Raw genomic sequence first — 41857 nt, forward strand, 5'->3', positions numbered from 1 at the left:
GGGGGGACTCTCTTTTCGGACGCCCCCCCGCGGGGATTCACTGTCTGCGACTACTGCCTTCGGCTGTCGTCGGTCACTGCATGACGGCCATGGCCAGCGCGCGGCGGGCGCGCATCGAGGCGCGCTCGGCACGACGCTGCATCCGGCGGGCGGTCGCCAGGCGCAGGGCCCGGCGTTCACTCTCGGCTTCGTGCAGTCGCTCGTGCATATGCGCACGAGCCAGGGCTTCTGGGATGAGTTGCATCTCGCGGGTCCTGTTCTGACGCGAGTCGTTCGCGCCGGTGGTGGTGAAGTCTGGGGTCGCGGAGCCTGCGGGCTCGCTCGTGGACGGCTTCATCGGGGCCTGCTTCTTGGGGTCGCGCGTCAGGGGGTGGTCGATCGTTCCTCGGATGTTCATGCCGCAACCGGGTTCTTGCGCGGGCGGCCACGCGGCCGCTTGCGGGCGACAACGACACCCTGGACGAAGAGCTCGCCACCCCAGACGCCCCAGGGCTCGCGCCGCTCCTTGGCGCCGGCGAGGCAGGCCTCCATCAGCGGGCAGGTGCGGCAGAGGGACTTGGCGTACTCGACGTCGGCCGGGGACTCGGCGAAGAAGACCTCCGGGTCGTACGAGCGGCAGGGGACGGGTACGCCGAGGTTCTCGATGGCGTCGTCGAGCGCGGTGAGCGCAGTGAGCGGGATCAAGGTGGAGTCCTCCGTGAGGCCGGGCGGGGGGATCGTTTCGGAAGGCGGTACGGACGGGGCGTGCGCTTCGAGTTGCACGGTTGGTCTTCCTCGTCTGGTCGTTCCGGCCGGGTGGGCCGGTTGGCGGCTGGTACCGGGTTCTTTTCTTGTCCCGAGGCCCCTTCGCTCTGCCGTCCCCGGTCGGGGACAAACAGAAGGGCCGCGGATCCCGGGTGGGGTTCCGCGGCCCTGAAGGCGCCGGCCTGATCGAAGATCAGGCTGGATCACTCCAGGGTTCAGGCCCACGGAAGGCCCACATCGTGTGGTGCTGCGTCGTCTGCTTCTTGGATCCGGCACCGGCTGCGGCAAAGGCATAGGCCTCTGCGACTACTGCTGCTTCCAGTGCCTGGGTCGGTCGCTCATTGCGCTCACGGACGGGAAGACCCGCGGGAGACACGGAGGACGCCGGACGGACGGCAGGAATGCCGGACAGACCGGTGCCCAGGTTCGAGACGCCGAGCAGGCACGTGGAGACGACCGAGCGATCGGTCATTTTGGTGGTGCTGATGGAGCTGCGGTTGATGCTGATCACTGGAATCGCCTCCTCTCGGCGTCTAGGGGGACCGGTGCGAGCCGGTCCGACGGCTATTAAGTACAGCACGGAACCGGGGCCTTGGAGAAGGCCTCCGTTCGCGTGCTAAGAACCTATGGGGATTGCTGGGGCATGCGCAAACTATTTTTTCGACGAGTTTGTATCAGTCATCTTCGCCGTCCCCCTCAAGCTCTTGACCTGCGCAGATGGCCAGGACGTCGGCTCCGAAGCGGTTGAGCTTGCGTACGCCGACGCCGGGGATCCGCGCCAGTTCGCCCTCGTCGTCGGGCACGGTCTCGGCGATCGCCATCAGGGTCTTGTCGGTGAAGACGCAGAACGCGGGCTGTCCGCTGCGTTGCGCCTGTACCGCTCGCCACTCCCGCAGCCGCTCGTAGAGGCCCTCGTCCATGTCGGAGGGGCAGTCCTCGCAGCGCATCAGCTTCATCTCGGCGGCCCCGTTCAGCGTGCGGCCGCAGACTCGGCAGCGGGCCGGGGTCCGGCTGGTGCGTCGCACGGCGGCGCCGCCGCTGCTTCCGGTACCGCGTTCGATGCCTCCCGCGCCGCCCGTGCCGCTGCGGCCCGCGGTGGTGGCGGAGCCGGGGCGCAGGCCGTCGAGGAACCGGCTGGGGCGGCGGTTGGGGCGGCCGCCGGGTGAGCGGGAGAGCGACCAGGAGACGAAGAGGCGTTCTCTGGCGCGGGTGACGCCGACGTAGAGGAGGCGGCGCTCTTCCTCGACCTGCTCGTCGGTTTTCGCGTAGGTGATCGGCATCATGCCCTCGGCGACGCCGACGAGGAAGACGGCGTCCCATTCCAGGCCCTTGGCGGAGTGGAGGGAGGCGAGGGTGACGCCCTGGACGGTCGGGGCGTGCTGGGCGCTCGCGCGTTCGTCGAGCTCTGCCACCAGGTCGCTCAGGGTGGCGCCGGGTTTGGCCGCGGCGAAGTCCTGGGCCAGGTGCACCAGGGCGGCCAGTGATTCCCAGCGTTCTCGGACGGCGCCGGAGCCGGCGGGGGGTTCGGTGGTCCAGCCTTCGCCGGACAGGACGGCGCGGACCTGGGAGGGCAGGTCGATCACGTCGTCGAGGAGGGAGTCGTTTCCTCCGAAGCGGGCGGCGCCGCGCAGGGCGACGCCTGCCTTGCGTACCTCGGGGCGGTCGAAGAAGCGCTCGGCGCCGCGCAGCTGGTAGGGCACGCCCACGTCCGCGAGGGCTTGTTCGTAGATCTCCGACTGGGAGTTCGTACGGAAGAGGATCGCGATCTCGCCTGCGGGGACTCCGGAGGCGATGAGATCGCGAATGCGACGGGCGGCGCCTTCGGCTTCGGCGGGCTCGTCTGTGAACTCGGTGTAGCCGGGTTCGGGGCCCGCGGCGCGCTGGGAGGTCAGTTCGAGGCGGTGGTCGGCTGCCCGTCCTCGGGCCTGGGCCAGCAAACCGTTGGCGAGGTGGACGACCTGGGGGGTGGAGCGGTAGTCCCGTACGAGTTTGACGACGGTGGCCGCGGGGTGGCGGGTGCGGAAGTCGAGAAGGTGGTCGGGGGTTGCACCGGTGAACGAGTAGATGGTCTGGCTGGCGTCGCCGACGACGCAGAGGCTGTCGCGTTCGCCGAGCCACAGGTCTAGGAGGCGTTGCTGGAGGGGGCTGACGTCCTGGTACTCGTCGACCACGAAGTGCTGGTACTGGGCGCGGACCTGTTCTGCGATGTCGTGGCGGTCCTGGAGGACGGCGACGGTGAGCAGCAGGACGTCCTCGAAGTCGATGACGCCGCGGTCGCGCTTGAGGTCCTCGTACGTTCCGTAGAGCTGGGCGATCTCGGCGGGGTTGCGGGGGGTCTCGCGGCCTGCCTTGGCGGCGGCGGCCGCGTAGTCGGCGGGGATGGTCTGGGTGACCTTGGACCATTCGATCTCGGCGGTGACGTCGCGCAGCTCGCCGCGGTCGAGGCGGATGCGGCATGCCGCGGCGGCGTCGGCGACGAGTTGGATCTTTCGGTCGACGAGCCGGGGCATGCTGCCGCCGACTGCTTTCGGCCAGAAGTACTGGAGCTGGCGCAGTGCGGCGGAGTGGAAGGTGCGGGCCTGGACTCCGGCGGCGCCGAGCTGGCGGAGGCGGCCGCGCATCTCGCCGGCGGCGCGGTTGGTGAAGGTGACGGCCAGCACGCTGGAGGGCTGCAGTATTCCGGCGCGCACTCCGTAGGCGATGCGGTGGGTGATGGCGCGGGTCTTGCCCGTGCCGGCGCCTGCCAGGACGCACACCGGTCCGTGCAGGGCGGTGGCCACTTCGCGCTGCTCGGGGTCGAGCCCGTCGAGCACCGCGTCGGCCGAGTCCGGTACCTGCGGGAAGAGGGTGGAGTGCGTTGCTGATGTCACCCCGCCATGCTGCCAGGTCGTCGGAGAGGGGTGAGCCGGTTGTCCACAGGGAGGGCCTCGTGGTCGTACTAATGAGGCAGGCGCCACAGTGGGCCGTGTGATACCCCCTGCGGGAATTGCGGCTCGGTCACGTACGTTCCAGTGACTGCGAGTACGCACCCCAGCAGCAAAGGAGCGCGAGACACATGCCGGGCACTGTGACGATGTACAGCACCACGTGGTGCGGCTACTGCCGTCGGCTGAAGAGCCAGATGGACCGCGAGGGCATCACGTACGACGAGATCAACATCGAGCAGGACCCGGCGTCCGCGGCGTTCGTGGAGAAGGCGAACGGCGGAAACCAGACGGTTCCCACTGTGCTCTTCCCGGACGGTTCGACGCTCACGAACCCGTCGCTGGCGCAGGTCAAGCAGAGGATCGGCGTCTGAGCGGGTAGGTCTTCGGCCCGCTTCGGCGGCGGCCGCAGGCGAAAAGGGGCTGTTCCCGAACCGACTCGGGAACAGCCCCTTTTTCGTGTGCCCGCTCCGGGTCAGACGGTGGCGTTGCCGGGCCTGGGCAGGGGTTTGCCGTACCAGAGCTCGATGAGGCGGGCGGCGATCGAGATGCCGTAGGGGGGCAGGACCTCGCCGGATTCGAAGGCGGTGCGCAGGTCCTCGCGGGAGAACCAGCGGGCTTCGTGGATCTCCTCGCCGTCGACGTTGATCTCCGAGGAGGTGGCTCGGGCCATGAAGCCGAGCATCAGGCTGGAGGGGAAGGGCCAGGGCTGGCTGGCGACGTATTCGACCTCGCCGACGGTGACGCCTGCTTCTTCGAAGACCTCGCGGCGTACGGACTGCTCGATGCCCTCGCCGGGTTCGACGAAGCCGGCGAGGGTGGAGAAGCGGCCTTCGGGCCAGTGGACCTGGCGGCCGAGGAGGATGCGGTCGTCGTCGTCCGTCACGGCCATGATCACGGCGGGGTCGGTGCGCGGGTAGTGCTCGGCGCCGCAGGCGGGGCAGCGGCGGATGTGGCCGGCTGCGGCGATGACGGTGCGCTCGCCGCAGCGTGAGCAGAAGCGGTGCAGGCGCTGCCAGTTCTCCAGGGCGACGGCGTGCACCATGAGGCCGGTGTCGCGGGGGGACAGCAGGAGGCCTGCTTCGCGCAGTCCTGCGGGGCGCGCGGACTGGTCGATGCGTCCGGGCAGTACGTCCTTCTGGAGTGCGAAGTAGCTCACACCGTCGTCGTCGGTGCCGAGGAAGTAGCGGTGCGCTTCGGTGAGCGGGGCCTCGAAGGAGGGGGTCATGAGGAGTTCGGTGGTGCCGTCGGCCGTCTCGTCAATGAGGACCTGGCCGCCGGAGACCACGAAGACGCGGGTCGTGGGGTGGCTCCATGCCGCGGCGAGCCAGGCCTCGTCGAGCCGGTGGTGGGCGGCGCGGTCGATGCCGCTCGGGGCGGTGAGCGAGATGGGACGGTCGGCGGTGTGGTCGGTCCAGGTGGTCACGGGTGCTTCCAACTCCCCCGGTGGAACGGTTATTTCGGCGGGCGGTTCAGCAGGGCATGCGGCGGGACGTGTGGAGTCGTACGGCGGGATGTGCGTGGCGGGGTTTCCTCAGTGTGCCTCTCGCCAGTTCTCGGCCAGGTCCGTCCACAGGTGGGCGGAGGTTTCGACGCCTTTGAGGAGCAGGTCGAGTTCGACTTTCTCGTTGGGGGCGTGCCAGCCGTCCGAGGGGACGGAGATGCCGAGGAAGAGGACGGGTGCGCCGAGGACTTCCTGCAGGTCGGCGGCGGGTCCGGAGCCGCCTTCGCGGGTGAAGAGGATCGGCTGTTCGAAGGCGCGGCCCATGGCGCGTGCGACGGACTGGAGGGCCGGGTGGTCGAGGGGGGTCAGGCAGGGGCGGGTGGCGGCGCCGAAGGTGATCTCGTGACGGATGCCCGGGGGGAGCTGTTCGGCGGCCCAGGCGCGTACGGCCTTCTCGATGTGGTCCGGGTCCTGTCCGGCGACGAGTCGGAAGGAGAGTTTCACCATGGCCGAGGACGGGATGATCGTCTTGCTGCCGGGGCCTTGGTAGCCGCCGCCGATGCCGTTGACCTCGGCGGTCGGGCGGGCCCAGATCCGTTCGAGGGTGGTGTGTCCGGCTTCGCCGTGGGTGGCGGACGACTTGGCCGTACGCAGCCACTGGGCTTCGTCGAAGGGCAGTTCGGCGAAGAGTTCGCGTTCGCGGTCGGTGAGTTCGGTGATGCCTTCGTAGAAGCCGGGGACGGCCACGCGCGCGTGCTCGTCGTGGAGGGCGGCGACGAGGCGGGCGGCAGCGGTGGCCGGGTTGGGGACGGCGCCGCCGAAGGAGCCGGAGTGGATGTCCTGTTCGGGGCCGTGGAGCTGGATCTCGCATTCGGCGAGGCCGCGCATGCCGGTGCACACGGTGGGGGTGTCCTCGGACCACATGCCGGTGTCGGAGACGATCACGGCGTCGGCGGCGAGGCGCTGTGCGTGTGTTTCGACGAGAGCGCGGAAGTGCGGGGAGCCGGATTCCTCCTCGCCTTCGATGAGGAGTTTCAGGTGGACGGCGGGGGTGGTGCGTCCGGTGGCGGCGAGGTGGGCGCGCACGCCGAGTGTGTGAAAGAACACTTGGCCCTTGTCGTCGGCCGCCCCGCGCGCGTGGAGGCGGTTTCCGATGATTTCGGGCTCGAAGGGTTCGGTGTTCCAGCCGTCCTCGCGGGCGGCGGGCTGTACGTCGTGGTGTCCGTAGACGAGGACTGTGGGGGCCGCCGGGTCGTCGGAGGGCCATTCGGCGAAGACGGCGGGGGCGCCCGGTGTGGACCAGACCTCGGTGGTGGGGAATCCGGTCTCCCGCAGTTTGGCGGCGAGCCAGTCGGCGCTGCGCCGTACGTCCGCGGCGTGGTCGGGCTGGGCGGACACCGAGGGGATGCGCAGCCACTCGGCGAGGTCGTCGAGGAATGCGGTGCGGTGGTCCTGGATGTATGTGCGGACGGTGCTGACGGCGCTGTCAACGGGCTTGCTCATGCTCACGAGCCTATCCGCCCGCCGGGGCACGTTGGTCCGGTGGTTCCCCGGGGGTCTCTTCGCGGGGGCCTTCCAGGAGCAGTCGTTCCAGTGCGGCCCGGTCGGGGAGGTCGTGCGGGCGGTCCACGTCGCCGCTGCGGACGTACAGGAATGCGGCTTTGACGGACTCCGGCGGCACTCCCTGCTGTTCGGCCCAGGCGAGCCGGTAGAGGGCGAGCTGGAGGGGGTCCGCGGTGCGGGTGCGGTTGGTCTTCCAGTCGACGATCTCGTACGTCGTGGTGTTGCCGTCGTGTTCTTTGTAGACGGCGTCGATGCGTCCGCGGACGACGCGTCCGGCGATGGCGAGCTGGAAGGGGGCTTCGACGCGGTAGGGGGTCCGGTGTGCGTAAGGGCTGCGTTCGAAGGCGTCCTTGAGGGTCTCCAGGTCGCGTTCGTCGGCGATCTCGGCTTCGCTGCCGGGGAGCTCGTCCGGTTCCAGCAGGGGCAGCCGCAGTTCTTCGAAGCGGGATTCCACCCAGGCGTGGAAGCGGGTGCCGCGGCGTGCGGCGGGCTGCGGCGGGCGTGGCATGGGGCGGGCCAGGTCCTGCGCGAAGCCGTCCGGGTCGGCGGCCAGGCGCAGTACTTGCGAGGCGGTGAGTGAGGGCGGCAGGGGTACGTCGGTGATGCTTGTGCGGGCGCGCAGGAGTTCTCCGGTGAGCGCGTCCAGGTCGCGGTCCCAGGAGGCGAGGGTGCGGGATTCCTCGGGGGTGAGGCCGGTTTCGGCGGGGTGTCGTCGGGCGTGAGGGACGGTGGGCGTGCGGGGGTGGTCGTCGGGGAGTGCTGCGCGCGCGTGGGGGGCGTGTGCGGGGCGGTCCGCGGTCCAGGTGTCCCAGTCGGAGTCGTCGTCCTCGGGGAGGCCGTTTTCGGGGACGTCGTCGGGGATGTGGTCCTCGGGGTAGCCGTCCTGGTCGAAGTGCGGCTCGTCGTGGAGGGCTTCGTCGTCGTCCGGCGGGGGTGGCCAGTCCGGGTCCTCGTAGGAGGTGGAGTCGGGGTCGGTGCCGGGGTGGGTGTCCTGGTGGGAGGCGGCGCGTTCCAGGTGGGCGAGTACGGTTTCGGCGGCTGCGCGGCGGCGGGCCAGTGCGGTGTCGTCGAGGGGGAGCGGCCAGGCGTGGTCACGGCTCGCCCGGTCAAGGGCGGGGTTCTCCTCGTCCTCGGCGGGTTCGTCCGCCCATGCCTCGATGTCGCCGTGTCCGGCGGCGCAGTGTTCGTGGAGGGCCAGCAGGAAGTCGGAGGGGCCGCGCGGGCGCTTCTGCGAGGGGCCCCACCAGTGGCCGGAGCCGAGCAGCAGGGAGCGGGGGCGGGTGAAGGTGACGTAGCCGAGGCGGAGTTCCTCGGTGTGCTGGTGGTCCTTCATGGCCTCGTGGAAGGCCTTCATGCCCTTGGCGTCCCAGGCGTCGATGTCGGGCAGTGTGGCCGCGTCCCCGCGCAGCTGGTGCGGCAGGACCTTGCCCTGGGCGGTCCACTTCTCGCGGCCCTGGGTGCTGGGGAAGGTGCCGGTGACCAGTCCGGGGACGGCGACGACGTCCCATTCCAGGCCCTTGGACTTGTGCGCGGTGAGGACCTTGACGGTGTTCTCGCCGCCGGGGAGGGCGTTGTCGAGGCCCTTCTCGTACTGCGCGGCGGTGCGCAGGAAGCCGAGGAAGGCGAGGAGGGTCGCTTCGCCGTCGCCCGCGGCGAAGGAAGCGGCGATGTCCAGGAAGTTGGAGAGGGTTTCGCGGCGGCGGGCGGCCAGGGCGTGCGGGGAGGCGGAGAGTTCCACTTCGAGGCCGGTGACGGCGAGGACCCGGTGCAGGACGTCCATCAGGGGATCGGCGAGGGAACGGCGCAGGTCGCGCAGTTCGGCGGCGAGGCGAGCGAAGCGCACGCGCGCGTCGGGTGAGAAGGGCAGTCCGTCGTCGTCCTTCTCGGCGTCGAGGGGCATCTCCAGGAAGGTGTCGAGGGCGTCGGCGAGCGATATCACCTCGGACGGGTCGACCCCCGCCACGGCGGCGGCGAGCCGGCGGTCCGGGTCGTCGTCGGCGCCCACGCGCGCGTGGGACACGAGCAGCCGGGCGCGGCGCCCCAGGAGGGCGAGGTCGCGGGCGCCGATGCGCCAGCGCGGGCCGGTGAGCAGGCGTACGAGGGAGGCGTTGGCGCCGGGGTCCTGGAGGACTTCGCAGACGGCGACGAGGTCGGCGACCTCGGGGAGGTGCAGCAGCCCGGAGAGGCCGACCACTTCGACGGGGATGTCCCGCGCGACGAGCGCGCCCTGGATCTCGGCGAAGTCGGTCGCGGTGCGGCACAGGACGGCGATCTCGGCGGGTGCCTTCCCGGTGCGGACGAGGTGGGCGATGGAGTCGGCGAGCCAGTCCATCTCCTCGGCGTGGGTGGGCAGCAGGGCGCAGCGGACGATGCCGTCGCGTTCGGCGCCGGGGGCGGGCCTCAGTGCGTCCACGCCCGCGTGCAGGGCGCGCAGGGGTTCCGCGAGGCCGTTGGCGAGGTCGAGGAGGCGGCCGCCGCTGCGGCGGTTCTCGCTCAGTGACTGGCGCTCGGCGTCGCTGCCGTCGGCTTTCGCGAAGTGCTCGGGGAAGTCGTCGAGGTTGGCGACGGAGGCGCCGCGCCAGCCGTAGATCGCCTGGCAGGGGTCGCCGACGGCGGTGACCGGGTGGCCCGTGCCGCCGCCGAACAGTCCGGCGAGCAGGACGCGCTGGGCGACCGAGGTGTCCTGGTATTCGTCGAGGAGGACGACGCGGAACTCGTCGCGCAGGATGGCGCCGACTTCGGGGCGGGTGTCGGCGAGGGTCGCGGAGAGGGCGATCTGGTCGCCGAAGTCGAGGAGGTCGCGCTCGCGTTTGGCGGTCCGGTAGCGGCTGACGAGTTCGGTGAGTTCGCGGCGGGCCGCGGCGGCCTCGGGGACCTTGCGCAGGTCGGGATTGGTGAGCTTGGCGTCTGCGAGGGACCGCAGCAGTTCGCCGTCGTAGGCGCGCAGGTCCTCGGGTCGTACGAGGTGTTCGGCGAGTTCGGAGTCGAGTGTGAGGAGGTCGCCGACGAGGTCGGGGAAGGAGCGGGTCAGTGCCGGGTAGGGGCCCGGGGCCTCGCGCAGTACGCGGGCGGCGAGTTGGTAGCGGGTGGCGTCGGCGAGCAGGCGGGAGGTTGGTTCGAGTCCGATGCGCAGGCCGTGGTCGGTCAGCAGACGGCCCGCGAAGGCGTGGTACGTGGAGATGACCGGTTCGCCGGGCGGGTTGTCGGGGTCGATGACGTCCGGGTCGGTGACGCCCGCCCTGATGAGGGCCTTGCGGACGCGCTCGGCGAGTTCGCCCGCCGCCTTGTTGGTGAAGGTCAGGCCGAGGACCTGTTCGGGGGCGACCTGGCCGGTGCCGACCAGCCACACCACGCGGGCTGCCATCACCGTGGTCTTGCCGGATCCGGCTCCGGCCACGATCACCTGCGGGGCGGGCGGTGCGGTGATGCAGGCCGTCTGCTCCGGGGTGAACGGGATGCCGAGGAGCTCCTTGAGCTGATCGGGATCGGTGATACGGGCGGGCACGTCAGAGAGGCTAGCGGCGTGCACTGACAGCGGGGGCCACATCGGCCGTCGGGATGGGAGAACCGCAGGTCAGCACGTGTGGTGCCGTATGTCACTCGGCTACGTGCCGGGCGTGGGCGGCGCGAGGGTGTACGCCGTGTCAGTCGACGAGTCGTGTCACTCGGCGAGTCGTGTCACTCGACGACGTGGCGCCCCTCGGGTCGGGCGCTGCACGACGCCCGGAACGCGCAGTGCGTGCAGTGCTGCCCGGTGGTCGGTGAGAACCGCTCGTCGAGGACCTTGCCGGCGGCGACGGCGAGGAGGTCGCCGGCCCACTCCCCGGAGAGGGGTTCCTGGGACTGCACCTTGGGCAGGGTCTCGCCGCCGTTCTTCTTGGCGGCACCCTGGCGCAGCTGGACGAGTTCGGCGCCGCCCGGCTCCGGGCGTGCTCCGCCGAAGGCTTCGTCCACGGCGCCCTCGCGGACGGCGAGCTGGTAGACGGCGAGCTGCGGATGGTGGGCGACCTCGGCGGCGCTCGGCGCCTGTTTGCCGGTTTTGAAGTCGACCACGTAGGCGCGGCCTTCGGTGTCCGTCTCGACGCGGTCCATGGAGCCGCGGATGCGTACTTCGTAGGAGCCCGCTTCGAGGGTCACGTCGAAGTCGTGTTCGCTCGCCACCGGTGTACGTCCCGGGCGGGCGCTGTTGGAGTCGACGTGCCACTTCAGGAAGCGTTCGAGCGCCACGCGCGCGTTGTCCTTCTCCTGCGCCGACTTCCACGGGGCGTCGAAGGCGAGCGCGTTCCACACGGAGTCGAGGCGCTCCATGAGGACGGCGAGGTCGGCGGGGGTGCGTCCGGAGGCGACCTCGTCGGCGAGGACGTGCACCACGTTGCCGAAGCCCTGGGCGGCGGTGGCGGGCGCGTCGGCCTTCACTTCGCGGCCCAGGAACCACTGCAGGGCGCAGGTGTTGGCGAGTTGGTCGAGGGCGCTTCCGGAGAGGACGACGGGCTGGTCGCGGTTGCGCAGCGGCACCTTGCTCTCGGTCGGCTCGTACATGCCCCACCAGCGGTAGGGGTGTGCGGAGGGGACGAGGGGGCGGCCGTCCTCGTCGGCGAGCGCGGCGAGCCGGGCCAGGCGGCGGGCGGCGGCCTCCCTGAGGGTGTCCGACACGCGGGGGTCGACGGTGGTGGCGCGCAGTTCGGCGACGAGGGCGGCGACGGACAGGGGGCGGCGCGGGCGGCCGGTGACGTCCTTGGGCTCGACGCCGAGTTCGGTGAGGAAGCGGGAGGGCTGGTCGCCGTCGTCGGCGGGGGCCTTGACCGCGGTGACGACAAGGCGTTCACGCGCGCGCGTGGCGGCGACGTAGAACAGACGGCGCTCTTCGGAGAGGAGCGCTCCGGGGGTCAGTGGTTCGGCGAGGCCGTCGCGTCCGATGCGGTCGGCCTCCAGCAGGGAGCCGCGGCGGCGCAGGTCCGGCCACAGGCCCTCCTGGACGCCCGCGGTGACGACGAGGCGCCATTCCAGGCCCTTGGAGCGGTGCGCGGTCATCAGGCGTACGGCGTCGGGGCGCACGGCCCTGCGGGTGAGCGTGTCGGCGGCGATGTCCTGGGCCTCGACCTCCTCCAGGAAGTTGAGGGCACCGCGGCCGCCGGTGCGCTCCTCGGCGCGGGCGGCGGTCGCGAACAGGGCGCACACCGCGTCGAGGTCCCGGTCAGCGTTGCGTCCGGCCGCGCCGCCGCGCCGGGCTGCCCGCTCCAGGCGCTGCGGCCACGGTGTGCCGTCCCACAGCTCCCACAGCGCCTCTTCGGCCGTCCCGCCGCCGGCGAGGCGCTCGCGTGCCTTGCGCAGCAGTGCGCCGAGTCGCTGGGCTCCGCGCGCGTACGCGGGATCGTGTGCGACGAGGCGTTCGGGCTCGGCGAGCGCCCGCGTGAGCAGTTCGTCGGAGGGCGGCGGAACGTGGTTGCCGGCCGCCCGCTCCTCCTCACGCAGGGCGCGGCCCAGCCGCCGCAGGTCGGCGGCGTCCATGCCCGCCAGGGGCGAGGCGAGCAGGGTGAGCGCGGTTTCGGTGTCGAGCCAGGGCTTTGCGGGGGCAGTGACTTCAGGGTCGTCGGGGTCCGACTCCTCCGAGGCGTCGGGCCCCACCGGCTCCGACTGCGGCTCCGGCTCCGGCTCCGGGGCCGGGGCCGGGGCCGCCGGTGTGTCGTCCTCCCCCGGCGATGCCTGCGTCTCCGCCTGCGCCACTGCCCGTAGCGCCGTCAGCAGCGGTGCGACCGACGGCTCGTGCCTCAGGGGCAGGTCGTCGCCGTCGATGTCGAGGGGGACACCCGCCGCCGTGAGCGCGCGGCGGACGGACGGGATCGTGCGGGCGCCGGCGCGTACCAGGACGGCCATGTCACTCCAGGGGACGCCGTCCTCCAGGTGGGCGCGGCGCAGGATGTCCGCGATGTTGTCGAGTTCCGTGCCGGGCGTCGGGTACGTGTACACCTCGACTCGGCCGCCGTCCCGTACCGGGGCGAGTTCGCGGTGGGCGCGTACCTTCTCCGCCGGGAGGCGGGTCAGCGGCATGCGCTGGGTGAGCAGGCGGGTGGCCGTCAGGAGGGCGGCGCCCGAGCGGCGGGACGTCCTGAGGACCTCCACCGGCGCGGGTGCGCCGTCCGCGCGCGGGAACATGGCGGGGAAGTCCAGGATGCCGTTCACGTCGGCGCCCCGGAAGGCGTAGATCGACTGGTCGGGGTCGCCGAAGGCGACGAGTGTGCGTCCGCCGCCCGAGAGGGCCTGCAGCAGCCTCACCTGTGCGGGATCGGTGTCCTGGTACTCGTCCACGTAGACGGCGTCGTACTGCGCGGCCAGGCGCTCGGCGGCGCCGGGGCGACCGGCGAGGAGCACCGCGCGGTGGACCAGTTCCGCGTAGTCGAGCACCCCTTGCAGATCGAGAACGTCCAGGTACTCGGCGAGGAAGGACGCGGCCGCGCGCCAGTCGGGGCGGCCGATGCGGGCGGCGAAGGCGTCCAGGGCGTCCGGGCCGAGGCCAAGCTCGCGGCTGCGGGCGAGGACCGCGCGGACCTCGTCGGCGAAGCCGCGCGTGGTCAGGCAGGCGCGTAGTTCGTCCGGCCAGCGCACATGGGCGAGGCCGAGCCGCTCCAGGTCGGGCTGCCCGGCGAGCAGCTCGCGCACGGTCACGTCCTGTTCGGGGCCGGACAGCAGGCGCAGGGGTTCCACGAACAGGTCGCTGTCCTGGTGGGCGCGGACCAGGGCGTAGCAGAAGGAGTGGAAGGTGGTGGCCTGCGGGGCTCGGGCGGCTCCTATGCGCAGGGCCATGCGGTCGCGCAGCTCGACGGCCGCCTTGCGGCTGAACGTCAGCACCAGGATCCGCTCGGGGTCCCCTCCGCGTGCGATCCGGGCGGCCACGGACTCGACGAGTGTGGTCGTCTTGCCGGTGCCCGGACCTGCGAGGACGAGCAGCGGGCCGCTCGTGTGGTCAACCACCGCGCGCTGCCCTGCGTCCAGACGAGGGGGGTCCACCGGGTCCGGCGGGGTACGCACCAGTCGGTATGCGCCACGGGTCCCCTGTCGCACCTGGGGGTGCGCCAGTCGCCTGGTGGAGGAAGAGGAGCTCACGTGGTTCGCCGGCCTTGGTGGTTGTGCTGGTGGGAGGGCTGCCGCGGGTGGAGGGCGGTGACCGCGGGGTGAGGGGGATGCGCGTCGTCGACGCTACGCCGGCGGGTGTCGTGGAAGGAGGGCTTCCCCTTCTTCCCTCGGGTCACGTGCGTCCCCCGCTGCTCGAACGTACGGCATGTCACGGATGTGCCCCGCTTCCCCCGTACGGGCCACAGGTCGCCCCCGTGCCGGTCCGATGGCGGAAGCTGTCAGATGTGACCTTCCGCGCGTTCGCCGCCGTCCCAGCGCGCCCGTTTCATGTCGACGCGCGGCAGATGTCCCTGGGAGGCCCTGCTCGCGTCCTTGAGGGGGGTGCTCTCCGCGCGGTAGTGGGCGAGCGCGCGGAGTTCGTGGCCCGGGAGCAGCACTCCGTCCGCGCGTATGACGCGCCACCACGCGACCGCTCCTCCGTAGAGGGCCATCACACGGCCCACCTGGCGCGGGCCGCCTTCCTCCAGCCATTCCGCCACGTCCCCGTAGGTCATGACGCGCCCGGGCGGGATCAGCTCGGCGACCTCAAGGACCCGCTCCGCGTACTCCGGCAGGGCGTCCGCCGGGAGACTCTCCTCGCTCATCCGCCCCATCCTGCCCCACCCCACCGACAATGTGACGCGGTGGCGACTGTGCGTATCGCTCGCCCTGGGCGCGGCGCTTCGGGCAGACTGTGCGCCCCTGTCCTGCACCCTGATGCCCCCCTGTGTCGGTCGGGCATGCCACCATCGTGCGGGCGGTGACCGGTGATACGAGACCAAGAAGAGACGATGAGGCAGCAGGGAGTGCACCCCGAAGGGGCGGAGAGCACGTCTGAGGCTTCGTCGCGCCCGGATGCCGACGACGTGGACGAGAAGACGGACGAGAGCACGCCCGAGGAGCAGCGGGCCGAGCGGGACGAGAACACGGCCGACGAGCAGCAGACGGGGCGGGACGACGACTGCGTCGACGGCACCCATGTCGACGAGGTCGAGGGCGACGAACCACTGCTCCCCGCGCGCGTGCACCGTCCTTCCGACCTGATGCGGCTGCTGGTCGGGGTGCTGGCGATCGCCGTGCTGCTGGCCGTCGCCGCGTTCGCGCACGGCACCACGTCGGGGCTTGAGCAGGACATCAACAAGGGCACCGGTCAGGCGCCGGATCTGCTGATCAAGATCGCGGGTCTGGCGTCGAGCATCGCGATCCTTCTGGTGCCGGTCGCCTTCGCGATCGAGCGGCTGATCAAGCGGGACGGGCTGCGCATCGCCGACGGCGTCCTCGCCGCGGTGCTCGCGCACGGGGTGACACTCGCCACGGACCTGTGGGTCGCCAAGGGCGCCCCCGGCTCCATCCAGGAGGCTCTCACCCAGCCCTCGCCGGGCGACATCCACGCGCTCACCGACCCGGTGCACGGCTATCTGGCGCCGGTGATCGCGTACATGACGGCCGTCGGCATGTCCCGCAGGCCACGCTGGCGTGCGGTGCTGTGGGTGGTGCTGCTCCTCGACGCCTTCTCGATGCTGGTCACCGGCTACACGACACCGTTCTCGATCATCCTGACGGTGCTGATCGGCTGGACGGTCGCCTACGGGACGCTGTACGCGGTCGGCTCGCCGAACGTGCGGCCCACCGGCCGGACGCTGATGGCGGGCCTGCGGCACGTCGGCTTCCACCCCGTCTCCGCGGCCCGCGAGGAGGCTCCGGACTCCTCGGAGAACGGTGACCGCGGCCGGCGCTACTTCGTCTCCCTGGAGGACGGCCCACCGCTGGACGTCACGGTGGTCGACCGCGAGCAGCAGGCGCAGGGCTTCTTCTACCGGGTGTGGCGCCGGCTGACGCTGCGCAGCATCACCACGCGCCGCAGCCTCCAGTCGCTGCGCCAGGCCCTGGAGCAGGAGGCCCTCCTCGCGTACGCGGCCATCGCGGCCGGTGCCAACGCGCCGAAGCTGATCGCGACCTCCGAACTCGGCCCCGACGCCGTGATGCTCGTCTACGAGCACACCGGCGGGCGCACCCTGGACTCGGTGGCCGACGATCTCATCACCGACCACCTGCTGCGGGACACCTGGAGTCAGGTGCGGGCGCTGCAGTCGCGGCGCATCGCGCACCGCAGGCTCGCCGGCGACGCGATCCTGGTGGATCGTTCCGGCACGGTGATCCTGACCGATCTGCGCGGCGGTGAGATCGCGGCGGGCGATCTGGTCCTGCGCATGGACATCGCGCAGCTGCTGACCACGCTCGGGCTGCGCGTGGGCGCGGAGCGGGCGGTCGCGTCGGCGGTCGGCGTGCTCGGTCCGGACGCGGTCGCCGACTGTCTGCCGCTCCTGCAGCCGATCGCGTTGACGCGCTCCACGCGCGCGACGCTGCGAAGGCTGGCCCGGGAGCGGTCGCAGCGTGAGCGCGAGGCGGTCCTTGAGGCATCCCGGCAGGACAAGCTCGCCCGCGCCGAGGAAGCCCACAAGGACACCCCGCCCGTCCTGGAAAAGCCCGACAAGAAGGCCGTACGCGCCGAGCAGCGGGCCGAGAAGCGGGCGATCGACGAGGCTCTGGACGAGGCGCGCGAGGAGGATCTGCTCACCCAGATCCGCCACCAGGTGCTGCTGATCAGACCCCAGGCGCCGGTCGAACCGGCCCGCCTGGAGCGCGTCCGGCCGCGCACGCTCATGAGTTTCATCGCGGGTGCCATCGGCGCGTACTTCCTGCTGACGCAGCTCACGCACATCGAGTTCGGCACTCTCTTCGACGACGCCGAGTGGGGCTGGGTCGCCGCGGCCGTGCTGTTCTCGGCGCTCAGCTACTTCGCGGCGGCGATGAGCCTGCTCGGCTTCGTGCCCGAACGGGTGCCCTTCGTACGAACCGTGGCGGCGCAGGTCGCCGGATCGTTCGTGAAGATCGTGGCGCCCGCCGCGGTCGGCGGTGTCGCCCTCAACACGCGCTTCCTGCAGCGCGCCGGAGTGCGCCCGGGACTCGCGGTGGCGAGCGTCGGCGCCTCGCAGTTGTTCGGACTCGGCTGCCACATCCTGATGCTGCTGTCCTTCGGCTATCTGACCGGCACCGAGAAGACGCCCTCGCTGTCGCCGTCCCGCACGGTCATCGCGGGTCTGCTGACCGTGGCCGTACTCGTCCTCGTGGTCACGTCGGTGCCCTTCCTGCGCAAATTCGTCGCCACGCGCGTGCGGTCGCTTTTCGCGGGCGTGGTGCCGCGCATGCTCGACGTGCTGCAGCGGCCGCAGAAGCTGATCACCGGCATCGGCGGCATGCTGCTCCTCACCGCCTGCTTCGTGATGTGCCTGGACGCGTCGATCCGCGCGTTCGGCCACGAGGACACCACCACGCTCAGCCTCGCCAGCGTCGCCGTCGTCTTCCTCGCCGGCAACGCGCTCGGCTCGGCGGCGCCGACTCCGGGTGGTGTGGGCGCGGTCGAGGCGACCTTGACGGTCGGTCTGATCGCCGTGGGGCTCCCCAAGGAGGTCGCGGCGCCCGCGGTGCTGCTGTACCGGCTGCTGACCCTGTGGCTGCCGGTCCTGCCGGGGTGGCTGTTCTTCAACCACCTGACCCGCAAGGGCGCGCTGTAGGCAAGTTCCGGGCACGCCCCGCGCCCGCACGCGTACCTCGTACGGCCCGCGCCGAGGGCGCACCGCCCCGCACGACCGCAGGATGGGGAGCATGCCGAACCCGCCCCAGCTGCGCGCCGCTGCGCTGACCGTCACCGCCGTACTGCTGTCCTCCTTGATGACGGGATGCAGCGACGACTCCAAGGACGAGGATCTGTCGGCCCAGAAGCTGAGCTGGAAGGACTGCCCGGCGCCGTCCGAGTCCGAGGGCGGAGGTGACGCCCCTTCACCTCTGCCCGGCGGTGCGCAGTGGAGTTGCGCCACCATGAAGGCGCCCCTCGACTGGGCCAAGCCCAAGGGCGAGACCATCGGGATCGCGCTGATCCGGGCGAAGGCGAGCGGCGATCCGGCCAGGCGGGTCGGCTCGCTCGTGTTCAACTTCGGCGGCCCCGGCGGCTCGGGCGTCACCGCACTGCCCTCGTTCGGCGAGGACTACACGAAGCTGCGCACGCGCTACGACCTGGTGAGCTTCGACCCGCGCGGGGTCGGCCGCAGTGCCGGTGTGAAGTGCGAGAACGACGAACAGCTCGACGAGTACTTCCAGCAGGACGCCACCCCCGACGACGCCGCCGAGCAGAAGAAGCTGCTGGAGAGCACCCGGGCGTTCAACGCGGCCTGCGAGAAGAACTCCGGCAAAAGCCTCCCCCATCTGCGCACCACCGACGCGGCCCGCGACATGGACCTGATGCGCCAGGTCCTCGGCGACGACCGACTGCACTACTTCGGCATCTCCTACGGCACCGAACTGGGCGGCGTCTACGCCCACTTGTTCCCCAAGAAGGTGGGGCGGGCCGTCTTCGACGCGGTCGTCGACCCGACGCAGAACCCGGAACAGGGCTCCCTCGCGCAGGCCAAGGGCTTCCAGCTCGCGCTCGACAACTTCGCCGAGGACTGCACCTCCAAGACCGCGGACTGCCCGATCGGCGACAGCGCGCAGGACGTCGAGGACCGGATCGCCAAGCTGCTGAAGGACCTCGACAGCAAGCCGATCCAGGGGATCTTCCCGCGCGAGCTGACCCAGACCGCCGCGACCAGCGGCATCGCCCAGGCCCTGTACTCGAAGGACTTCTGGGAGTACCTCGTCGAGAGCCTGGACCAGGCCTACGGCGGCAACGGCAGGGATCTGATGGTGCTGGCGGACTCGCTGAACGGACGCAACAACGACGGCCAGTACAGCAACATGGCCGCGGCGAACGTGTCCATCAACTGCGCCGACGAGAAACCGCGCTACACCGCGGCCGACGTACAGGCGAAGCTCCGGGAGTTCCGCGCAGCCTCGCCGGTCTTCGGCGACTACCTGGCCTGGTCCATGGTCACCTGCACCGACTGGGCCGTGGCGGGCGCTGCCGACCACGCCGACGTGAGCGCGCCGGGGGCGGCCCCGATCCTCGTGGTCGGCAACACCGGGGACCCGGCGACCCCGTACGAGGGCGCGCGGAAGATGGCGGAGGAGCTGGGCCGGGGCGTCGGTGTAGAGCTGACGTACAAGGGACAGGGGCACGGCGCGTACGACAGCGGTAACAAGTGCGTACACAGCGCGGTGGACGGCTATCTGCTGGAGGGGAAGGTCCCTTCGACCGGCACCGTCTGCTCATAAAAGCGCAGGTCAAAGAGTTTTCCACAGGCTGCCGAGGTCGAATCTCGCTCCCCGCCTAATATGACGTGCAGGTCATCCGCGACGTGTGCGGACGACGGGCGAGGGGGGAATGTTCATGGCGCGTTTCGTACGGTGGACGGCGCTGGCCGCCGCCGCGTTGCTGGTGTCCGGCTGCAGCGGCGGCTCGTCGGGGGACGCTTCGGACGACGGGAAGGGCGCCGGCGCATCGTCGTCCGCCTCCTCCTCTGCTTCCGATTCCTCTTCCGGTACGCCGTCGGGCTCGGCCGGCGCGTCGGCGAAGCTGCCCGCCTCCCTCACCTCGCAGAAGCTCGGCTGGGGCCGCTGCAAGGCCGCTTCGGGCTCCGCCGAGCCGGGCGACGACTGGCAGTGCGCGACGCTCAAGGTGCCGCTGGACTACGCGAAGCCGGACGGCAGGACCATCGGCCTCGCACTGATCCGGTCGAAGGCCGCCGGGGGCCAGAGCAAGCGCATCGGCTCGCTCCTGTTCAACTTCGGCGGCCCCGGCGGCTCGGGCGTCTCCATGATGCCGTCGTACGCGAGCATCGTCAGCCCTCTTCACCAGCGCTACGACCTGGTGAGCTGGGACCCGCGCGGGGTCGCCGCCAGCGAGGGCGTGCGCTGCCGCGGCGACAAGGCGATCCAGGCCTCGGAGGCCGTGGACGCCACTCCTGACGACGCGGCGGAGGAGACGGCGTACTTCAAGGACGCCGCCGACTTCGGCGAGGGCTGCAAGAAGACGGCCGGAGAGCTGCTGTCCCACGTCTCCACGACCGACACGGCCCGGGACATGGACCTGATGCGCCAGGTCCTCGGCGACAAGAAGATGCACTACTTCGGCATCTCCTACGGCACCGAGCTGGGCGGCGTCTACGCCCACTTGTTCCCCAAGAACGTGGAACGCCTGGTGCTGGACGCGGTCGTCGACCCGAGCGCCGACACGGTGGGCCACGCCAAGAACCAGACCCTGGGATTCCAGCGTGCTCTGGACGACTACCTCAAGTCCACGGGCCAGGACCCGAAGCAGGGCTCCCAGAAGATCGTCGACCTGCTGAAGCGGATCGATGCCAAGCCGCTGCGCACCTCCAGCGGCCGCAAGCTCACCCAGACACTCGCGCTCACGGGCATCGTCCTGCCGCTGTACAGCAAAGAAGGCTGGCCGACCCTGACCAGCGCCCTGAGCGCGGCCGAGGAAGGGGACGGCTCGCAGCTGCTGCAACTCGCCGACGGCTACAACGACCGTGACACGTCGGGTCACTACGGCACGACGACGCATTCCCAACGAGTCATATCGTGCTTGGACGCGAAGCAGCGGCCGACGGCCGAGGAGACGAAGAAGCTGCTGCCGGAGTTCGAGAAGATCTCGCCCGTCTTCGGCGACTTCATGGGCTGGGACACGGCGGGCTGGTGCCACGACTGGCCGGTGGCCGGTCAGTACGACACTCCGGAGGTCAGCGCGCCGGGGGCCGAGCCGGTCCTGGTCGTCGGCAACACCGGCGACCCGGCGACGCCCTACGAGGGGGCCCGCAGGATGGCGGACGAGCTGGGCAAGGGCGTCGGTGTGGAGCTCACCTGGAAGGGCGAGGGCCATGGCGCGTACGGCAGTGGCAGCGACTGCGTCGACTCCACGGTGAACAGCTACCTGCTGAACGGAACGGTGCCGAAGGACGGCAAGGTCTGCGCCTCGTAGTCCGGGCAACGGAAAGGGGCCCGGCACCAGCAGTGGTGCCGAGCCCCTCCGAGGAAGGCGCGCGTCTAGTAGACGGGCTTGGACGGCTCGATCTGGTGGACCCAGCCGATCACGCCGCCACCGACGTGCACGGCGTCCGAGAAGCCCGCGGACTTCAGGACGGCGAGGACTTCCGCACTGCGGACACCCGTCTTGCAGTGCAGGACGATCTTCTTGTCCTGCGGGAGGGTCTCCAGGGCGGTGCCCATGAGGAACTCGTTCTTCGGGATCAGCTTGGCGCCGGGGATCGAGACGATCTCGTACTCGTTGATCTCACGGACGTCGATGATCTCGATGTTCTCGCCGTCGTCGATCCACTCCTTGAGCTGCTTGGGAGTGATCGTCGAGCCGGCGGCCGCCTCCTGGGCCTCCTCGGACACGACGCCGCAGAAGGCCTCGTAGTCGATGAGCTCGGTGACGGTCGGGTTCTCGCCGCAGACCGCGCAGTTCGGGTCCTTGCGGACCTTCACCTGGCGGTACTGCATCTCCAGGGCGTCGTAGATCATCAGACGGCCGACCAGCGGGTCGCCCACGCCGGCGAGGAGCTTGATCGCCTCGGTGACCTGGATGGAGCCGATGGACGCGCAGAGCACGCCCAGGACACCGCCCTCGGCGCAGGAGGGGACCATGCCCGGCGGCGGGGGCTCCGGGTAGAGGCAGCGGTAGCAGGGGCCGTGCTCGGACCAGAAGACCGAGGCCTGGCCGTCGAAGCGGTAGATGGAACCCCACACGTACGGCTTGTTCAGCAGCACGGCCGCGTCGTTGACCAGGTAGCGGGTCGCGAAGTTGTCCGTGCCGTCGACGATCAGGTCGTACTGCGCGAAGATCTCCATCACGTTCTCGGCTTCGAGCCGCTCTTCGTGCAGGACGACGTTCACGTACGGGTTGATGCCGAGCACCGAATCGCGGGCCGACTCGGCCTTGGAGCGGCCGATGTCCGCCTGGCTGTGGATGATCTGGCGCTGCAGGTTCGACTCGTCGACCTCGTCGAACTCCACGATGCCGAGCGTGCCCACGCCCGCGGCGGCCAGGTACATCAGCGCCGGCGATCCGAGGCCGCCGGCGCCCACACACAGCACCTTGGCGTTCTTCAGCCGCTTCTGCCCGTCCATGCCCACATCAGGGATGATCAGGTGGCGGGAGTACCTGCGAACCTCGTCTACGGTGAGCTCAGCAGCCGGCTCAACCAGGGGTGGCAGCGACACGGGGACTCCGTTGGTCGGTCAATCACTACAGTTGTTCTCCCCGTAACACTGCCACGCCCTTCTTCATTCCGAGACACCCGTTCCGATCCGCGAGACGATTTCGTCCCAGTAGCCGGGCAGCGCCTCCCAGGGGTCGACGCGTCCGGCGCGATCCGTGCGGTCGGTGAAGTAGATCGTGGAGGCGCCCTGCCAGCGGGCGATGCGCAGCGCCTCCTCCAGATGACCGCGGGGCACGCCGTGCACGAAGTGGCAGAAACGCTCGGGCGGGTAGTCGGCAGTCCACTCGGCGACCTGCGACCAGCGGTAGTCGCTCCAGGGGCCGGAGAAGGTGACCAGTTGGTCGGCGTTCTCGGCATATCCGGGGTGGGGGTGGCTGCCGTGGCCGAGCACGATGTGGCCGCCGTCGAGGAGTGCGCGGAGTGTGGCGACCGTACGGCGGACCTCGGGGAGCGCGGCGCGCTCGGTCGGACAGCGGTCGAGCAGGAAGCCGTCGACGCGGTACCAGTCGAGATACCGCTGTGCGTCGGAGGCCAGCTCACCGAAGGTGCGTGCGCCGTACGTCACATCGAGGTGTCCGAGCACGCGGACACCGGCGTTGCGCAGCCGACCGGCCGCTTCCAGGCAGTGCGGGTCGGGCCGCATGCCGGGGCCGGCCGCCACGTTCAGGACGACCCAGTGCAGCGGGGTTCCGGGGCGGGTGAGTTCGCCCCATTCCAGCGGAGCGACCAGGGGGTGCGCATAGCCGGGGATGCCGAAGCCGAGTCCTAAGTCGGTGCTCGCGGTGCCCGTTGCGGTGCTGGTCAGATGCGGCATGCCGCCTCCATCCAGATGTCGGCGAGGGATTCCTCGAGGTTGATCCGGGGCCGCCAGCCGAGCCTGTCGCGTGCGGTGCGCACATCGGCCTGCTGCCAGCTGCCGCAGCCGTCCGGGTAGGGGTAGGCGGCCGGAGCCGCGTGGTCGGGGTCGGTACGCGGGTGGCCGATGGTCGCCCGGATGGGGCCGGACGGCCCGTCGAGTTCGTGCAGGGCGCCGCCGTACCCGGCCACGCGGGCGAGGACGGCGGCGGCGTCGCGCAGCCGGATCGCGCGGCCGGAGCCGATGTTGATGACGCCCTGGGCGGCGGAGAGGGAGGCGGCATGGACTGCACGGGCGACATCGCGGACGTCGATGAAGTCCCGTTGGACGCCGAGTCCGCCGAGCTTCAGTTCGCCGTCGCCGGACTGCATGGCGCGGCGCATGGCTTCGGCGAGGCGGCCGAGCGGGGAGCCGGCCGGGGTGCCCGGTCCCGCGGGCGAGAAGACGCGGAGCACGACGGCGTCCAGTCCGGAACCGAGGACCAGTTCGGTGGCGGCGAGCTTGCTGACGCCGTACGGGCCGCCGGGGCGTGGCACGGCGTCCTCCGCGGTGGACGAGCCGGGCTGGCTGGGCCCGTATTCGGCGCCGCAGCCGATCTGCACGAGCCGTGCCCCGCAGCCGCTGCGGCGCAGGGCCTCGCAGACGGTGGCGACGGCGACGGTGTTGTGCCGGGTCAGGTCGCGGGCGCCGCCGCGGGTGGCGCCCGCGCAGTTGATGACGACGCCGGGGTGCACCGCGTCCAGGAAGCGGGTGAGTGCGCCGGGGCTGCCGGACGCGAGGTCGAAACGTACGTCGGCGTCGTCGCCCCGGCCGAGCGCGGTGAGCTGCACGGCCGGGTCGGCGAGCAGACGGTCGGCGACGAAGCGGCCGAGGTATCCGTTGGCTCCGATCAGCAGGACCCTCATCGGGCAGCTCCCGGGGCGGATTCTCCGGTACGGGAGGTGATCATCTGGCGTTCTCCTTCGGGGTGGTGCCGTGGGTGAGAGGGCCCGCGGTGTCGGCCCCGCGGGAGGGGTGCGCCCGGGGCGGGAGCTGGGCTCCGGGCACTGATCGCGGTGCGGCGGTGGGGGCGCCGCGGACCGGGTCTCGGGTCATGGCTCATGGCGCCGGGTGGGGTGCCGTGGGCCGGGGTGCGGGTCGCGGCTCATGGCGCCCCGGAGGGCGTGGCGTGGGCCGAGGCGCGGGTCAGGGTGCGGGTCGAGTGGATGAGCAGGACGAGGGCGGCGGCGCCGCACGCCAGCGCAGGGACAGCGCCCGGTCCCCAGGCGCCGACGACGGTTTCGACGGGCCCGGCCAGGAACGAGCAGCCCGGCAGACGGCCCGCGAAGACCGTGGTCAGGGCGGTCGCCTCGACCGCACCCGCGGCGCCGAGGGCGACGGCCGGGGCGTGGCTGAAGCCGTGCACGGTCAGCAGCCGGGCGAGCAGCAGGAGCGCGCCGAGGGCGCCCGCTCCGGCGTACGCGGCGGGCTCGTCCAGCACCGCCCCGCACAGGGCGAGCAGCCCGCCGAGGGCACAGAGGAAGAGCGTGAACGCGCCGAGGAGCACCGGCTGCACGGAGTCGGCGAACTCCGCGAGGCCGCGGCTGGCGTTGAGTCTGCGGCGGGCGCGTACGGCGAAGAGGTGGGCGCACCAGGCTGCCGGGGCGCAGGCCAGGGCGAGGGCCAGGACGGGGGCGGTGGCGGGGGGCCAGGGTCCGTCGGGGCCGCCGTCGACGCCCGCGCTCAGCAGTCCGTCGCCGAGGAGGGCGTAGGCGATGAGCCAGCAGGTCCACGCGCGCGTGCCGCTCGTCGTCCGGAACGTGGTGTGCAGCGGGCCGCGGCGGAGGGCGGCGCGCACGCCGAGTGCGACGGCGAGGGCCCCGGCCGCGGCGACCGCGAGGCGCGGCTGCCCGTCGGTGAGCCGCAGCCCGACCACGGCTGCCGCGCACAGGGCGCCCGGCAGCAGGGCGAGCGCGGCCCAGTCGGCGCGCGTGCCGGAGTGCGTTTCGGCGTCGGGTGGCGTCGCCGTCTCCCCGTCGCGGGGCATGCGCGCGAACATCTCCTCGGCGAGCGAGAACACGTCCCGGTGTCTGAAGCGCGCGGCGGTCCGGTCGGTCACGCCGTGCGCCTCCAGGCCCGCCGCGATCTCCAAGGGGTCCACGGCTCGTTCGCAGAGCTCTCGGTGCCGGTGCATCAGCGCCTTCACCGGATCGACGGCACCGCGACGGGCGGCGGGCCTGCGGTCGCCGACCACGGGCGCGGCAGCGCCCGCGGCGCTTGCGCCACCCGCACCGCCGGCATCGCCCGCACCGCTGATCTCCCGCAGCTCGACCCCCGCCTTGGAGCGCCCCGCCCCCTCGGAACGCGCATCGGCCTCCGTCCCAGCCACGAGCCCCGCCCCTTCTCCCGCTCCCGCTGCCTCTGCCTCTGCCTCTGCCTCTGCCTCTGCCTCTGCCTCTGCCTCTGCCTCTGCCAACACAAGCCACCCCGCAGACCGCTCGTCCCACGCTCCGGGGCTGCTCGGCCGCTGCGGTCGTTCCGGCCGGTCCAGTGCTGCCGCCTCGCTCAACTCGCTCATCGCGCGCCCTCCCCCGCCGGGACGGGTCCCTGGGGTGTGGCGCGGACGGGAGCGCCGGCCGCCCAGTGCGGACGGGTGGCGGTCAGGAGGCGGGCCGCGTGCCAGCGGCCGGGTACGTGGGCCTCCGCCGGTACGCCGAAGGGGAGGGGTTCACCGGTGTCGTCCACGACGACACGGCGTATCGGCGAGTGCGAGACGATCTCCAGGTAAATGCTGCGAAATGCCGCGATGTTCTGCTCGACGGTGAACAGTTCAAGGGCACGCGCGCGTGCCGCCGCGCCGAGACGCTCGCGCCGCTCGGGGTCGCGCAGCAGCGTCACGCACGCCTCGGCGAGGGCCCGCGGATTGCGCGGCGGAACCACCAGCCCCGTACCGCCGATGACCTCGACGACCGCGCCGACGTCCGTGGACACGGTGGCGCGGCCGCAGAACATGGCCTCGACGAGGCTGATCGGGAAGCCCTCGACGACGCTGGACAGGACGACCACGGCGCCGGACGCGTACGCCTCGGCGAGGTTCGGGACCTCCGGGCCGCCGATCTCCTCGAAGGAGACGGGGTTGTCGCCGACGGCGTGCACGCCCTCCGCCTCGTCGGGGAAGAGCTGGGCCGCCAGTGCCCGGCAGTGGCCGAGGTAGGCCTCCCCCTCGGGGCCCGCGGCGGCTCCGACGATCCGCAGCCGGGTCTTCGGTTCCTCCTTGCGGATCTCCGCGAAGGAGTGCAGCAGCGAAATCAGGTCCTTGGCGGGCTCGATGCGGCCGACCCAGACGAGCGTGTCGGGGTCGGTGCCCTCGGTGCTCTCACCGACCTCCGCGAAGCGGGAGGCCTCCATGCCGGGGTAGACCGTGCGGAGCTTGGCGCGGTCGGCGCCGCACCGCTCCTGCCAGCGGCGGGCGTGCGTGTTGCCCGGTGTGATGAGCGCGGCCCGTTCGTAGACCTCGGCGGCCAGCCTGCCGTGGAAGGCGGCGAGCAGGGCCCGCACCGCGGGTGCCTCCCCGGCCGAGGCGGCGGACAGGTAGTGCGCCCGCAACTGCACGCCGTACTCCGTGACCAGCAGCGGCACTCCGGAGAAGTGCCGGGCGAGGAGCCCGGGCAGCGCCGCGGAGCCGCCGGCCGCCGCGTGGCACAGGTCGACCGAGCCGAGCCCGTCGTCCTCGTACCAGTCGAGGGAGAGGGGGCGCAGGGCGCGTTCGAGGTGCGCGGCGACGGTGAGCAGATCCGGTACGCGCGCCTCGCGCGCCGCTCGGAGTGCGCCGGGTGCGCGGCAGGCGCGTTCCAGGGCGCGTACGGCGTCCTCGGAGCGCAGCGCCCCCACCAGGCCGCCCTCGTCGCGGGCGAGTTCCGCGAGGCCGTACAGCGCGTTGCCGAAACGGTCCGCCTCGGCGCCGTGAGAGCCCCCGGAAGGGCCTCCGCAGACAGCGGCCGCCAGCTCCCCGTAGCACTCCGCGAACCGTCGCCGTACGCGTCGGCCATGGACGACCCCGTCGTCCTCGGCCATCCACAGAGGCGCGGTCCGCACCCGGCCGACCTGGGGCGGCAGCTGGATCCATCCCTCGTCCTCCTGCCGCTCGGTGCGGCTGAGCGCGTAGATGTCGAACTCGTGCCCGTCGAGCCCGCGTACGAGCCGGTCGCACCAGAGCCTGGCGTCACCGCTCACATACGGATAGCCACCCTCCGTAAGCAGTCCGATGCGCACCAGTGCACCCCCGATCTCCCGTATGGGGAGCCGCCGTTGACCCGGCGGCTCGCAGCGGGACGAACGTATGCGGACATGACGGTGGCGCGACGGACGGTTGTCCATCGCGCCACCAAAAGGGGTGAACGGTCGTAACTTTCCCGAGCGGTTCGCGTTCTGTCGCGCTAAGGGATCAAGCAGTTACGTTTCGTTAAGCTGCGGCCAGCTCTCGACGGGCCGCCCGGCGCCGGGCGGCGACCGCCGGATCGAGGGCCGGTACGGCGGCCAGCAGCTGCTTCGTGTACGGATCCCGTGGCGATTCGTACACCTCGTCGGCGGGCCCGTGTTCGACGATCCGGCCGCGCCGCATCACCGCGACCCGGTCGCTGACCTGGCGTACGACGGCGAGGTCGTGCGCCACGAAGACCAGGGCGAGCCCGAGTTCCCGCTGCAGCTCACCGAGCAGGGCGACCACTTGGGCCTGCGTGGTGACGTCGAGCGCGGAGACCGGCTCGTCGCAGACGATGACACGCGGATCGGCGGCGAGGGCCCGGGCGATGCCGACGCGCTGCCGCTGCCCGCCGCTGAACTCGTGCGGATAGCGGTCGTGGTGCGCGGGCTCCAGCCCCACCCGCTCCAGCAGCTCCCGTACCCGCGCCCGGATGCGCTCCTCGTCCCTCTCCCCCCGCGCGCGCAGCGGGTCGGCGATCGACTCGCCCACGCTGCGCCGCGGGTTGAGGGAGGAGACGGGGTCCTGGAAAACCATCTGCACGGCGGGGCTCACCCCGGACCGCTCGGCGCCTTCATAGCGCACCGATCCGGCCGTGGGCTCCAGCAGCCCCACCAGCATCCGCCCCAGTGTCGTCTTGCCGCTGCCGCTCTCCCCCACGACGCCGAGGGTCTCCCCGCGCCGGATGGTGAGCGACACGTCGTCCACGGCCGCGAACCGCCGTTTCCCACGGCCGAATTCGCGCCGCAGACCGACCGCTTCGAGAACGACCTCGTTCGTGAGAGCCCCGTCCGTCACGCCCGGGCTCCCGGCCCGGCGCACGTCCACCCGCGGGACCGCCCCCAGCAGTTCCCGCGTGTACGTCTCCCGGGGCGCCCCCAGGACGTCGCCGACCGGCGCGTGCTCGACGGCGCGCCCGTGCCGCATGACGAGGACGTCGTCGACGCTCTCGGCGGCGACGCCCACGTCGTGCGTGACCAGCAGCAGTCCCATCCCGGTCTCCTCCCGCAGCGTGTGCAGGAGGTCGAGGATCTGGGCCTGGACGGTCACGTCCAGCGCGGTCGTCGGCTCGTCGGCGATGAGCAGGTCCGGCTCGCAGGCGAGCGCCATGGCGATCAGGGCGCGTTGGCGCATGCCGCCGCTGAACTCGTGGGGCCTCGCCCGTGCCTTGCGCACGGCGTCCGCGACGCCGACCCGGTCGAGTACGTCGGCGGCACGCGCGCGTGCCGCCCGCCGGGACGCCTTCGTGTGCACCCGGTACACCTCGGCGATCTGGTCGCCGACGGCGTAGTACGGGTCGAGGGACGACAGCGGGTCCTGGAAGACCATGGCGGCCCTCCCGCCGCGCAGGCGCCGCAGTTCGTTCTCGGACGCCTCCTGTACGTCGACGCCGGCGACCTTCACCGTGCCGCCGACGCGCGCCCCCGTGCCCCGGTGCAGCCCCAGGAGGGCCGAAGCCACGGTGGACTTGCCGGAGCCGGACTCGCCGACCAGGGCGAGGGCGGCGCCCTTCTCCAGCCGGAAGGAGAGGCCGTCGACGGCGCGCAGCGAACCGAACCCGACCGTGAGATCGCTGACTTCCACAAGGCTTTCCACGAGACCACCCACAGGACTCTTCACGAGATTTTCCACGGGGCTGCCGGAACTCATGACAGCACCACCCGTCGGTCGGCCACCGCGTACAGGACGTCCGCGACGGCATTGGCCAGGACCACGAAGAAGCCGGTCACCAGGACCATGCCGACGACCACCGGCAGGTCGACGACGTTCACGGCGTGCACCAACTCCCGCCCGATGCCGGGCAGTCCGAAGAGCGACTCGGTGAGCACCGCGCCGCCGATCGCCGACCCGAAGTCGTTGGCGTTGAGGGCGATGACGGGGGCGAGGGCCCCGCGCAGCGCGTGCCGTCCGATGATGGCGCGCTCCCCGACGCCGTATGCGCGGAAGGTGCGCACATGGTCCTCGGCGAGGGTCTCCAGCATCGCGGAGCGGGTCAGGCGGGCGTACTTGGCGGACTCGATGAGGGCGAGCGACAGCCAGGGCAGCAGCAGGTTCCAGGCCCACTGCTCGGGGTCGTCGGAGAAATCGACGTACTGCGGGAAGGGCAGCAGTTCCAACTGCCCGCAGACGACGATCATCAGGACCAGGCCGATGACGAACACGGGCGTGGCGAACCCGGCGAGGGTGACGCCGGTCAGCACGCGCTCGGTGAGGCGGCCGCGCCGCCAGGCGGAGAGCACGCCGTTGCCGATGCCGAGGGCCAGCCACAGCACCATCGCGCCGATCACGAGCGAGAAGGTGACCGGCAGCTTCGCCAGGATCAGCTCGGTGACCTGCTGGTCGGACTGGTACGACCGGCCGAGGCAGGGCGCCGAGCAGTGCTGCACCGAGGTGCCGGTCGAGTAGTCGTGGCCGGCGAAAATGCCCTCGAGGAAGTGCCAGTAGCGCACGTACAGCGGGTCGTTCAGCTGGAGTTGCTCGGCGACCTGGTGCACCTGGGCGGGCGAGCAGCGCGGGCCGCAGGTGATCTGTGCGACGTTGCCGGGGGTGACGTAGAAGACGACGTAGATGATCACCGAGAGGGCGAACAGGGTGACGGCGGCGCCGAGGGCGCGGCGCAGTACGAACCCGCCGAAGCCGCTCATGCCTGGGCCCCCTTCTCCTGCGTGACCGTCCCACCGGCGTCCGCCTTGGCCTCGCCCCTGCGTCCCGTTCCGATGCGCAGCCTTGAGGCCGCGCGCGGGTCGAGGGCGGTGCGCACCCCGTCGCCCAGCACGGTCAGCGCGAGGACGGTCACGAACAGGAAGCCGGCGGGCAGCAGCAGGTACTGCGGGGCCGCCTGGTACCAGACGTCGGCGGCGGTGAGCATCTGCCCCCAGGACGGCGTAGGCGGTTTGACGCCGACGCCGAGGAAGGACAGGGCCGCCTCGACGGAGATGTTCTGCGGGACGAGGAGTGCGGAGTACGTGATGACGGGCGCCGCCAGGCCCGGCAGCAGCTCGCGGCGGGCGATCCGCCAGGAGCCCCAGCCGCTGAGGCGGGCCGCGGAGACGTAGTCGAGCTCCTTGAGGGTGAGCGTCTGGGCGCGCACCATTTTCGCCATCGTGCCCCAGCCGGAGACCAGGCCGACGACGAGCGCCACCAGGACGGGCCGCGGGAAGCTCGTCGGGACGATCGAGAGCAGCGCCAGGGCCATGACCATCAGCGGCATGGCGACGAAGATGTCGGTGAGCCGGCTGAGCGCCAGGTCCACCCAGCGGTTGCCGAGGCCGGAGGCGACGCCGACGAGGATGCCGAGGAGCACCTGCACCACGGTCGCCGCGAGCGCGACGCCGAGCGAGACCCGTGCCCCGTACACCAGCCGTGCGAACAGGTCGCGTCCGGTCTGGGGTTCGACGCCGAGCCAGTGGCTGCCGCTGATGCCGCCGAGCGGTCCGGTCGGCACCCCGCCGCGCGCGGAGTCGACGAGCCCCGGGTGGTAGGAGGTGGGGTCCTGGCCCTCGACGGCGGTGAGCAGCGGTGCGCCGAGGGCGATCAGGACGAGCAGTGCGACGACGGCCGCCGCGACGAGGGCGGCGCGCTGCGTGCGCAGCCGCCGCCAGAACTGACGGGCCCCCGAGGCCCCCGGGACGGGTATGCCCGTCCCGGGGGCCTGGGAGGCGACAAGTGCCTCGCTCACGGTGCTACTTCACCGCGACCTGGGAGATGTCCAGGACGCCGGTCCAGTCGCTGATCACGATGTTCTTGATGTCCTTGCCGTACAGGCGCTTGTAGACCGGGTGGAACAGCGGCACGGTCAGCGCCTGTTCGCCGATCTTCTTGTCCAGTGCACCCCAGCGCTTGGCGGCCTCGTCAAGATCGGTCAACTTGTTGATCGCGTCAATCTCGTCATTGACCGACTTGTCGTTGAGGAAGCCGGTGTTGAAGTTGGCGCCGTCCTTGACTATCTGCCGGCCGTCGAAGATCGGGGCGAGGAAGGGGCCGCCGGAGGGCCAGTCGGCTCCCCAGTGCGCGAGGAAGAGACCCGGCTCCGTCTTGACGCTGTGGATCTTGTCCTTGTAGTCGTTGATCTCCAGGCCCTGGAGCTTGACGGTGATGCCGGCCTTCTTGAGCGCGTCCTGGATCGCGGTCGCGATCTCCGGGCTGGTCTCGAAGTCCTTGTCGTTGGAGTGGGTGAGCGTGATGGTGAGCCCGTTTTTGTACCCGGCCTCCTTCAGCAACTCCTTGGCCTTCGCCGCGTTGCCTGACGTGCCCGCCGGGAAGAGGTCGTACGGCGTGTAGCCGAAGGACTTCTGGTTCGGCAGGTACGTCGTCGCGGCCTCGGCGAGTGAGGAGCCGCCGGCCGCGTTGATCACGGAGGTGCGGTCGATGGCGTACGAGATCGCCTGGCGCACCTTCGGGTTGCTGAACGGCTTCACCTTCGGGTTGAAGGCGAGGTAGTTCGTGTAGCCGAAGTGGCCGGTGCCGACGCGGGAGGCGAGCTCCTTGTCGCCGGAGACCTTGGCGAGTTCGGCGGGGCCGAGGTTGGTGTCCGTGGTGACGGCGGCGGCGTCCGCGCCTTGGGACGCCGACAGCCGCTGGTTGATCACGGACGAGTCCAGACCCGACCGTACGTCGATCCTGTCCGGGTGGGCCTTGCGCTCGGCGTCGGTGGACGCGGACCAGTGGGTGTTGCGCTCCAGGGTGATCCGCTCGCCGTCGTTCTCGTTGCTGACGACCTTGTACGGGCCGGACGAGACCGGGTGCTCCTCGTACTTCGTGCCGTTGTCCTTGGCCTTCGGCACGGGGGTGAACTGCGTCTGCGTGGCGAGGTAGGGGAACTCGCCCTCGGGCTTGTTCAGGTGGAAGACGAGGGTGCGGGCGTCCGGCGTCCCGATCGCGTCGAGACCCTTCTTGTCCTTGTACGGGCCCTGGTAGTCGGCCGCCCCGATCAGCCAGTCCCTCAAGTAGGGGGCACCGCCGGAGAGTTCGGCGGCGAAGGAGCGCTCGATGCCGTACTTGACGTCGGCCGAGGTGATCGCGGTGCCGTCCTCGTACTTGAGGCCCTTCTTCAGGGTGTACGTCCACACGGTCGCGTTCTTGCTCGGGCGGCCGGTGTCGGTGGCGAGGTCGGGGACGACCTCGGCGCCTGCGGCGCCGCTCGCGCGGTGGCGCGTGGTGAGCGTGCGGAAGACGAGGGACGGAACGTTTCCGCCGCCGGAGGTGTAGAGCCGGGCCGGGTCGAAGTCGGTCTGCGGGTTCGCGTTGAGGACGGTGAGGGTGCCGCCCTTCTGCGGCTTGGAGTCGCCGCTGGAGCCCTTGGCATCGTTGTCCTCGGGCCCGCAGGCGGCCACGCCCGCTGCCACGACCAGGGTGACGGATGCCGCGGCCACGCGGCGGGCTGTGCGGGACGGTTGACGCATCGGAAGGACGACCTCTCGAATGTTGAGACGGATGGACGCGATGTGAGACGAACGCGAACAGACGTCCGCCTTGGCGCGAGGTCGTCGAAAACCGGGAAGAGGCCACAGCGGGAGGAGGCCACGAAAGGACGGGTCACCGAGAAGGGTGCGGCAGGGATCGCGACGCGTGCGCCGAAAGGCGGACGTCAGCGACAGAGAATGTCGGCCACGCAGATCGCGGTCACGCCGATGAGCGCCAGCTCAATGGCGGCGCGTGCGGAGGCGTGGCGAGGCGACATGCGGAGAAATATGAACGAACTTTCGCCCCATGTCAACGTGAGCTGAGAGACGCCTGTCAACTCCCGGGATAGGGCCAGGCGTTGGCCCTGCAGTGGATCCCGTCATGGTCGAGGAACTTCGTCTGCTGCTGCATGACGGGGGCGAGTTCGCCGTCCTTGTCGCAGCTCACATGGCCGTATCGGAGGCGGTGGCCGACCTCGTGGTTGATCAGCATCTGACGGTAGGCGTGAACTTGATCACCGTATGTCTTCGATCCCTGCGCCCACCGGTACGCGTTGATCATGACGCGTTCGGTGGAGGCGGAGTCGCAGGACACGTTGTCCTCGGTGGTGTCCAGCCCGGACTTGGCGCACCAGACGCCGGTGGTGCCCGGGCTCGCCAGCGTGATCACGAAGTCGGGCTTTCCGGAGGAGATCCGCTCGAAGGTACGGGCGCCGTTGTGGGCCCAGCTCCGGCTGTCGTTCAGCGTCTTCTGCACGGCCTCGGCGAACAGCGCGCCGTCGAGGCCGAGCCCCTGCTCGATGTCCACGCGGTAGGTGTACTTGCGCCCCTTGCCGGGGGCCTTGTCGAAGCCCGGGACGGCGTCGAACCTCCCCGACGCCTTGAGCTTGGCGCCGAGCGGGTACCTCTTGGCCATCTTCTGGTCGTACGTCAGCACCGCGGCCTGCGCCGTCCCGGACGGGGTCGGCCGGCCGTCCCCGCGCGAGGCGGCGTCACGGGTGACCCGGTCGCCACCGGCGGTGGACCGCGCCTGTGGGGTGGAGTCTTCATGGCCGCCGGTGACCTGCCCGGCGACGACGACGGCGAGCACGGTGGTGACGGCGGCGGCCGCGATGCCGGTGAACGCCCGGCCCTTGCCGCCCTTGTTCCTGCCGTCCCCCTCACCGTCGGCCCGCTCGTCGACACCGGGGCGCGGGGGCTCACCGGCCGCACCGCTCTCTTCGCCCGTCGGATACCGGTCGGCGACGGGGTCGTAAGGGTCCTGGTGGCGGACTGGGGTGCGGTGGGGCGTGAACACATCGTCGTCCACGTCGGCGTCGAAGGCGTCGACGTACGCCTGCCGGGGACCGGCGGCGCGCGGGCGGCCGCGGACGCCCGGGGCGCCGGGGCCACCGGGTCCGGGCCCGGGGCCAGGCCCTTGCCTCTGCCCGGGAATCCTCGGCGCCTGGTTCCCCAACCGGCCCCAGCCACCGCCGACTTCACGCTGCTCGGGATGCCCACCACGCACCGGCGCGCCGTCGGCGGAGAAGCGCGGGACGCCATGCGCGGGCGTACCGTCCGGGAAGCGGGGGAAGCCGTGTGCGGGCGTACCGTCCGGGAGACGCGGAATGCCACGCGCGGGCGTACCGTCCGGGAAACGGGGTGGGCCCGGCATCGGGCGCGGCACGGAGGCGACCGGTATCTCACCGGTGCTCTCCTTCTTGTAGGCCTTGTCGACCTTGTCGGCTCGCCCTCGGCGGCTGTGACGTCCCACTCGGCGTCTCAGCTCCCCGTGCCGGTGGCGCCGGCCTCGTCCGCGGCCACGGTGGAGGCGGCGGCCCCGACCCCGGTGGGCCCGACCGGGCCCTCCGTGTCGTCCGAGTCCCCCAACCGGCCGGTCTCGGCGAGAAGTTCACGGAAGGCGGTGGCCACCGTCTGCGGGTACTCCATCATCGCGACATGCCCCGCGTCCGGCAGCGTCAGCAGCCGGGAGTCGCGAAAGGCGCGGGCCGCGCGCTGGGCCATGCGGTAGGCGACGAGCTGGTCGCGACCGCCGTAGACGAGGAGCGTCGGCGCGAGCACCCGCTCCGCCTGGCGCCACAGCCCGTGCTGACCGCCCAGCGTGTACGCGTTCACGATGCCGCGCGAGGAGCGTGCCATCGCGTCCCAGAAATAGGGGAGGGCGAGCCGCCGCTCCATCTCCTCGACCGCGTTGCGGAAGCCCTCGGGGGTGACCATGCCGGGGTCGCCGTAGCAGAGCGCCGTCACTCCGCGGACGCGCTGCTCCGCCGTCCAGTCCCTGGTGAGCCGGGTGAACAGCCGTGCCACGCCGGGCAGCGCGAGCAGGGCGGTCGGCCACGCCGTGCGCTGCGCGCGGATCTCCGGCAGGGCGGGCGAGACCAGGGTGAGCGTGCGGACGAGGTCGGGCCGTACGGCCGCGACGCGCGTGGTGACGGCCCCGCCCAGCGAGTTCCCGAACAGGTGCACCGGTCCATGCCCGGCCGCGTCGAGATAGCGGATGACCGCGCGCGCGTGCCCGGTCACCGAGTAGTCGCCGTCGTCCGGCGGCGGCGAGTCCCCGAAACCGGGCAGGTCGAGGGCCTCGCTCTCCACGAGCCCGTCGAGCAGCGGCATCAGCGCCGACCAGTTCTGCGAGGAACCGCCGAGGCCGTGCACGTACAGGGCGGGCGGCAGTCCCTCGCGCGCCGCCGGTCTCGAGCGCACCGTCAGCGTGATCCCCGGCAGCCCCACGGACCGCAGCCGCTCCCCCTCCGCGACCTTGACGGCACTGACCTTCGGTGTGACAGGGGCGGCCAGCGCGGACGGCAGCTCGGTCGAAGACATGCGGGCAATGTTACGAGACGATCACGCACTGGTTCATGTGTTCGCCGTCACAGATACCGGGTATTCGGCGAGGACACCCCTGTCGTACGTGAGGACACCCACGACGCAAGCGGGGAACACCCGGACGTATCCGGCAGGGGCACCACAGACCGACCGCATAGCGCCCCGATCGGGTGTCTCCTAGGCTTCAGGACGAGGGCACCCAAACCCGTACAGGAGCGCACCCGCACACAAGCGCGCTCGCACCGCTCGGGAAGAGGAACCATGGCAGTCGACCCGACAGACCCGGAGACCTTCGACGTGAAGGACCGGGACGCGCTGGACACGGAGGCCCCCGAGGCCGACGCGGCCGAACAGCAGGCGGACCTGACCCCGCACGACGACGACCCGCTGACCGGAGGCGACCCCGACAACGCCGACGAGGCGGACCGGGCGGAGCAGGCCAGGGTCGTCGAACTCAACGAGGACGAGTACCGCTGAGCGCCCTCCGACCGCCTCGGCGGGGTGAAAAACAGGGAACAGACGAGGAAGAGAGACGACGGCGGACAGAAAAAACGTGAGCGGGCCAGGCGAGCCGACGGGCGGCGAAGCCGCGCCCGAATGACGGAACGCCGCTGATCAGAGCGGTTTCCCCGGCACCGGGCCGCCCACCTCGCCCCCCTTCGGCACCCTCTGCGCCGTATCGCCGCCGTCCGGTCCGTGAAATTCTGCGCTCGCACCGCGCACACCAGGGTTACCGAAAAGTACGATGGCCGCGCGGCGCACACCGCATGTGGACAATTTTGGGAGGCGGCGTGACAGCCATCGAGCAGACAGAGGCGGCACGCCCGCGGGGCACTCGCCTGCCGCGCCGTGCCCGACGCAACCAGCTCCTCGGCGCCGCCCAGGAAGTATTCGTTGCGCAGGGATACCACTCGGCCGCGATGGACGACATCGCCGAACGCGCGGGCGTCAGCAAGCCGGTCCTGTACCAGCACTTCCCGGGCAAGCTCGACCTCTACCTCGCCCTGCTGGACCAGCACTGCGAGTCCCTGCTGCAGGCGGTACGCACGGCGCTCGCGTCCACCTCGGACAACTCGCTGCGCGTGCGGGCCACGATGGACGCCTACTTCGCGTACGTCGAGGACGACGGCGGCGCCTTCCGACTGGTCTTCGAGTCCGACCTGACGAACGAGCCGGCGGTGCGTGAGCGCGTCGACAAGGTCACGCACGAGTGCGCGGAGGCGATCTGCGACGTCATCGCGGAGGACACCGGTCTGTCGCGTGCCGAGTCGATGCTGCTGGCCTCGGGTCTGGGCGGGCTGGCCCAGGTGGTCGCCCGCTCCTGGCTGCACAGCGACCGCAGCGTGCCGCGCGACGAGGCGGTCCAGTTGCTGACGTCGCTGGCCTGGCGCGGCATCGCCGGGTTCCCGCTCCACGGCATCGACCACCACTGACCGCCTGACCGCTCCTTTGTTCCCGTCCGCTGTTCGCTCCTGGCGTTCTTGAGCGGAGCGTGCACATCCCCTCACCGGGCTAATGTGTGCTGCGTACGGCGCGGAGACACGCGCACATCACTGACCGTCGGAGGGACATAGCCGTGGAGGTCAAGATCGGCGTGCAGCACGCGCCCCGCGAGATCGTTCTGGAGAGCGGCCAGACCGCCGAGGAAGTCGAGCTCGCGGTGTCCGAGGCACTGTCCGGGAAGTCGCAGCTGCTGAGCCTCGTGGACGACCACGGCCGCAAGGTCCTGGTCCCGGCCGACCGTCTCGCGTATGTCGAGCTCGGCGAGCAGGCCCCCCGCAAGGTGGGCTTCGGCGCTCTGTAGTTCAGGTGACCCGGAAGGGGCCCGGCGGCCATGGCCGCCGGGCCCCTTTTTTCTGCCTCGAATGTTTCTGCCTCGAACCGCACTGTTTTCTGGCCTGAACTGCACAGATGGAGCACAACCGGCGCACAGAGGAGGATTGCATTCCGCAGGTCGCGGGTAAGACCGGCTACGACCGATTTGCACCGGCCGTGCGGGAGGGACCCCCACTATGTTCTTGGAAGCGCTCGGCTCCGCCCTGCTCGGTCTCGCGCTGGCATGGACGGCGGCGTACCGACTGCCGCACCGGCTCCCGGTCCGCAGTCTGGTCCTGTCGACCGGTGTCGTCGGAGCGCTGTTCGGCGCCTTCCTCACGCACACCGCGCTCGGCGCCGGCCACTTCCTGGCGATCATGATCGGCGCGGTGGCCGTCGCCGCGGCGCTGCTGTCGCTGCTGCTGCGGCCCGCGAAAAGATTTCGGCGCCGGTCGGCGACGGCGTAGCCGAGCCGACCGACACAAGCACCGCAAGCATCGCAGGCGCCGCGGGAACCCCGCCGAGAAGTCCTAGGCAGCCAGTCCCAGCGCGGCCATCCGCTTGGTGTGCGCCTCGGTGATCCGCGAGAACATCCGGCCGACCTCGGCGAGGTCGAAGCCGTCCGCGACACCGCCCACGAGCATCGTCGACAGGGCGTCGCGGTCCGCGACCACGCGCTGCGACTGGGACAGGGCCTCGCCCATCAACCGGCGTGCCCACAGGGCGAGTCGGCCGCCCACGCGCGGGTCCGCGTCGATCGCGGCGCGCACCTTCTCGATGGCGAAGCTGGCGTGCCCGGTGTCGTCGAGGACGCCGAGGACGAGTCCCCGGGTGTCCTCGTCGAGACGCGCGGCGACCTCGCGGTAGAAGTCACTGGCGATCGAGTCGCCGACATACGCCTTGACGAGCCCCTCCAGCCAGTCCGAGGGCGCCGTCTGGCGGTGGAAGCCGTCGAGCGCGGCGACGAAGGGCTCCATGGCCTGCGTCGGCTCCGCGCCGACCGCCGCGAGCCGGTTCCTGAGCTGCTCGAAGTGGTGGAACTCGGCGGACGCCATCTTCGCGAGCTCCGCCTTGTCGCTGAGGGTCGGCGCCAGCTTGGCGTCCTCCGCGAGCCGTTCGAACGCGGCCAGCTCCCCGTACGCGAGTGCCCCGAGCAGGTCGACGACCGCGGCGCGGTACTGCGGGTCGGCGGCGGCCGTGTCCCAGTCCTGGGCGGCGACTCCGGTGGCCTGGGTGGGGGCTTCGGCGGATGTGTCAGCGGCGTTGTCAGGCGTCGTCATGAAGCGCACAATAGCCCGCTCACTGCGGCACGGAAGTCCCTGGTCAATCACTGTGACGACGACCATGTGACCAAATCGGCCATCGCGTGTGCGCGATTCCGGGGTATGGTGGTAATGCGCCCGCTGAATATTCGACGGGCCGCACGTATGAGGATGCCCGGTCGGTGGCCCGATCGGCTCCGACCCGACAGCCCTCCTCGGCCGTACGGCACATTGCGTACGACGTCCGGAGGGAACCCTCAGCGGTACGAGAGCTCGAGCGTCGGCAGTGGTCCCATGCCACTCGGCCCGCCCTCACGGAGCGGCCGACGTCCCCGGCACGGTCCCGACACGACCCCCGCGCTCGCCTCGCACCGCGTACACAGAAGAGGCAGCACCCTGACTACGACTTTCCGAGAGCTCGGAATCCTCCCCGAGACGGCCGAGGCCCTTGAGGCCGTCGGCATCGTCACCGCCTTCCCCATCCAGGAGATGACGCTCCCCGTCGCCCTTTCGGGCAGCGACGTCATCGGCCAGGCCAAGACCGGCACCGGCAAGACGCTGGGCTTCGGCCTCCCGCTTCTGGAGCGGGTGACCGTTCCCGCGGACGTCGAGGCGGGCCGGGCGCAGCCCGAGCAGCTCACCGACGCCCCGCAGGCCCTCGTCGTCGTCCCGACGCGCGAGCTGTGCACCCAGGTCACCAACGACCTGCAGACCGCGGGCAAGGTCCGCAACGTACGCGTTCTGGCGATCTACGGCGGCCGGGCGTACGAGCCGCAGGTCGAGGCCCTCAAGAAGGGCGTCGACGTCATCGTCGGCACCCCGGGCCGTCTGCTGGACCTCGCGGGCCAGAAGAAGCTCAACCTCAAGCACATCAAGGCGCTCGTCCTCGACGAGGCCGACGAGATGCTCGACCTGGGCTTCCTGCCCGACGTCGAGAAGATCATCAACATGCTGCCGGCCCGCCGTCAGACGATGCTGTTCTCGGCGACCATGCCGGGCGCGGTCATCGGTCTCGCGCGCCGCTACATGTCGCAGCCCACGCACATCAACGCCACGTCGCCCGACGACGAGGGCAAGACGGTCCGCAACACCGCGCAGTTCATCTACCGCGCGCACAACATGGACAAGCCGGAGATGGTCTCGCGGATACTGCAGGCCGACGGCCGCGGTCTCGCCATGATCTTCTGCCGCACGAAGCGGACGGCGGCGGACCTCGCCGACCAGCTCCAGCAGCGCGGCTTCGCCTCCGGCGCGGTCCACGGCGACCTCGGCCAGGGCGCCCGCGAGCAGGCGCTGCGCGCGTTCCGCAACGGCAAGGTCGACGTGCTGGTGTGCACCGACGTCGCCGCCCGCGGTATCGACGTCGAGGGCGTCACGCACGTCATCAACTACCAGTCCCCCGAGGACGAGAAGACGTACCTGCACCGCATCGGCCGTACGGGCCGCGCGGGCGCCAAGGGCATCGCGATCACCCTCGTCGACTGGGACGACATCCCGCGCTGGCAGCTCATCAACAAGGCGCTGGACCTCGGGTTCAGCGACCCGCCGGAGACGTACTCCACGTCGCCGCACCTCTTCGAGGAGCTGAACATCCCGGCCGGCACGAAGGGCGTCCTGCCGCGCTCCGAGCGCACGCGGGCCGGCCTGTCCGCCGAGGTCGTCGAAGACCTCGGTGAGACCGGCGGACGCGGTGGTCCGCGCGGCCGCGGTGGCCGCTCGTCGGCGCCCGCACCGGTCGCCGAGCGCGAGCGTGCGGAGCGTACGCCGCGGCGTCGCCGTCGTACGCGCGGCGGGTCGGCGTCGGACGAGACGTCCGCCGCTCCGCAGTCGCCGTCCACGTCTTCGTCCTCCGTCGCCGACGCCGTCGAGGCCAGTGAGCCGCGCACTCCGCGCCGTCGCCGCCGCACGCGCGCCGGGGCGTCCGGTGAGCCGGTGGCGGCCACGGCCGCCGTCGAGGTCACCGAGGTCGCCGCGGCCGTCGAGCCGTCGGTCCCCGCAGCCGCGGAGGCCGCGGTCGCCACGGCCGAGGGCACGGACGCGACGGAGGCTGCCGCCAAGCCGCGTCGCCGCCGCACCCGCAAGACTGCGGAGGCCGTCGTCGACACGGTGGAGGTCGCCACGGAGGCGCCGGCCGCTCCGGTCAAGCCGCGGCGTACGCGCAAGGCCGCGGCCGTCGCGCCGGAGGCCACCGAGGTCACGGAGACTGTCGAAACGGTCGAGGCAAAGCCGCGCCGCACTCGCGCCAAGGCCACCACGACCGCCCCGGCCGCCGCCGAAGCCGCTGTCGACACCGCCGAAGCCACCGCGACCAAGCCCCGCCGACGCACCCGCAAGGCTGCCGAAGCCGCCGTCGACACCGCCGAGGCCACCATCCCCGCCCAGACGGCCGAGGAGCCCGAGGTCAAGCCCCGCCGCCGCACCCGCAAGGCTGCGGAGGCCGTGGTCGACACGGTTGAGGTCGCCGCCGAGGTCAAGCCGCGTCGGCGCACGCGTAAGGCCGTGGCCGCCCCGGACCCCGCGGAAAGCTGACCCACCCGCCGATGGCCCGGTCCCACCTCCCGTGGGCCCGGGCCATCGTCGTCCCCCGACACCACCAGACACCGGGGGTGGGTGGGCAAACCCCGGGTGCCCCGTGGCTTTGCTCGGTTACCCGGTGTGGGTGCCGGCCGGGGGTGGGTCACGCAGCCCGGCGCTTACGAGGTGCCGCTGCGCCCACCCGTGCCGCCCCTGGCGGCACGATTGCCCGCAGGAACGAGGCTTCGCCGGCCCCCGGCGTCACACGCACCCCGCTGCCGGGTGGGCAACCGCCCCCAACCGCAAGCCCACCCGCAGAAACGAGGCTTCGCCGGCCCCCGGCACCACACGCACCGCCGCTGCCGGGTGGGCAGCCGCCCCCAGCTCCACGCACGCCCGCAGAAACGAGGCTTCGCCGGCCTCCGGCACCACACGCACCCCACTGCCGGGTGGGCAACCGCCCCCAGCTCCACGCACACCCGCAGAAACGAGGCTTCGCCAGCCCCCAGCGCCACACGCACCCCGCTGCCGGGTGGGCAACCGCCCCCAACCGCAAGCCCACCCGCAGAAACGAGGCTTCGCCAGCCCCCAGCGTCACACGCACCCGCAGTGAAACGGCAGCCGCAAGCCCCCACTCCCCAGCCCCCACGCCCCCGCAGTCGCGTACGCACGGAAGGGTCCGTGCCGGTACGTCTCTGCCCGTCGCGTAGCCGGCCCCCAGCCAAGCTTCGCCATGCTCGACCCCCGGGCAGTACGCCCACGCGGCGACGGGCAAG

At 71.4% G+C, this 41857-nt stretch carries 31 protein-coding genes; 9 read left to right on the plus strand and 22 right to left on the minus strand.

Annotated elements, in window-relative coordinates:
- Positions 1-73 precede the first annotated feature (73 nt).
- The 4 genes from ABZS97_RS24720 to ABZS97_RS24735 form a co-directional block, all read right to left on the minus strand.
- Positions 74-397, minus strand: coding sequence for a hypothetical protein (locus ABZS97_RS24720; RefSeq protein ID WP_356140521.1), 324 nt, complete (start codon positions 395-397; stop codon positions 74-76).
- Positions 394-762 (minus strand): WhiB family transcriptional regulator, encoded by a 369-nt coding sequence (locus ABZS97_RS24725; protein ID WP_028802016.1) that lies wholly within the window; start codon positions 760-762, stop codon positions 394-396. The genes ABZS97_RS24720 and ABZS97_RS24725 overlap by 4 nt, the downstream gene beginning before the upstream one ends.
- A gap of 175 nt (positions 763-937) precedes the next feature.
- Positions 938-1255: a hypothetical protein gene (locus ABZS97_RS24730; RefSeq protein ID WP_356140523.1), complete on the minus strand. Its 318-nt coding sequence runs from the start codon at positions 1253-1255 to the stop codon at positions 938-940.
- 163 nt (positions 1256-1418) lie between these two features.
- The gene (locus tag ABZS97_RS24735) at positions 1419-3614 is read right to left on the minus strand and encodes an ATP-dependent DNA helicase UvrD2 (protein WP_356140525.1); all 2196 of its coding nucleotides are present in this window, start codon (positions 3612-3614) and stop codon (positions 1419-1421) included.
- A 185-nt stretch (positions 3615-3799) separates the two neighbouring features.
- Between ABZS97_RS24735 and ABZS97_RS24740 the strand changes: the two genes are divergently transcribed.
- Positions 3800-4042, plus strand: coding sequence for a mycoredoxin (locus ABZS97_RS24740; RefSeq protein ID WP_356140527.1), 243 nt, complete (start codon positions 3800-3802; stop codon positions 4040-4042).
- A gap of 101 nt (positions 4043-4143) precedes the next feature.
- Here ABZS97_RS24740 and nudC read toward each other — a convergent pair whose 3' ends face one another.
- The 5 genes from nudC to ABZS97_RS24765 form a co-directional block, all read right to left on the minus strand.
- Entirely contained in the window at positions 4144-5094 is a 951-nt protein-coding gene (nudC, locus tag ABZS97_RS24745) for an NAD(+) diphosphatase (RefSeq protein ID WP_356140529.1), read from the minus strand.
- A 108-nt stretch (positions 5095-5202) separates the two neighbouring features.
- Entirely contained in the window at positions 5203-6615 is a 1413-nt protein-coding gene (locus ABZS97_RS24750) for a dipeptidase (RefSeq protein WP_356140531.1), read from the minus strand.
- Between the two features lie 10 nt (positions 6616-6625).
- Entirely contained in the window at positions 6626-10180 is a 3555-nt protein-coding gene (locus ABZS97_RS24755) for an ATP-dependent DNA helicase (RefSeq protein ID WP_356140533.1), read from the minus strand.
- Between the two features lie 173 nt (positions 10181-10353).
- Positions 10354-13776 (minus strand): ATP-dependent DNA helicase, encoded by a 3423-nt coding sequence (locus tag ABZS97_RS24760; RefSeq protein ID WP_356140536.1) that lies wholly within the window; start codon positions 13774-13776, stop codon positions 10354-10356.
- A gap of 248 nt (positions 13777-14024) precedes the next feature.
- Complete coding sequence (locus tag ABZS97_RS24765) at positions 14025-14390, minus strand: MGMT family protein (protein WP_356140538.1); 366 nt, start codon at positions 14388-14390, stop codon at positions 14025-14027.
- Between the two features lie 186 nt (positions 14391-14576).
- On the opposite strand from ABZS97_RS24765, the gene ABZS97_RS24770 reads away from it, so the two are divergent.
- The 3 genes from ABZS97_RS24770 (at position 14577) to ABZS97_RS24780 (ending at position 20704) form a co-directional block, all read left to right on the plus strand.
- Positions 14577-17360, plus strand: coding sequence for a lysylphosphatidylglycerol synthase domain-containing protein (locus ABZS97_RS24770; RefSeq protein WP_356140540.1), 2784 nt, complete (start codon positions 14577-14579; stop codon positions 17358-17360).
- 91 nt (positions 17361-17451) lie between these two features.
- On the plus strand, positions 17452-18996 hold the full coding sequence (locus ABZS97_RS24775) for an alpha/beta hydrolase (RefSeq protein WP_356140542.1): 1545 nt from the start codon (positions 17452-17454) through the stop codon (positions 18994-18996).
- A 115-nt stretch (positions 18997-19111) separates the two neighbouring features.
- The gene (locus tag ABZS97_RS24780) at positions 19112-20704 is read left to right on the plus strand and encodes an alpha/beta hydrolase (protein ID WP_356140544.1); all 1593 of its coding nucleotides are present in this window, start codon (positions 19112-19114) and stop codon (positions 20702-20704) included.
- Positions 20705-20769: 65 nt separating this feature from the next.
- On the opposite strand, the gene moeZ is transcribed toward ABZS97_RS24780, so the two are convergent.
- From moeZ to ABZS97_RS24840, 12 genes are all read right to left on the minus strand, one after another.
- On the minus strand, positions 20770-21948 hold the full coding sequence (gene moeZ / locus ABZS97_RS24785; protein WP_356140546.1) for an adenylyltransferase/sulfurtransferase MoeZ: 1179 nt from the start codon (positions 21946-21948) through the stop codon (positions 20770-20772).
- A 63-nt stretch (positions 21949-22011) separates the two neighbouring features.
- Complete coding sequence (locus tag ABZS97_RS24790; protein WP_356140548.1) at positions 22012-22761, minus strand: spherulation-specific family 4 protein; 750 nt, start codon at positions 22759-22761, stop codon at positions 22012-22014.
- Positions 22749-23708, minus strand: coding sequence for an NAD-dependent epimerase/dehydratase family protein (locus ABZS97_RS24795; RefSeq protein WP_356140550.1), 960 nt, complete (start codon positions 23706-23708; stop codon positions 22749-22751). Before ABZS97_RS24795 ends, ABZS97_RS24790 begins: the two co-directional genes overlap by 13 nt.
- Before the next feature lie 239 nt (positions 23709-23947).
- The gene (locus ABZS97_RS24800; RefSeq protein ID WP_356140552.1) at positions 23948-25171 is read right to left on the minus strand and encodes a hypothetical protein; all 1224 of its coding nucleotides are present in this window, start codon (positions 25169-25171) and stop codon (positions 23948-23950) included.
- Positions 25172-25356: 185 nt separating this feature from the next.
- Complete coding sequence (locus ABZS97_RS24805; RefSeq protein ID WP_356140554.1) at positions 25357-27054, minus strand: DUF3492 domain-containing protein; 1698 nt, start codon at positions 27052-27054, stop codon at positions 25357-25359.
- A gap of 190 nt (positions 27055-27244) precedes the next feature.
- Positions 27245-28912, minus strand: a complete 1668-nt coding sequence (locus ABZS97_RS24810) for an ABC transporter ATP-binding protein (RefSeq protein ID WP_356140556.1) — start codon at positions 28910-28912, stop codon at positions 27245-27247.
- Positions 28909-29907, minus strand: coding sequence for an ABC transporter permease (locus ABZS97_RS24815; protein ID WP_356140558.1), 999 nt, complete (start codon positions 29905-29907; stop codon positions 28909-28911). The genes ABZS97_RS24810 and ABZS97_RS24815 overlap by 4 nt, the downstream gene beginning before the upstream one ends.
- Positions 29904-30941, minus strand: a complete 1038-nt coding sequence (locus ABZS97_RS24820; RefSeq protein WP_356140560.1) for an ABC transporter permease — start codon at positions 30939-30941, stop codon at positions 29904-29906. Before ABZS97_RS24820 ends, ABZS97_RS24815 begins: the two co-directional genes overlap by 4 nt.
- A 4-nt stretch (positions 30942-30945) precedes the next feature.
- A complete protein-coding gene (locus tag ABZS97_RS24825) occupies positions 30946-32664 on the minus strand; it encodes an ABC transporter substrate-binding protein (protein ID WP_356140562.1) in 1719 nt (572 codons plus the stop codon).
- A gap of 185 nt (positions 32665-32849) precedes the next feature.
- Positions 32850-32942, minus strand: coding sequence for an Ms4533A family Cys-rich leader peptide (locus ABZS97_RS24830; protein WP_356140564.1), 93 nt, complete (start codon positions 32940-32942; stop codon positions 32850-32852).
- 56 nt (positions 32943-32998) lie between these two features.
- A complete protein-coding gene (locus ABZS97_RS24835; RefSeq protein ID WP_356140585.1) occupies positions 32999-34318 on the minus strand; it encodes a DUF3152 domain-containing protein in 1320 nt (439 codons plus the stop codon).
- Positions 34319-34425: 107 nt separating this feature from the next.
- Complete coding sequence (locus tag ABZS97_RS24840; protein ID WP_356140566.1) at positions 34426-35487, minus strand: alpha/beta hydrolase; 1062 nt, start codon at positions 35485-35487, stop codon at positions 34426-34428.
- 264 nt (positions 35488-35751) lie between these two features.
- Between ABZS97_RS24840 and ABZS97_RS24845 the strand changes: the two genes are divergently transcribed.
- The 4 genes from ABZS97_RS24845 (at position 35752) to ABZS97_RS24860 (ending at position 37772) form a co-directional block, all read left to right on the plus strand.
- Positions 35752-35967, plus strand: a complete 216-nt coding sequence (locus ABZS97_RS24845; protein ID WP_356140568.1) for a hypothetical protein — start codon at positions 35752-35754, stop codon at positions 35965-35967.
- Positions 35968-36281: 314 nt separating this feature from the next.
- Entirely contained in the window at positions 36282-36923 is a 642-nt protein-coding gene (locus ABZS97_RS24850) for a TetR/AcrR family transcriptional regulator (RefSeq protein WP_356140572.1), read from the plus strand.
- Between the two features lie 143 nt (positions 36924-37066).
- The gene (locus ABZS97_RS24855; protein ID WP_356140575.1) at positions 37067-37294 is read left to right on the plus strand and encodes a DUF3107 domain-containing protein; all 228 of its coding nucleotides are present in this window, start codon (positions 37067-37069) and stop codon (positions 37292-37294) included.
- 208 nt (positions 37295-37502) lie between these two features.
- Positions 37503-37772 (plus strand): hypothetical protein, encoded by a 270-nt coding sequence (locus ABZS97_RS24860; RefSeq protein ID WP_356140577.1) that lies wholly within the window; start codon positions 37503-37505, stop codon positions 37770-37772.
- Positions 37773-37835: 63 nt separating this feature from the next.
- Here ABZS97_RS24860 and ABZS97_RS24865 read toward each other — a convergent pair whose 3' ends face one another.
- Complete coding sequence (locus tag ABZS97_RS24865; RefSeq protein ID WP_356140579.1) at positions 37836-38585, minus strand: ferritin-like fold-containing protein; 750 nt, start codon at positions 38583-38585, stop codon at positions 37836-37838.
- Between the two features lie 471 nt (positions 38586-39056).
- Between ABZS97_RS24865 and ABZS97_RS24870 the strand changes: the two genes are divergently transcribed.
- Entirely contained in the window at positions 39057-41096 is a 2040-nt protein-coding gene (locus ABZS97_RS24870; RefSeq protein WP_356140583.1) for a DEAD/DEAH box helicase, read from the plus strand.
- The last annotated feature ends 761 nt before the right edge of the window (positions 41097-41857 follow it).

The sequence above is a fragment of the Streptomyces sp. NPDC005485 genome (assembly GCF_040606085.1).
GTDB lineage: Bacteria > Actinomycetota > Actinomycetes > Streptomycetales > Streptomycetaceae > Streptomyces.

What these genes read in the sequence shown, in the direction of transcription:
- ABZS97_RS24860 (WP_356140577.1), top strand. Translation starts at nt 37,503, where the DNA reads ATGTTCTTGGAAGCGCTCGGCTCCGCCCTGCTCGGTCTCGCGCTGGCA.
- ABZS97_RS24765 (WP_356140538.1), bottom strand. Translation starts at nt 14,390, where the DNA reads ATGAGCGAGGAGAGTCTCCCGGCGGACGCCCTGCCGGAGTACGCGGAG.
- ABZS97_RS24770 (WP_356140540.1), top strand. Translation starts at nt 14,577, where the DNA reads ATGAGGCAGCAGGGAGTGCACCCCGAAGGGGCGGAGAGCACGTCTGAG.
- ABZS97_RS24870 (WP_356140583.1), top strand. Translation starts at nt 39,057, where the DNA reads ATGACGCTCCCCGTCGCCCTTTCGGGCAGCGACGTCATCGGCCAGGCC.
- ABZS97_RS24865 (WP_356140579.1), bottom strand. Translation starts at nt 38,585, where the DNA reads ATGACGACGCCTGACAACGCCGCTGACACATCCGCCGAAGCCCCCACC.
- ABZS97_RS24840 (WP_356140566.1), bottom strand. Translation starts at nt 35,487, where the DNA reads ATGTCTTCGACCGAGCTGCCGTCCGCGCTGGCCGCCCCTGTCACACCG.
- ABZS97_RS24775 (WP_356140542.1), top strand. Translation starts at nt 17,452, where the DNA reads ATGCCGAACCCGCCCCAGCTGCGCGCCGCTGCGCTGACCGTCACCGCC.
- ABZS97_RS24740 (WP_356140527.1), top strand. Translation starts at nt 3,800, where the DNA reads ATGCCGGGCACTGTGACGATGTACAGCACCACGTGGTGCGGCTACTGC.
- ABZS97_RS24815 (WP_356140558.1), bottom strand. Translation starts at nt 29,907, where the DNA reads ATGAGCGGCTTCGGCGGGTTCGTACTGCGCCGCGCCCTCGGCGCCGCC.
- ABZS97_RS24720 (WP_356140521.1), bottom strand. Translation starts at nt 397, where the DNA reads ATGAACATCCGAGGAACGATCGACCACCCCCTGACGCGCGACCCCAAG.
- ABZS97_RS24845 (WP_356140568.1), top strand. Translation starts at nt 35,752, where the DNA reads ATGGCAGTCGACCCGACAGACCCGGAGACCTTCGACGTGAAGGACCGG.
- ABZS97_RS24790 (WP_356140548.1), bottom strand. Translation starts at nt 22,761, where the DNA reads ATGCCGCATCTGACCAGCACCGCAACGGGCACCGCGAGCACCGACTTA.
- ABZS97_RS24780 (WP_356140544.1), top strand. Translation starts at nt 19,112, where the DNA reads ATGGCGCGTTTCGTACGGTGGACGGCGCTGGCCGCCGCCGCGTTGCTG.
- ABZS97_RS24750 (WP_356140531.1), bottom strand. Translation starts at nt 6,615, where the DNA reads ATGAGCAAGCCCGTTGACAGCGCCGTCAGCACCGTCCGCACATACATC.
- ABZS97_RS24835 (WP_356140585.1), bottom strand. Translation starts at nt 34,318, where the DNA reads ATGCCGGGCCCACCCCGTTTCCCGGACGGTACGCCCGCGCGTGGCATT.
- ABZS97_RS24825 (WP_356140562.1), bottom strand. Translation starts at nt 32,664, where the DNA reads ATGCGTCAACCGTCCCGCACAGCCCGCCGCGTGGCCGCGGCATCCGTC.
- ABZS97_RS24830 (WP_356140564.1), bottom strand. Translation starts at nt 32,942, where the DNA reads ATGTCGCCTCGCCACGCCTCCGCACGCGCCGCCATTGAGCTGGCGCTC.
- ABZS97_RS24810 (WP_356140556.1), bottom strand. Translation starts at nt 28,912, where the DNA reads ATGAGTTCCGGCAGCCCCGTGGAAAATCTCGTGAAGAGTCCTGTGGGT.
- ABZS97_RS24795 (WP_356140550.1), bottom strand. Translation starts at nt 23,708, where the DNA reads ATGAGGGTCCTGCTGATCGGAGCCAACGGATACCTCGGCCGCTTCGTC.